General features: G+C 65.6%; 53 protein-coding genes (2 of these 53 only partly in view). 24 read left to right on the top strand and 29 right to left on the bottom strand.

What is annotated here, in order from left to right; translation table 11 throughout:
* From ACIBW7_RS01615 to ACIBW7_RS01600, 4 genes are all read left to right on the top strand, one after another.
* Positions 1-281: the 3' end of an MlaD family protein gene (locus tag ACIBW7_RS01615; protein ID WP_397044127.1), read on the top strand. Its footprint begins 832 nt before the window's first position; 281 of the gene's 1,113 nt are visible here — the last part of the coding sequence; the start codon falls outside the window, past its left edge; its stop codon occupies positions 279-281.
* Complete coding sequence (locus tag ACIBW7_RS01610) at positions 278-1,384, top strand: MCE family protein (RefSeq protein WP_397043034.1); 1,107 nt, start codon at positions 278-280, stop codon at positions 1,382-1,384. Before ACIBW7_RS01615 ends, ACIBW7_RS01610 begins: the two co-directional genes overlap by 4 nt.
* 64 nt (positions 1,385-1,448) lie before the next feature.
* On the top strand, positions 1,449-2,627 hold the full coding sequence (locus tag ACIBW7_RS01605; protein ID WP_397043032.1) for an MlaD family protein: 1,179 nt from the start codon (positions 1,449-1,451) through the stop codon (positions 2,625-2,627).
* Between the two features lie 108 nt (positions 2,628-2,735).
* On the top strand, positions 2,736-3,464 hold the full coding sequence (locus ACIBW7_RS01600; RefSeq protein ID WP_397043030.1) for a hypothetical protein: 729 nt from the start codon (positions 2,736-2,738) through the stop codon (positions 3,462-3,464).
* A gap of 102 nt (positions 3,465-3,566) precedes the next feature.
* Here ACIBW7_RS01600 and ACIBW7_RS01595 read toward each other — a convergent pair whose 3' ends face one another.
* The 9 genes from ACIBW7_RS01595 to ACIBW7_RS01555 all read right to left on the bottom strand — a co-directional run bounded on the left by ACIBW7_RS01595 (position 3,567) and on the right by ACIBW7_RS01555 (position 11,544).
* Positions 3,567-4,145: a ribonuclease H gene (locus ACIBW7_RS01595; RefSeq protein WP_397043029.1), complete on the bottom strand. Its 579-nt coding sequence runs from the start codon at positions 4,143-4,145 to the stop codon at positions 3,567-3,569.
* Positions 4,146-4,155: 10 nt separating this feature from the next.
* Positions 4,156-4,626: an SRPBCC family protein gene (locus ACIBW7_RS01590; protein ID WP_397043027.1), complete on the bottom strand. Its 471-nt coding sequence runs from the start codon at positions 4,624-4,626 to the stop codon at positions 4,156-4,158.
* Positions 4,627-4,777: 151 nt separating this feature from the next.
* Positions 4,778-5,956, bottom strand: a complete 1,179-nt coding sequence (gene lhgO, locus ACIBW7_RS01585; RefSeq protein WP_397043026.1) for an L-2-hydroxyglutarate oxidase — start codon at positions 5,954-5,956, stop codon at positions 4,778-4,780.
* A 19-nt stretch (positions 5,957-5,975) separates the two neighbouring features.
* The gene (locus ACIBW7_RS01580; RefSeq protein WP_397043024.1) at positions 5,976-6,683 is read right to left on the bottom strand and encodes a hypothetical protein; all 708 of its coding nucleotides are present in this window, start codon (positions 6,681-6,683) and stop codon (positions 5,976-5,978) included.
* A 347-nt stretch (positions 6,684-7,030) separates the two neighbouring features.
* Positions 7,031-7,816 (bottom strand): TIGR03084 family metal-binding protein, encoded by a 786-nt coding sequence (locus ACIBW7_RS01575; RefSeq protein ID WP_397043022.1) that lies wholly within the window; start codon positions 7,814-7,816, stop codon positions 7,031-7,033.
* 131 nt (positions 7,817-7,947) lie between these two features.
* Positions 7,948-9,303 carry a hypothetical protein gene (locus ACIBW7_RS01570; protein WP_397043020.1) on the bottom strand — a complete coding sequence of 452 codons (1,356 nt, stop codon included), beginning with the start codon at positions 9,301-9,303 and terminating at the stop codon, positions 7,948-7,950.
* Between the two features lie 85 nt (positions 9,304-9,388).
* On the bottom strand, positions 9,389-10,411 hold the full coding sequence (locus ACIBW7_RS01565) for a PrsW family intramembrane metalloprotease (protein ID WP_397043018.1): 1,023 nt from the start codon (positions 10,409-10,411) through the stop codon (positions 9,389-9,391).
* The gene (locus ACIBW7_RS01560; protein WP_397043017.1) at positions 10,408-10,935 is read right to left on the bottom strand and encodes a hypothetical protein; all 528 of its coding nucleotides are present in this window, start codon (positions 10,933-10,935) and stop codon (positions 10,408-10,410) included. The genes ACIBW7_RS01565 and ACIBW7_RS01560 overlap by 4 nt, the downstream gene beginning before the upstream one ends.
* A 159-nt stretch (positions 10,936-11,094) precedes the next feature.
* On the bottom strand, positions 11,095-11,544 hold the full coding sequence (locus tag ACIBW7_RS01555; RefSeq protein ID WP_397043015.1) for a MerR family transcriptional regulator: 450 nt from the start codon (positions 11,542-11,544) through the stop codon (positions 11,095-11,097).
* Positions 11,545-11,727: 183 nt separating this feature from the next.
* Here ACIBW7_RS01555 and lon point away from each other — a divergent pair, with 183 nt between their 5' ends.
* Positions 11,728-14,070, top strand: coding sequence for an endopeptidase La (lon, locus tag ACIBW7_RS01550; protein WP_397044125.1), 2,343 nt, complete (start codon positions 11,728-11,730; stop codon positions 14,068-14,070).
* A 107-nt stretch (positions 14,071-14,177) separates the two neighbouring features.
* Complete coding sequence (locus ACIBW7_RS01545; protein WP_397043013.1) at positions 14,178-15,860, top strand: FAD-dependent monooxygenase; 1,683 nt, start codon at positions 14,178-14,180, stop codon at positions 15,858-15,860.
* Positions 15,861-15,978: 118 nt separating this feature from the next.
* On the opposite strand, the gene ACIBW7_RS01540 is transcribed toward ACIBW7_RS01545, so the two are convergent.
* Both ACIBW7_RS01540 and ACIBW7_RS01535 read right to left on the bottom strand, forming a co-directional pair.
* Entirely contained in the window at positions 15,979-16,215 is a 237-nt protein-coding gene (locus ACIBW7_RS01540; RefSeq protein ID WP_397043011.1) for a hypothetical protein, read from the bottom strand.
* A complete protein-coding gene (locus ACIBW7_RS01535; RefSeq protein WP_397043009.1) occupies positions 16,191-16,577 on the bottom strand; it encodes a DUF1707 domain-containing protein in 387 nt (128 codons plus the stop codon). The genes ACIBW7_RS01540 and ACIBW7_RS01535 overlap by 25 nt, the downstream gene beginning before the upstream one ends.
* A 119-nt stretch (positions 16,578-16,696) precedes the next feature.
* Between ACIBW7_RS01535 and ACIBW7_RS01530 the strand changes: the two genes are divergently transcribed.
* The gene (locus tag ACIBW7_RS01530; protein ID WP_397043007.1) at positions 16,697-17,767 is read left to right on the top strand and encodes a DNA polymerase IV; all 1,071 of its coding nucleotides are present in this window, start codon (positions 16,697-16,699) and stop codon (positions 17,765-17,767) included.
* Between the two features lie 65 nt (positions 17,768-17,832).
* Positions 17,833-18,828, top strand: coding sequence for an oxidoreductase (locus tag ACIBW7_RS01525; RefSeq protein WP_397043006.1), 996 nt, complete (start codon positions 17,833-17,835; stop codon positions 18,826-18,828).
* Positions 18,829-18,876: 48 nt separating this feature from the next.
* Here ACIBW7_RS01525 and ACIBW7_RS01520 read toward each other — a convergent pair whose 3' ends face one another.
* Positions 18,877-20,757, bottom strand: a complete 1,881-nt coding sequence (locus ACIBW7_RS01520) for an ABC transporter ATP-binding protein (RefSeq protein ID WP_397043004.1) — start codon at positions 20,755-20,757, stop codon at positions 18,877-18,879.
* 158 nt (positions 20,758-20,915) lie between these two features.
* Between ACIBW7_RS01520 and ACIBW7_RS01515 the strand changes: the two genes are divergently transcribed.
* Together ACIBW7_RS01515 and ACIBW7_RS01510 are read left to right on the top strand one after the other, a co-directional pair.
* Positions 20,916-23,687, top strand: a complete 2,772-nt coding sequence (locus tag ACIBW7_RS01515; protein WP_397044123.1) for an FAD-binding and (Fe-S)-binding domain-containing protein — start codon at positions 20,916-20,918, stop codon at positions 23,685-23,687.
* A 325-nt stretch (positions 23,688-24,012) separates the two neighbouring features.
* Positions 24,013-24,948, top strand: coding sequence for a DNA-3-methyladenine glycosylase family protein (locus tag ACIBW7_RS01510; protein ID WP_397044121.1), 936 nt, complete (start codon positions 24,013-24,015; stop codon positions 24,946-24,948).
* Between the two features lie 152 nt (positions 24,949-25,100).
* On the opposite strand, the gene ACIBW7_RS01505 is transcribed toward ACIBW7_RS01510, so the two are convergent.
* Together ACIBW7_RS01505 and ACIBW7_RS01500 are read right to left on the bottom strand one after the other, a co-directional pair.
* Positions 25,101-25,307, bottom strand: coding sequence for a hypothetical protein (locus ACIBW7_RS01505; protein ID WP_397043002.1), 207 nt, complete (start codon positions 25,305-25,307; stop codon positions 25,101-25,103).
* The gene (locus ACIBW7_RS01500; RefSeq protein ID WP_397043000.1) at positions 25,307-25,597 is read right to left on the bottom strand and encodes a hypothetical protein; all 291 of its coding nucleotides are present in this window, start codon (positions 25,595-25,597) and stop codon (positions 25,307-25,309) included. The genes ACIBW7_RS01505 and ACIBW7_RS01500 overlap by 1 nt, the downstream gene beginning before the upstream one ends.
* Before the next feature lie 559 nt (positions 25,598-26,156).
* On the opposite strand from ACIBW7_RS01500, the gene ACIBW7_RS01495 reads away from it, so the two are divergent.
* From ACIBW7_RS01495 to ACIBW7_RS01480, 4 genes are all read left to right on the top strand, one after another.
* The gene (locus ACIBW7_RS01495) at positions 26,157-27,086 is read left to right on the top strand and encodes a helix-turn-helix domain-containing protein (RefSeq protein ID WP_397042999.1); all 930 of its coding nucleotides are present in this window, start codon (positions 26,157-26,159) and stop codon (positions 27,084-27,086) included.
* The gene (locus ACIBW7_RS01490; RefSeq protein WP_397042997.1) at positions 27,083-27,280 is read left to right on the top strand and encodes a DUF397 domain-containing protein; all 198 of its coding nucleotides are present in this window, start codon (positions 27,083-27,085) and stop codon (positions 27,278-27,280) included. The genes ACIBW7_RS01495 and ACIBW7_RS01490 overlap by 4 nt, the downstream gene beginning before the upstream one ends.
* Before the next feature lie 12 nt (positions 27,281-27,292).
* Positions 27,293-27,520, top strand: coding sequence for a DUF397 domain-containing protein (locus tag ACIBW7_RS01485; protein WP_397031014.1), 228 nt, complete (start codon positions 27,293-27,295; stop codon positions 27,518-27,520).
* 159 nt (positions 27,521-27,679) lie between these two features.
* Positions 27,680-27,877 carry a hypothetical protein gene (locus ACIBW7_RS01480; protein WP_040697654.1) on the top strand — a complete coding sequence of 66 codons (198 nt, stop codon included), beginning with the start codon at positions 27,680-27,682 and terminating at the stop codon, positions 27,875-27,877.
* 56 nt (positions 27,878-27,933) lie between these two features.
* On the opposite strand, the gene ACIBW7_RS01475 is transcribed toward ACIBW7_RS01480, so the two are convergent.
* From ACIBW7_RS01475 to ACIBW7_RS01450, 6 genes are all read right to left on the bottom strand, one after another.
* Positions 27,934-28,680: a succinate dehydrogenase/fumarate reductase iron-sulfur subunit gene (locus ACIBW7_RS01475; protein WP_397042996.1), complete on the bottom strand. Its 747-nt coding sequence runs from the start codon at positions 28,678-28,680 to the stop codon at positions 27,934-27,936.
* Positions 28,681-28,682: 2 nt separating this feature from the next.
* On the bottom strand, positions 28,683-30,623 hold the full coding sequence (locus ACIBW7_RS01470; protein WP_397042994.1) for a fumarate reductase/succinate dehydrogenase flavoprotein subunit: 1,941 nt from the start codon (positions 30,621-30,623) through the stop codon (positions 28,683-28,685).
* A gap of 30 nt (positions 30,624-30,653) precedes the next feature.
* Positions 30,654-31,484 carry a hypothetical protein gene (locus ACIBW7_RS01465; RefSeq protein ID WP_397042993.1) on the bottom strand — a complete coding sequence of 277 codons (831 nt, stop codon included), beginning with the start codon at positions 31,482-31,484 and terminating at the stop codon, positions 30,654-30,656.
* A gap of 271 nt (positions 31,485-31,755) precedes the next feature.
* The gene (locus ACIBW7_RS01460) at positions 31,756-32,043 is read right to left on the bottom strand and encodes a hypothetical protein (RefSeq protein ID WP_063042550.1); all 288 of its coding nucleotides are present in this window, start codon (positions 32,041-32,043) and stop codon (positions 31,756-31,758) included.
* A gap of 231 nt (positions 32,044-32,274) precedes the next feature.
* On the bottom strand, positions 32,275-33,282 hold the full coding sequence (locus ACIBW7_RS01455) for an alpha/beta fold hydrolase (protein WP_397042990.1): 1,008 nt from the start codon (positions 33,280-33,282) through the stop codon (positions 32,275-32,277).
* Between the two features lie 410 nt (positions 33,283-33,692).
* Entirely contained in the window at positions 33,693-35,648 is a 1,956-nt protein-coding gene (locus ACIBW7_RS01450) for an acyl-CoA dehydrogenase family protein (protein WP_397042988.1), read from the bottom strand.
* A gap of 377 nt (positions 35,649-36,025) precedes the next feature.
* Here ACIBW7_RS01450 and ACIBW7_RS01445 point away from each other — a divergent pair, with 377 nt between their 5' ends.
* The 3 genes from ACIBW7_RS01445 (at position 36,026) to ACIBW7_RS01435 (ending at position 39,046) form a co-directional block, all read left to right on the top strand.
* Positions 36,026-37,396, top strand: coding sequence for a serine/threonine-protein kinase (locus ACIBW7_RS01445; protein ID WP_397042986.1), 1,371 nt, complete (start codon positions 36,026-36,028; stop codon positions 37,394-37,396).
* Positions 37,378-38,523, top strand: a complete 1,146-nt coding sequence (locus ACIBW7_RS01440; protein WP_397042984.1) for a BTAD domain-containing putative transcriptional regulator — start codon at positions 37,378-37,380, stop codon at positions 38,521-38,523. Before ACIBW7_RS01445 ends, ACIBW7_RS01440 begins: the two co-directional genes overlap by 19 nt.
* A 106-nt stretch (positions 38,524-38,629) precedes the next feature.
* Complete coding sequence (locus ACIBW7_RS01435) at positions 38,630-39,046, top strand: peptidoglycan-binding protein (RefSeq protein ID WP_397042982.1); 417 nt, start codon at positions 38,630-38,632, stop codon at positions 39,044-39,046.
* 8 nt (positions 39,047-39,054) lie between these two features.
* On the opposite strand, the gene ACIBW7_RS01430 is transcribed toward ACIBW7_RS01435, so the two are convergent.
* Positions 39,055-40,236, bottom strand: a complete 1,182-nt coding sequence (locus ACIBW7_RS01430; RefSeq protein ID WP_397042980.1) for an AAA family ATPase — start codon at positions 40,234-40,236, stop codon at positions 39,055-39,057.
* 92 nt (positions 40,237-40,328) lie between these two features.
* Here ACIBW7_RS01430 and ACIBW7_RS01425 point away from each other — a divergent pair, with 92 nt between their 5' ends.
* From ACIBW7_RS01425 to ACIBW7_RS01415, 3 genes are all read left to right on the top strand, one after another.
* Entirely contained in the window at positions 40,329-40,595 is a 267-nt protein-coding gene (locus tag ACIBW7_RS01425; protein ID WP_397042979.1) for a hypothetical protein, read from the top strand.
* 461 nt (positions 40,596-41,056) lie between these two features.
* Entirely contained in the window at positions 41,057-41,659 is a 603-nt protein-coding gene (locus ACIBW7_RS01420; RefSeq protein ID WP_397044120.1) for a C40 family peptidase, read from the top strand.
* A gap of 2 nt (positions 41,660-41,661) precedes the next feature.
* A complete protein-coding gene (locus ACIBW7_RS01415; protein ID WP_397042977.1) occupies positions 41,662-42,069 on the top strand; it encodes an RNA-binding S4 domain-containing protein in 408 nt (135 codons plus the stop codon).
* 4 nt (positions 42,070-42,073) lie between these two features.
* Here ACIBW7_RS01415 and ACIBW7_RS01410 read toward each other — a convergent pair whose 3' ends face one another.
* Genes ACIBW7_RS01410 through ACIBW7_RS01390 form a run of 5 tightly spaced genes read right to left on the bottom strand, consistent with a single transcriptional unit; the run spans position 42,074 to position 51,393 of the window.
* A complete protein-coding gene (locus tag ACIBW7_RS01410) occupies positions 42,074-43,216 on the bottom strand; it encodes a cation:proton antiporter (protein WP_397042975.1) in 1,143 nt (380 codons plus the stop codon).
* Positions 43,213-43,605, bottom strand: coding sequence for a hypothetical protein (locus ACIBW7_RS01405; RefSeq protein ID WP_397042974.1), 393 nt, complete (start codon positions 43,603-43,605; stop codon positions 43,213-43,215). The genes ACIBW7_RS01410 and ACIBW7_RS01405 overlap by 4 nt, the downstream gene beginning before the upstream one ends.
* Before the next feature lie 56 nt (positions 43,606-43,661).
* On the bottom strand, positions 43,662-45,341 hold the full coding sequence (locus ACIBW7_RS01400; RefSeq protein WP_397042972.1) for a fatty acyl-AMP ligase: 1,680 nt from the start codon (positions 45,339-45,341) through the stop codon (positions 43,662-43,664).
* Positions 45,338-51,079 (bottom strand): SDR family NAD(P)-dependent oxidoreductase, encoded by a 5,742-nt coding sequence (locus ACIBW7_RS01395; RefSeq protein ID WP_397042970.1) that lies wholly within the window; start codon positions 51,077-51,079, stop codon positions 45,338-45,340. Before ACIBW7_RS01395 ends, ACIBW7_RS01400 begins: the two co-directional genes overlap by 4 nt.
* Positions 51,076-51,393: an acyl carrier protein gene (locus ACIBW7_RS01390; RefSeq protein WP_397042969.1), complete on the bottom strand. Its 318-nt coding sequence runs from the start codon at positions 51,391-51,393 to the stop codon at positions 51,076-51,078. The genes ACIBW7_RS01395 and ACIBW7_RS01390 overlap by 4 nt, the downstream gene beginning before the upstream one ends.
* A gap of 168 nt (positions 51,394-51,561) precedes the next feature.
* On the opposite strand from ACIBW7_RS01390, the gene ACIBW7_RS01385 reads away from it, so the two are divergent.
* The gene (locus tag ACIBW7_RS01385; RefSeq protein ID WP_397042968.1) at positions 51,562-52,521 is read left to right on the top strand and encodes an MBL fold metallo-hydrolase; all 960 of its coding nucleotides are present in this window, start codon (positions 51,562-51,564) and stop codon (positions 52,519-52,521) included.
* Positions 52,522-52,543: 22 nt separating this feature from the next.
* Here the strand turns inward: ACIBW7_RS01385 and ACIBW7_RS01380 are convergent, their stop codons facing one another.
* Both ACIBW7_RS01380 and ACIBW7_RS01375 read right to left on the bottom strand, forming a co-directional pair.
* A complete protein-coding gene (locus tag ACIBW7_RS01380; RefSeq protein ID WP_397042966.1) occupies positions 52,544-53,182 on the bottom strand; it encodes a Uma2 family endonuclease in 639 nt (212 codons plus the stop codon).
* A gap of 151 nt (positions 53,183-53,333) precedes the next feature.
* Entirely contained in the window at positions 53,334-54,308 is a 975-nt protein-coding gene (locus tag ACIBW7_RS01375) for an NAD(P)H-dependent flavin oxidoreductase (protein WP_397042964.1), read from the bottom strand.
* Positions 54,309-54,644: 336 nt separating this feature from the next.
* On the opposite strand from ACIBW7_RS01375, the gene fadD5 reads away from it, so the two are divergent.
* Together fadD5 and ACIBW7_RS01365 are read left to right on the top strand one after the other, a co-directional pair.
* Complete coding sequence (gene fadD5 / locus ACIBW7_RS01370; RefSeq protein WP_397042962.1) at positions 54,645-56,216, top strand: fatty-acid--CoA ligase FadD5; 1,572 nt, start codon at positions 54,645-54,647, stop codon at positions 56,214-56,216.
* A gap of 51 nt (positions 56,217-56,267) precedes the next feature.
* Complete coding sequence (locus ACIBW7_RS01365; protein ID WP_397042961.1) at positions 56,268-56,876, top strand: cysteine hydrolase; 609 nt, start codon at positions 56,268-56,270, stop codon at positions 56,874-56,876.
* 30 nt (positions 56,877-56,906) lie between these two features.
* Here the strand turns inward: ACIBW7_RS01365 and ACIBW7_RS01360 are convergent, their stop codons facing one another.
* On the bottom strand, positions 56,907-57,515 hold the full coding sequence (locus tag ACIBW7_RS01360) for a TetR/AcrR family transcriptional regulator (protein ID WP_397042959.1): 609 nt from the start codon (positions 57,513-57,515) through the stop codon (positions 56,907-56,909).
* A 120-nt stretch (positions 57,516-57,635) separates the two neighbouring features.
* Between ACIBW7_RS01360 and ACIBW7_RS01355 the strand changes: the two genes are divergently transcribed.
* A protein-coding gene (locus ACIBW7_RS01355; protein ID WP_397042957.1) for a methyltransferase domain-containing protein crosses the window boundary here: on the top strand, positions 57,636-57,671 show its start. Its footprint extends 672 nt past the window's final position; only the first 36 of its 708 coding nucleotides appear in the window; it begins with the start codon at positions 57,636-57,638; the stop codon falls past the right edge of the window.

The raw sequence follows: 57,671 nt of genomic DNA, 5'->3' as shown, positions 1-57,671 counted from the left end.
GTCTGACCAAGGTGACCGATCAGTTGCGCGCCAACGCCCGCGGCCTCACCGAGGTCGTCGACATCGCGCCGCTGCTCATGCAGAACCTGGACCGGTCGATGAACCGGGAGTTGGGTTATGTCCGGCTGCACGGCAACCTGCCGACCTTCCTCAACGGTGAACTGCTGAGTCTGTTCTGTGAACGGATTCAGATGCGTTCGGATGGCTGCCGCACCGGCAAGCTCGAGGATCTCGGTCCGGACCTCGGTATTACGGCGGCACTGCTGGGGATGACCAAATGAGCGACCGGTTCACGATGAAGGCCCGCCGCACGCTGATCGCGTTGGCGGCGGCATCCGGGGTGGCCATCACCTCCGGCTGTGGTTTCACGGTGGAGAAGCTGCCGTTGCCCAAACCAGGCTTGGCCGGTGAAACCTATACCGTGCACGCGAAATTCGAGAATGCGCTGAATCTGCCCGATCAGGCGAAGGTGAAGATCGGTGGCTCGGATGTCGGTGTGGTCTCCAATATCCAGACCAAGAACTTCGAGGCCATTGTCGATCTGAAGATCAGCAAGGACATCGAACTTCCGGTCGGCAGTACGGCGGAACTGCGCCAGGCCACCCCGCTCGGCGATGTGTTCATCGCGGTGTCCAAGGCCAAGGCGGATCCGGGGTCGCCGGTCCTGCACGACGGCGACACGCTGGGCTTGGACAAGACCTCGGCGGGCGCCACCGTCGAGGAGCTGTTGATATCGGTCTCCATGTTGTTCAACGGTGGTGGTGTCGCCGCACTGACCAAGCTGACCTCGGAAATGGACTCCATCGTCGGCGGTCGCGGTGATCAGATGGCCCATCTGATCACCGAAATGACCGGCGTGGTCGGCAGTTTGAACGAAAACAGCGCTCGGGTCGACAGTGTGCTCGCGCAGTTCGGTTCGCTGGCCACCACCATCGAGGGGCGGCATGCGGAATTGGGCCAGGTGGCCGATACGCTGCCGCAGATGATCGGCGCCGTCGCGGAGAACAACCGGGCGATCGGCGATCTGCTGCAGAAGATTTCGGTGACCAGCGCGGCACTCGGCGATTACTCGAACACCTCGAGCGGTCAGCTGAGCGATCTACTCGACAATGTGAAGAAGTTGATGGACGCGCTGTCGCAGACCGAGCAGAACTTCGGTCCGGCGCTGGACGCGCTGCACGATATGCGCGGTCCGATCGACGCGTCGTTCCGTGGCAACAGCCTCGCGGTCTACGCCACACTGACCAATATCCACAACTTCAGCTTGTTGTCGGATCCGGGGCAGGGCAAGTTCTTCGACGGCCGCGATCTCGCGGACTTCGCGGGCAGCCTGATCACCGTCTTGCAGGCGATTCAGGGACGACTGCAAGGGGGTCACCGATGAGCGAGCGAATCATGTGCCAGCGCGCGCAGCGCATGCCGGAACCGAGCGCCGGCGAGGTGCAGGCATGAGCTGGCTCGGCAAACTGATGCAGCGCAAGCTGCTGCTGTCCACCATCGGCCTGGTGCTGGTGTTCATTGTGGGCGCCACTTATCTGCTGGTGAGCGTCATGCGGGTGAACCCGCTGAAATCGACCTACGCCGTCACCGTGCATCTGGACCGCTCCGGTGGTCTGCAGCCCGGTAACGATGTGACGCTGCGCGGCTTCCGCGTCGGCAAGGTGACTTCGATCGAATTGGTCGACCGCGGACAGTCCATTGCCGCGAAGGCCGATATCGACTCGAAGTACAAGATTCCGGTCGACACCAAGATCTCGGTGGGTGCGCTCTCCGGCGCCGGTGAGCAATACATCGACTTCCGGCCGAATACCGAGCAGGCGCCGTTCCTGAAGGACGGTTCGGTCATCCAGTTCGATCCGGAGAAGATCAAGACCCCCACCCCGGTCTGGTCGGTGCTCGACAACTCCAGCGCACTGATCGCCCAGGTCGATCCGGATAAATTCAGTGTCATCCTGGCCAACCTGGACACCGCGCTGAGCGGTGGCCCGGATCAGTTGCGCGGCATGGTCAACGGCATCAGCCTGGCCATGGCCGGTTTGGACAATCTGCTCCCGCAGACCCAGAACCTGATCACCAACCTGCGCACCATCGCGAACACCACCTCGAACGCGCAGCCCGATCTGGGGACCCTGACCCGCAACTCGGGTCAGCTGTTCGATCAGTTCAACAATGCCAACGCCGAATTGCAGGCGATCCTGGAGAAGGCACCGGGACAGCTGACCAGTCTCGGCGCGGTACTGGACAAGACGGCCGATCCGATCACCAGTCTGGCGGCCAACTTCGCGGCGGTGACCAAGGCCGCGCAGCTGCGGATCCCGGCGCTGCAGGCGCTGTTCCCGGCGCTGAACCTCGGGTTGTCCGCCGCGGGTGTGCCCGCGCACGACAACGAGTTCTACACGGTCGTCGATGTCTGGATTCGGCCGATCTGCCAGTACAAGCACACGCCGATCCGCAATGAGGTCATCCAGGACGGCTCGCTGCCCAAGTGGAACTACTGCGAGAATCCGCCGCCCGGCCTGCAGATTCGCGGTTCGGCGAATGCCCCGCGGCCGAACGTGCCGGACAACGGCGCGCAGATGCCGCCGGGTGCGGATCAGAATGAATTGACCCCGCCGCCGCTGCGGTGACCAGCCACAGCGATACTCGCCCCCAGAGTGCGAACGGTTCGTCCGATGCGGACCGACAAGGCCATATCGGTGCGCTCGGGTGCGCCGGGAAAGTGCAGGATTGTATCGATGTCCACAGATGATGTCGGCGCCGAGAAGCAGAACTCGGATGCCGAGGAAGCCGATGCCAAGGTCGACGCGTCCGCCGAGGACAAGACGGTCGAGATCGGGAAGTCGAGCGATGCGGTAGCCGCCGCGCCGCCGGCGGCCCCGAAGCCAACCGCGGACAAGTCGGCCAAGGGTGCCGAACAACCCGTGGCCCAGGGCGGTGGCAAGGGTTCCGGCGCACTGGTACCGATCATCGGGGCGTTCGTCGCCGGTGTGCTGCTCGTCGCGGCGGTCACCGCCGTCGTGGTGTTCTACCGGCAGGCCGGAAATCGCGGCGACGAGTTGGACGCGCATGCAGACGCCACCGCGGCGGCGTGCGAATACGGCAAGCTGATCTCCACCTACGATCCGCAGACCATCGACGAGTACCTGAAGAAGGTGGATGCAGCGTCGACCGGTGACTGGAAGGATCAGTTCGCCAAGCTCGGCCAGGACCTCAAGGGTGTCGTCATCGATGCCAAGGCCACCTCGTCCACCTACGACGTGCAGTGCGGCTTCCAGTCCGGCGATACCGAGAACGCGAATGTGCTGGTGGTGATCGGTCAGACCACCACCAATGTGAATATCGCCGCCGCGAACAAGCCGCCGAGCAAGGTGGAGCTCGTGGTCGTGGCCGGTCTGAAGAAGGTCGGCGACAAGTGGCTGGTCGACAAGTTCGATCTGCCCATCCTGAAGCAGATGGGCAACTGATCGGATTATCTACTCCGAAAAGCGCCTCCGGGCGGGTGGGAATGGCACCACCCGCCCGGAGGTCTTTTCCGGCGGTCTTGCGCCCGGTCGCGCCCGGTGGACTCAGAACAAGGTCAATGCCTGAGGTGCTGGCGCGACCGGCTTCCCCGCTGACCGCGGCCGGGCGGATTTTGTGGTCTTGTCGGAGGAGTCCTCGAGCACCGGCTGCAGCTCGGGGAGTTCCGCGGTCGGGACCTCACCGGCCGCCGCGGAGGCCGCAGCCTGTCTGGCCGCCTCGCCCGCGAGGGTGTCGGCCATTTCGTTGAAGTAATTGCCGACGTGTCCACGCACCCAACGGAACCGGACCGGTCCCGGCCGGGAGGCGATGGCCCGGTCGATCTGTTTGATGAGTTCGACGTTCTTCACCGCGCCGCCGCTGGCGGTGCGCCAGCCGTTGGTCCGCCAGCCGAAGATCCACTCCGAGGCGCATTTGATCGCGTACAGCGAATCGCTCTCGATGAACAGCGGTTCCTCGCCGGGATGGGCGAGTACCGCCTCCAATAGCGCGCGCAGCTCCGCGACCTGGTTGGTTCCGGTGGCGGCTCCCCCGCTGCGTGAACCGCCCTGATGATTGACCCAAGCCCAGCCGATGGCGCCGCCGGGATTGCGGAGGCAGGATCCGTCGGTGCTCACGATGATCATAGATGGCACCCTACGCAATCCGACCGACAAGATCGGTACCGTGGAATTCCTCTATCTCCCTTCGCAACTGGGATTCGGTTCGGCGCAGTGCCGAGCGCACGGCGGAATCCACCAGGCGCAGGTACAGTCGACCGAACAGCCCACTCGGTGGAGCGTACTCCGCTTGCGAGGTCAGCACCGAGCGTCCGTAGCCGAGCGGGTCGAAGCGCAGCGTCAAAGTGCCTGACAACTGGCCGCGCAGTGTGTAGCCGATCACCACATTGCGCCGGTATTCGGTGATCTCGCATTCGATGGTCGGCCGCCATAGTCCCAGCCTGATCCGAGTCGTGAAGACCGCACCGAAACCCTGGTCGAGCTCACCTTTCGGCTCGAACGCGGCGACGGCGAACATCCAATCCGGCACGAACTGATGGTTGTCCGTATAGGTGAAAGCCACCTCGACCGGGGCTCCGACGTCGCTCGCGTACTTGATGTGGCCCATAGGGCCCCTCCCTGTTGGCTGCCGCTAAAAGTACTACAGCTCTCCTCTTTATTCGAGGGGTTGCCGGGAATTTGGTTGGCGGGCTTACCACATTGATGACCGGGCGGTCGCTTGGTTTGCTGGAACGCGCAACCCAGCTAACTCGGTGGGGTCACAGTTGGTCGACGATGTATTCGGCGATCGGCATCGCCGAGGTCGCCGCCGGTGACGGTGCGTTGAGCACGTGAATCGAGCGCGGTGTGCGTTCGATCAGGAAGTCGTGTACCAGGGTGCCGTCACGCAGTACCGCCTGCGCGCGGATGCCCGCCTCGCGCGGTCGCAGATCCGCGATCGTGAGCTCCGGGCAGTACCTTCGGCATTCGGCCAGATAGCCGCGTTTGAACAGGGAGTTGCGCAATTCGCGCAGTCCGGTGCGCATATGGGCGCGGGCCACTCGGTGGAAGCCGGGAAAACCGAGCACCGCACGGGCGTCGAGGGCGTCGAAGCTGCCCTTGCGGTAGCCCTCCCTGGCCAGGCCGAGCACCGCATTGGGGCCGACGGTCAGGGTGCCATCGATCATCGGGCTCAGATGTACCCCGAGGAAGGGCAGATTCGGATCGGGAATCGGATAGATCAGCGTGCGCACCAGTCCGGATCGGCTGGGCGGTAGCTGGTAGTACTCGCCGCGGAACGGCACGATGCGGAAATCGGTTTTCAGACCGGCGAGTGCGGCCATCCGGTCGGCTTGCAGACCCGCACAGACCACCAGGGTGCGCGCCGTCCAGGAACCCGCGGGACCCGCTGCGGTGACCGCATCGGCAGTTTCGGTGAGTGCGGTGACCTCGGCATTCAGCACGATTTCGCCGCCCGCGGCCCGGACCTCCTCGGCGAGTGCGTTGGTGACGCGGGTGAAGTCGATGATGCCGGTGGCGGGCACGAACAATGCGCCGACACCGCTCACATGCGGTTCGCGGCGAGTTAGTTCGGCAGTGTCGACGAGTTCGATATCGACCCCGTTGGCGACCGAGCGTTCGTGCAGCGCGAGCATCCGCCGGTATTCGGCGGCATCGGTGGCCACCAGCAGTTTTCCGCATACCTCGAACGGAATGCCCTGTGCCGCGGCGAATTCCTTCGTCCACGCGGCGCCCTTTCGGCACAGCCGCGCCTTCAGACTGTCCGGCGGGTAGTAGATGCCGGAATGGATGACGCCGCTGTTGTGTCCGGTCTGATGGGTCGCGAGTGCGTCGGCCTTGTCGACGAGCACCAGGCTCGCACCCGGATGACGTCGCAGAATCCGATGCGCCGTCGCGACTCCGACGATCCCGCCCCCGATGACACAGAAGTCGTACATGGGACGCAGCGTAGGCGGACTAGACCGCGATGGTGTGGTTCGCCGTCGTCGTGGTCGGATTCGGGGTCGTGTCGACCGTTCCCGACGTGGCCGAATCTTCCACGGTCGCAACATGTTCGGTGCTCGGCGCGGGATTGCGATCGAGGCGCAGGCCGTGTTCACCGAGGGTCGGATCCGAGAAGGTGAGCGTCACTTCGCCGTTGTGCGTATCGACCTCGGTGCGCAACTGGGTGACCCCGCCCGGATCCGCGTGGATACCGAGCCGGTCCCGAACCGGTTCGGTGAACAGGAAATCCGTCAGTGCCGTCAGCGCATTGGTATCCACCGTGAAGGTGACGGAATTCGCGCGCCCCGGTGCCACCTGCGCGCCGACATAGGCGGTGCCGAGGCGCAGTTTGCCGCTGATTCCGGCGGAGGCGGGCGAATCTGTATGGGCCTGAGAGATTTTCACGGTGCCATCGCTGGATTCGGCGGGGAAGCGGCCGAATAGTGCGGGCAGGTCGCGAGTTCCACCGGTCAATATGGCATCGGAGAGCACGGGTCCGTAGTCGGTGTCGACATCCGGAATCCGAACCGCGGGTGGTGCGGCCACGTCGTTGGTGGCGTGCTGGGTGTCGGCCATCTGGTGGACGATGTAGGCTCCCGCGGTAACGGTGAGACTGAGGCTGGCGGCGCCCGCGAGCACGATGGCGGTATGCCGAGCGATCTGGGCAGGCTTATGTGCCACGATGCGTTCCTTTCCGTCCGCCCCTGATCCCCTCACCACGCGGCCCGCATCGTTGAAAGCCGTACGCTTGTCCAGGTTACAGGGGTGGCGGCAGGTGGCACCGCATGGGGGAGATCAGCATCACAAAGCCGGGTGATGCCCGCATACCGAACTCGAGCCGAATGGCATCGTCAATGTTTCTACAAGCTGACAAGCGGGTAAATACTCTTAGCTGGCGAGCGTCATTCTCGACTGCCACATCGAGACACCCGGCCAACGGCGTCCGGCCGACACGAACGGCGCACCCAAGTGTGGCGCTCGCCCGCACCTAGAATTCCGGCCGGACCCGATGGTTCGGATGCGGCGGGTCAGGCGAACTGGCCCGCCGACCGCCCGTCACCCGTCGGTCCTGCGAAAGCCTGTGCGATGGTGAGCCATTCGGCGGCGTCCGCACCCATCGTTTCCAGCGCGAGATCGTCACGGTGCCGTCGCTGGGTAACCAGCAGGCAGAAGTCGAGTGCCTGACCGGTCACTTTCTGCGCGGCATCCTCGGGGCCCCAGGACCACACGCTGTCGTCCGGTGCGGTGAGTTCGACCCGGAATTCCTCGGCCGGCACAGTCTTTCCGCGCACTGTGTACGCGAAGTTCCTGGTGCGCACGCCGATATGAGCGACCGTGCGCAGCCGGGCGGTCGGTGTCCTGGTCAGCCCGAGTGCGTCGGCGATGTCCTGACCGTGTGCGAAGGTCTCCATCATGCGTGCGCTGACCATGGATGCCGGGCTCATCGGCGGTCCGAACCACGGCAGTTTGGTGCCCAACGGCAGCGCGCGCAGGGCCTCGATCAGACCGGCACGGCCGCGGCGCCATCGGTCGAGCAATTCGGCGGCGGGTGCGGTGGCCGCCTCCTCGGCCGCCTCGTCGACGAAGGTGAACGCCTTCGGGCCCGCTTCCTCGACCAGCTTCGCGAAACCGTCCGGATCGGTGGCGGCCAGCGCGGCGACCTCGTCGGTCCAGGCCAGATGGCCGATCTGATGGGCGATACTCCAGCCGGGCGCCGGTGTCGGCGCGGACCAGTCCGCCAGCGGGGCGACGATTCGTTCCAGTTCCGCGCAGTCGTCGGCGAAATCGCGCAGGAGCGCGTCTAGGTCGGCCATCAGATCCCTGTCCCGTCCAGGCGCACTGCTTCGTACACCGTCGTGGTTCAGCATCGCAGCGGACTCAAAAAAATGCAAGCATGCGTGCTTGTATTTGACGCGAGGGCGCCGGCGACCGGATTCGGGCCGGGTTACCAGCCGAAAATCGTCAGGTGGGCGGCGCCGACCACCAAACCGAGCAGCGCGCCGTGCAGATACAACAGCCAGGCATCCTGCTCGACGGAGGCGTAGAACATCTCCATGAACTCCCCCGGGGTGAGGTCCTGGAGCTTGCGTGCGGCGAACTCATCGATCTTCTCGGCCTGCTCGAGGGTGAATGCCTCGTCCTCGACCAGGCTGGGAGCCAGCCCGACCGCCGCGCCCGCGGCGCCGACCTTGAGATTGTCGAACTGGCGGCGGCCGAAGGCGACACGCACGATCGAGGTGGTCGGGCCGAGCTGGCGATGGATCTCATCGGAGACCAGCCGCTCGATCAGCTGTCTGGTCTTATCGCCGTTCGGACCGTCGAGCAGTTCCTTGGACAGGTTCGGCAGCGTCAGCACCTGGTAGGCGAGGATATGCGCGAGATCGGTCGCCGCCTGCGGCTGCCGCTTGGCCAGCAGCGCCTGCTTCCACAAGTACTTGTAGCGCGGCTGCGGATCACCCGGTTCGAAGACCATCTTGACCGCGATGACATTCACGATCACGCCGATCGCCGCCGAGGCAACCAGCACGATCACCCAACCCGGTACCCAGCCGAACACCGGAATGGTGTGGTGCACATGCATATACAGCGCGAGCAGCAGGCCGAACGGCGCACCGAGCAGCCCGATGCGCACCATGAAACGCAATTCGGGGGCGGCGATCGTGGTGGTCAGATCCTTGAGAATGTACGGGTTTTCCTGCAGATACCGGATGACGAAGGTTTTGATATCGATGAGCTGGTCGACATTGTCGCCGAGCGATTCGAAGGCCCGCCGGGTCAATCCGGGCAATTCCCGGTCCACCCGCTGATAGACGACCTGTTTCATCGCCTTCGGCACACCGCGCCACAGGTCCGGATTCTCCCGGTACATCACCTCGTCGACGAGCGGTTCGACCTGTTTGCTCGCGAGTATCGCGATGTAATCGGCAATACTCTCCAGATCCAGTTCGTGGATGAAATCGCGCGGACTGCCGATGCGCATCAGCGCCTTGTCCACGCAAATGCTCGCCATCTTCTCTGCGCGCGCCGGAATGAATCCCTGGAATCCGAGCCGGCGGCCGTCACCGGAGAATGTCGGCAGCACCTGGACCCGGCGCGGAAAATACGGATACAACACCTGGAGGCCAGGAATCCGGATTCCGCGAAAAACGACCGGCCAGAACAGCATCAGCACACCGGTCCAGTTGGTGAGCCAACCGGCGAGCGCACTGAAGATCGGAAAGGTGATCAGATCGACGGAGAACTTGGACAGGCCGGTCAGCTCTTCCCAATCGATGAACACTCCGGAGGTGAGTGTCGTCATCGTGGGATCCCCCTAAAGCCGCCCAAGTGGTGAGATATCTGGTTGCCAACATTCTCATTGGCTCCGACGGGGTGTCAATGCGGGACTAAGCCCCGAGGTTCTGCACCGCATCCAGCAGCATGCGTTGCCTGCGTTCCAGCAGACGGCGGTTGCGGCGGCCGTGCACATGCATTTCCCTACGAGCATGGCGTCGGGTGCGGCGCGTGATCAGACTGTGTAGTTCGGCCGGGGGTGCGATGGCCATGGCCTCGGGGCGGGCGATCGTCGTTGTGAACCAATGCCGTTCGCTGCGCAGCACCCAGGCGTAGACCACTGCGAATACCAGCAAATAGCAGATGGTGCGTGCGGTGGTGCCGACGATCGGCACATTCGCCGGATCCGGTGCGTCCCAACCGAAGTGCAGTGCGCAGCCGAGCAAATAGAAGGTGGCGAAGATGCGGACGCGGTGTGCCGACGACCAGTCCGATCGAGCCACGGCCGGCACGATGCCGATCCCCGCGATGGCGGTGAGCAGCCAGTGTGAGGTGATTCCGGTGATCAACCGGACGATGCCGACGAGCACCGCGTAGGACGCATCCCCCTGTGCCGACAGCAATCCCGAGTTGGCCTCGTAGGTCAGGTCTTCGATCACTTGAAAGCCCAGGCCGACGAATGCGCCGAGCAGCAGTCCGTGCATCGGCCGTTGCAGGAGCGGGCGACTCAGCCAGGCGACGGTGAATACGCCCGCACCCTTGATGCCCTCCTCGACAATCGCCGCGGAGATCGGGGCCTGCCAGTTGCGGGCGAACGGGTCACCGGCCAAATTCTGGATGACGCGCATGTTGTGGTCGTTGGCCCACATGGCGATGCCCGGTCCGGCCAGCGCACCCCACAGGAACCCCATGACCAGCGGCGTCCGAATCCGGTGGCGGGCGCGCAACCGGTCCAGATGCAGGATGACCCACCCGAAGATGACCAGCGTCGCCACCGTGAACGGCAAACCGACCAGCACATCACTCCAGGTCAGGCTGAGCACCGGGGCGATCTGCACGGCCAGTCCGAACGCACCGGCGACCAGCGTCGCGCAATATACCCAGAACAGTGCGGATTTCGGCTGCCACCACTTCACGACGTCACCTGCAGCGAATCCAGAATCGGCTGCAATTCGCTCAGCCGCGGATCGTCCCCGCCGAGTACCAGCGTGACCGCGAGATTGTCCTTACCGACAATCGCGCAGACCCCGGGCTCGGTCGGCCGACGGCAGGTGAGCCCGCCGAATCCGTTCGAGTTGTGCACCTCGCCGCCGTCGAAAACCGCGTCGAACCCCTGTACCCGCAACACCTTCAGCTGCCACTGGGCCGCATCGCGAAAATCGGTGACCCCGTCGACCACCGTCGCCACCAGTCGCGAGCCGCGCGGACTCGCCAACACTGCCGTAGCCGCATCCCCTGTCGGGCTGCGCTCCCAGCCGGAGACCCCCGAGAATTCGACCGTATCGGGCTTCTCTCCCGGCGCGGTCAACTCGACCTCGGCATCCACCGCAACCGCCGTCTCCCGCAGCGGAACAATCGCCGCGAGCACGGGCGGAATACCGATCAGTCCGCCGACAACGACGAGCACCGCCCCCGCCTGCTTCCAGTCCTGCCCGAACACCAACGTGCTCCTCTCGGATGCAGCGGTTCAGCGAATACCGGCACGGTCCGCCCAACAATAGGGCGGTCCCGCCCTTCTCAGCGCCGCAACACCTATGCCATTGCCGACGAGCTGCCCGAGGTGGACCATCTCGATCGACGGTGACCGGACTCGGACGTATCAGCCCGGGTCTGCAGTGAAATCGCGGTCGCCGATCGCGATTCGACCTCGGTAGATGTCGAGCTTGCGGTCGATGAGCGCGAGGTTCTCCTGGATCTCGGCGAGTTTGGCGACCACCTCGGCCCGGTGTGCCTCCATCAGCGCGATGCGTTCCGGTTCGTTGCCGTTTCCGGCGGCTACGAGTTCGGCGTAGCGACGGATGGTCTGGATGGGCATTCCGGTCGCGCGCAGCCTGGTGCAAACGTAGATCCAGTCCAGGTCGAGCTGGTGGTAGCGCCGCCGCCCGCTGGCGGTGCGGTCGACGGGGGTGGTGACCAGGCCGGCGCGCTCGTAGTAGCGCAGGGTGTGCACGCTGACCCCGGTGCGGCGGGCGGCCTCGCCGATACTCAGACCGTCCGGATTGTCGCAGCGAACAGGTCCGAATACCGGCCACGCATCGACTTCGAACACGCTCTGAATTCTAGGCCGCATCGAACGCTGATCGCTCTGAGCGAACGTGGGCAGCGGTGCGGAACAAACATGGAAGGCCCGGGGTTGACTGGACATCGCTCAACTTTTGGAAGGGTCGAACACGTGACTACACCACAGAACCTGCCGGTGCTGTTCCTGACCGATCCGATCGTGCTGCCGGGCATGGTCGTGCCCATCGAACTGGACGAATCGGCGCAGGCCGCCATCGACGCCGCGCGCGCCGCGAATACCGACGCGGTGCTGCTCGCACCCCGATTGACCGAGGGCTACGCCTCCTACGGCGTCGTCGCAACCATCGAACAGGTCGGCCGGATGCGCGGTGGCGCGCCCGCCGCGGTGCTGAAGGCCGAACGGCGCGCCAAGATCGGCCACGGGGTCACCGGGCCGGGTGCCGCGCTGTGGGTCGAGGCCGAACCGGTCGAGACGCCCGCCGCCGACGGTCGCACCAAAGAGCTTGCCGCCGAATACAAGAAGCTGGTCGTTTCGGTGCTGCAGCGCCGCGAGGCCTGGCAGATCATCGACGCGGTCAATCAGCTGACCGATCCGTCGGCGATCGCCGACACCGCGGGCTACGCGCCGTACCTGACCACCGACGAGAAGCGTGAGCTGCTCGAAACCCCCGATACCGCACAGCGTTTGACCAAGCTGATCGAGTGGACCAAGGCGCATATCGCCGAGGCGGAGGTCACCGAGAAGATCAGCGAAGATGTCCGCGAGGGCATGGAGAAGAGTCAGCGCGAATTCCTATTGCGCCAGCAGCTCAATGCCATTCGCAAGGAACTGGGCGAGGACGAGCCCGACGGCGCCGACGACTACCGCACCCGGGTCGAGCAGGCCGATCTGCCCGATGACGTGCGCGCCGAGGCGTTGCGCGAGGTCGGTCGACTGGAGCGGGCCAGCGATCAGAGCCCGGAATCCGGCTGGATCCGGACCTGGCTGGATACCGTCCTCGACCTGCCGTGGACCGTGAAAACCACCGACAGCACCGATGTTTCGGCCGCCCGCGCGGTGCTGGACGCCGATCATCACGGCCTCGACGAGGTCAAGGATCGCATGGTCGAGTACCTGGCCGTGCGCTCCCGCCGGGCCGCGCGCGGACTCGAGGTCGTCGGCGGACGTGGTTCCGGCGCCGTGCTCGCGCTGGTCGGCCCGCCCGGTGTCGGCAAGACCTCACTCGGTGAGTCGGTGGCACGGGCCATGGGCCGCAAGTTCGTTCGCGTCGCCCTCGGCGGTGTGCGCGACGAGGCGGAGATCCGCGGTCACCGGCGCACCTACGTCGGTGCGCTGCCGGGCCGGATCGTGCGGGCCATCAAGGAGGCGGGATCGATGAATCCCGTTGTCCTGCTGGACGAAATCGACAAGGTCGGCTCGGACTTCCGCGGCGATCCGGCCGCGGCACTGCTCGAGGTGCTGGATCCGGCGCAGAACCACACGTTCCGCGACCACTACCTGGATCTGGACCTGGACCTGTCCGACGTGCTGTTCATCGCGACCGCGAATGTCCTGGAGACCATTCCCGGTCCGCTGCTGGACCGCATGGAAATGATCACCGTCGACGGATACACCGAGGACGACAAGGTCGCCATCGCCCGCGACTTCCTGGTGCCACGGCAACTGGAACGCAATGCGCTTACCGCCGAGGAGGTTTCGATCACCGACGAGGCATTGCGCGAGGTCGCGGCCAACTACACCCGGGAAGCCGGTGTGCGGCAGATGGAGCGGTTGATCGCGAAGGCACTGCGCAAGGCCGCGACTCGGCTGTCCGAGGACAGAACTGGTTCGGCCGACAACGTGGTGTCGCTGGGTTACGACGCCGAGCTGGGATACGACGCGCTGGAGTCGCTGACGATAGACCTGGAGAACCTGAAGGACTACCTGGGTCGTCCGCGCTTCACCCCGGATTCGGTGGAACGCACCGCGGTCCCCGGTGTGGCAACGGGTTTGGCGGTCACCGGTCTCGGCGGCGATGTCCTCTACATCGAGGCCAACGGCGCCGAGGGCGAGCGCGCGCTCACCCTGACCGGTCAGCTGGGTGATGTCATGAAGGAGTCGGCGCAGATCGCCCTCACCTACGTGCGCTCGCACCTGGCGGAGATCGGCCTCGAACCGTCCGTGCTGGATCGCAATATTCACATCCACTTCCCGGCGGGTGCGGTGCCGAAGGACGGGCCGTCGGCGGGTGTCACCATGGTCACGGCCCTGGTGTCGCTGGCGCTCGGGCGGCAGGTGCGCGCGGATGTCGGCATGACCGGTGAGGTCACGCTGAACGGCCGGGTGCTGCCGATCGGCGGGGTCAAGCAGAAGCTGATGGCTGCGCAGCGCGCGGGTCTGAAGACGGTGTTCATTCCGGCTCGCAACGAGCCGGACCTGGACGACGTGCCCGCCGAGGTGCTGGCCGCCCTGGATGTGCGCCCGGTCGCCGATGTGGCCGACATCCTGGCCTACGCCATCGAACCGGTCGCCGAACCGGCCCTGGACGCCCCCGCCTTCGCGGCGAGCGCCTGATATTCGCCTCGAACGGGCCGTACCCGCGGGTACGGCCCGTTTCGTATGCATGGTCGCCGTGACCGCGACGCAAGGGCGGTGCAAGCCCGCGCGCACACGATCGGTGCATGACTCCTACCCAGCGGATTCCCGTTCTCGTTGTCGGCGGCGGCCTGGTCGGACTATCGGCCGCGCTGTTCCTCGAATATCACGATGTCCCTTATGTTCTCGTCGAAAAGCGGACCACGGCATCGGCGTTGCCGAAGGCTCGCGGCCTGCACACCAGGACCTCCGAGCTGTTCCGTCAGGTCGGTGTCGAGGAGCCGGTCAAGCGGGCCGCCGTGACCGCATTGCGGGCGGGCAGCTTCGGCGGCGCGAGCAGGGGCACCAGCCTGATCACGGCTGAGCCGCTCGACCTTAGTCACTTGCGGGCGGCAATGGCGGCGGCCGATCCCAGCCCATCGCAGTTCTGCTTCCTGCCCCAGGTGCTGCTGGAGCCGGTGCTCGCGAAGCAGGCACGCGAGCGCGGTGGTGATCTCCGATTCGGGGTCGAGCTCATCGACTTCGAAACCGATGACGCGGGTGTCACCGCAACCCTGCGTGACGAGTCGGGCCGCAGCTCGGTTATCCGGGCCGACTACCTCATCGCGGCCGACGGTGCGGCCAGTCCGGTCCGTCGGGCATTGGGTATCGCCGGCTGGGAGCTGCCGCCGACCCGGCACTACATCAATGCCTTTGTGCGGACGGATCTTACGGGTGTCCTGGGCGGTCGCACCTTCAGCCAGTGCGAGATAAGCAACGACACCATGCGCGGACTCGTCTTGTCCAAGAACAACACCGACGAATGGTCCTTCCAGCTCGAATACGATCCGACCCGTGAGACGGCCGCGGACTATCCGGACGAGCGCTGCATCGAGCTGATCCGCGGCGCGATCGGCGTGCCCGATATCGAGATCGAGGTGCTGGCGCGAAGTGCTTGGGACACCGGCAGTTTCGTGGCCGACGAATATCGGCGCGGCCGGGTCTTCCTCGCCGGTGACGCCGCCCACCGGCACGCGCCGTGGGGTGGTTTCGGCGGCAATACCGGTGTCGCCGACGCACATAATCTCGTTTGGAAACTGGCCGCGGTGCTGTCGGGTACCGGCGGCCCCGCACTGCTCGATTCCTATCAGGCCGAACGGTGGTCGCGTGCGATCATCGCCGCTGAACAGGCCAATCTGGGAGACGACTTCGAAACCCGCTACGGCATCGAAACCCCTGACAACGCAGAGATTTTGGCGCGTCGGTTGGATTTCGGTGCGGTCATGTCGCGCTTCCGGTACGCGTCGAGTGCGGTATCGCGCAAACCCGCGGATTGCATCGAATGGGTCGAGCCGCATGTCGATCGGCTGACCGGACAGGTCGGAACGCGACTGCCGCATCTGTGGCTCGATGCCGAGCACACCACCTCGACCTTGGATCTCTGTGGACCCGGTTACGCGATTCTGATCGCCGGAAACTCGGCTGCCTGGCGCGATGCTGCGGCCGATGCGCAGCGCGCGACCGGTGTCGAGATCGCGGTGCACGGCTTGGGCGCCGAATGGGGTGCCCGCACCGATCTGCCGGAGGGCGGTGCGCTGCTGGTGCGCCCGGACGGACATGTGGCCGCGCGCTCCGATGAGGGCCTGTATCCCCGGTCGCTCGCCACGACATTGCGGTCGCTCATGGGCTGGTCAGCGGATGCTCAGCTGCCGAGTGCACGCTCGACCGAGCGCGCATTGCCCTGGGCAACCGCACGCAGCACCGGTTCGGTGTCCGGGCGCTCGGCATAGATTTCGGATGGACGACGGCTTGGCGGCGCGTCGACCCGGTGACGGTGGTCTCGGCGCGTAGCCGGGTACCGGCGACAGGCCACTGGTAGGTGATGGTGAAGCCGTTGCTCAGCAGCGGTCAGACGGTCGGCCGAGGCCGGCGCAGCAGCCAGGCAAGGAACGATCGCCGTGGCGGGCGCGGATACTTCGCCACCACGGCCCCGGAGCCGATCTCCCCGTCGACTCGGAGCAGCGGCGATCCGGGCAGACTGGTCTCGGTCACTTTGTTCTTGACGGTGCCGCTGCTGGCCTGCACCCGATCGAGGTCGACCCGCCAGCCGCGCGGCACGATCAACTGGACTGTGCCGGAACCCACGGCGACATGGACCACGACCTCGCGGTGTGGGCAAAGTGCCTGCGTGAAGTCGATTTTGATGCCGCCGGAGCTGCATTCGGCCGTGATCTCGGCCGGGACGATCCACGCGCCGGCTTCACCCGCGCCCCACTGCCGGTGCGCAGTTCGATGGGTTCGCGCGCGGCGGCGATCACTGGCAGATCGGCGGTGATGGCGACGAGTTCCTGCGCCGTCTGCGCCGAATAAACCGCGACCAGCCGTTTATCCAGCTCGAGCAGATCGAGTTGCCCCTCGTCGACAGCGAGCTGCAGCTGCTTGGCCGCGACCTCGCGATCGATATCGCCGACCCGAACCGCGGGCAGATTCTCCGGTGCGTCGGTCATGCGGCATCTCCCCTGGCTTGTCCTGACCGAGATCGTACGGACGGCTCGTTTCCGAGTCGACCGCGGACGTTCGTGGCCAATTTCCGCTGCTTGTCATGGTCATGCGGTAAGACCTATATATGCCCAGGTGGCTGCTGCACGTCGATCTCGACCAGTTCCAGGCGGCGGTGGAATTCCGCCGCCATCCGGAGCTGCGCGGCCTGCCGGTCATCGTCGGCGGCAATGGCGATCCCGACGAACCACGCAAGGTGGTGACCTGCGCGTCGTATCCGGCCAGAGCATTCGGGGTGCGCGCGGGGATGGCATTGCGCTCGGCCAAGCGCAAATGTCCCGACGGAATCTTCCTGCCATTGGATATGGCCACCTATGAGGAGGCTTCCGACGAAGTGATGGCGCTGCTGCGGACCTTTCCCGGCAGCGTCGAGGTATGGGGCTGGGACGAGGCCTTCCTCGCCGCCGATACCGACGATCCGGAGCAGCTCGCACGCGAAATCCGCAGCGCCATCGCACAATTGGAACTGACCTGTGCCATCGGCATCGGCGACAACAAGCTCACGGCCAAGCTGGCGACCGGCTTCGCCAAATCCGCGGGCAAGTCCTCGGCCGCGCCCGCAGATACCGTTGGCGCGGCGGCGGGGATCTTCCGGCTCACCGCCGCGAGCTGGGTCGAGGTGATGGCGCATCGTCCGACTAATGCGCTGTGGGGCATCGGAAATCGGATCGCCGCGCGGATGGCCGAACTCGGCATCGAAACCGTCGCCGATCTGATGGCCGCCGATCGCCAGCGCCTCGCCGCCGAATTCGGCCCGAATACCGGCCCGTATCTCTGGGTGCTCGGCCACGGCAAGGGCGATACCGATGTCACCACCGAACCACGAATTCCGGTGGGCCGCAGTAAATCCGAGACCTTTCCACACGATCTGACCGATCCCGAGGAGATCCGCGCACAGGTGGCGCGACTGGCTACCGAGGTCGGCGAGGAGATGGCGGCCGCGGGCCGCACCCCGTTGCGCGTCTCGGTGACCGTTCGCAGCAATACCTTCTACACCCGTAGCAAACAGGAGAAACTCCCCGAGCCGACCACCGATATCGCGGCCATCGTGGAAACCGCCCTCCGCATCATCGATCGGTTCGAATTGGATCGGCCGGTCAGGCTGCTCGGCGTCCGCCTCGAACTCGTCCCGCAATAGCCGGCGCCAATAGCCGGCGCCGAAGATCCACCCCGGCACCGGCCGACGCTCGTATGCTCGTCGGCATGGAGTTCTGGGCGATGGTGGCACAAGAATCGGACAGCGGGATCGTGCTCACGCGGCAGCAGGTCAACGAGGACTTCCTCGGGCCGGGTGAGGTCACGATCAAGGTGCACTACTCGAGCGCGAACTACAAGGACGGGCTGGCGATCACCGCGGGCGGTGGCGTGGTCCGGAATTATCCGATTATCCCCGGCATCGATATCACCGGTGAGGTCGTCACCTCCGAGGTCGACGATTTCGCGCCCGGTGATCAGGTGGTGGCGCACGGCTATGACATCGGCGTTTCGCATCACGGCGGGTTCGCCGAATACGCCAGGGTGCCCGCCGACTGGGTGGTCGGGCTCGACGGCCTCAGCACCCGTGATGCGGCCGCGCTCGGCACCGCCGGTTTCACCGCCGCACTCAGTGTGCAGGGTCTGCTCGATCACGAACTCACCCCGGAGAGCGGCGCGGTGCTGGTCACCGGAGCGACGGGCGGTGTCGGCAGCGTCGCCATCGATATCCTGTCGGGCCTCGGTTTCGAGGTGATCGCCTCCACCGGAAAGACCGATGCGGGTGATCGGCTGGCCGAACTCGGCGCGAACGAGGTGATCGGTCGATTGCCGGAGGATCCGGATGCGAAACTGCGTCCACTGTCCAAGGCCACCTGGGCCGGCGCGGTGGACAGCGTCGGCGGCAAATCCCTCGCCTATATTCTCAGCGCGATCGGCTACGGCGGTGCGGTCGCGGTCAGCGGCCTCACCGGCGGCCCGGATCTGCCGACCACCGTCCTGCCCTTCATCCTGCGCGGCGTATCGCTGCTCGGCATCGACTCCGCGTACGTCCCGATCGACAAGCGCCGCGCGCTGTGGGCACGACTCGCCAATGAGCTGCGGCCCCAACATCTTTCGACCATCGAGAACTTCGCTCCGATCACCGAGGCCGAGCAGGTCCTGCATGCCATTCAGCACGGCAGCCACTCCGGCCGCACCGTATTCGGCGTCGCCGGGGAATTCTGACGGTACCCGCCGAAGCCCGGAACGAGCCGGGCTTCGGCGGGTAATGGCTCAGGCCGCGACCTCGACCGGCTCGTCCGCGAACTGCGTGCGGTACAGCTCCGCGTAGCGTCCGTCGGCGGCGAGCAGTTGGGTGTGCGTGCCGCGCTCCACGATGCGTCCGTCCTCGAGCACCAGGATCTGGTCGGCGGCCCGAATTGTGGAGAGGCGATGTGCGATGACCAGTGCGGTTCGACCGTCCAGCGCTTCGGAAAGCGCCTCTTGGACAGCGGCCTCCGAGGTCGAGTCCAGTGAGGCGGTCGCCTCGTCGAGGATCACCACGCGTGGCTGCTTGAGCAGCAGCCGGGCAATGGTCAGTCGCTGGCGTTCACCGCCGGAGAGGCGGTAGCCGCGTTCGCCGACGACGGTGTCCAGCCCGTCCTGCAGTGACGTCACCAGCTCACGCAACCGGGCCCGCTGCAACGCATCCCACAGTTCGGCCTCGGTGGCCTCGGGTCGGGCCAGCAGCAGATTGGCGCGGATGGTGTCGTGGAACAGGTGGCCGTCCTGGGTTACCAGTCCGACGGTGTCCCGGATCGAGGTCGTGGTCAGCTCGCGCACATCGGTACCGTTGAGCCGCACCGCACCGCCGTCCACGTCATAGAGCCGGGAAACAAGTTGGGCCACAGTGGATTTCCCGGCACCGGAGGAACCGACCAGCGCGACGAGCTGACCGGGCTCGGCCCGCAGCGAAACATTGTGCAGCACCTCCACCCCGCCGCGGGTATCCAGCGTCGCGACATCCTCGAGCGAGGCGAGCGACACTTTGTCGGCCGACGGGTAGCCGAAGGTGACATCGTCCAGTTCCACCGCGACCGGACCCGCCGGCACCGCGACGGCATCCGGTGCGTCCTCGATCAGCGGTTTCAGATCCAGCACCTCGAAGACCCGCTCGAAGCTCACCAGCGCGGACATGATCTCCATCCGCGCGCTGGCCAGCGCGGTGAGCGGTGTGTAGAGGCGGGTCAGCAACAGCGAAAGCGACACCACCGCACCGGCATCCAACTGACCGCGCAGCGCATACCACCCGCCGAGTCCGTAGACCAGGGCCAGTGCCAGCGCCGAAACCAGGGTCAGCGAGGTGACGAACACCGTCTGCAGCATCGCCGTGCGCACCCCGATATCGCGCACCCGACGTGCGCGGAGTGCGAATTCGTCCGACTCCTGCTGCGGCCGTCCGAACAGCTTCACCAGCGTCGCGCCGGGTGCGGAGAACCGTTCGGTCATCTGGGTGCTCATCGCCGCATTGAGGCCCGCGGCTTCCCGCTGCAATCCGGCCAGCCGATTGCCCATCCGTCGCGCCGGAACGACGAACACCGGCAGCAGCACCAGCGCGAGCAGCGTGATCTGCCAGGAGATGCGGACCATGACGGCGAGGGTGAGCGCGAGGGTGACCAGATTCGTGACGACACCGGAGAGCGTGTCGCTGAACGCGCGCTGCGCGCCGATCACATCGTTGTTCAATCGGCTGACGAGCGCGCCGGTGCGGGTCCGGGTGAAGAACGCGACCGGCATCTTCTGCACATGATCGAACACGGCTGTGCGCAGATCCAGGATCAGCCCCTCACCGATCCGCGAGGACAGCCAGCGAATGATCACCCCGAGCGCGGCATCGACCACCGCGAGCCCGCCGATCAGGACGGCGAGGGCAACCACGACGCGCGGCGCCGAGCCACCGACGATGTCGTTGACCACCCGCCCGGCAAGCACCGGCGTTGCCACCGCGAGCAGTGCGGACACCACGCTGAACAGCAAGAACGCACCGATCCGGCGGCGGTGTGGCCGCGCGAACCGCAGAATGCGCTGCGCGGTCGCGAGCCGGAACGGCCGCTGCTCCTGCGGCGCGTTCGCCCGCCGATACATCTGGCTCCAGGCCACCGATTCGATACTCACCGTGCTGCTCCCTCTCGCTCCCCGCCCATCGAACACCTGGCCACCGACACTAAGACCTCAACAAAGGTTGAGCGCAAGCCCATTCCGTATCGATTCCGCGCACAGCGAACAGAGTGCTGATCTTGCGTCCGGCGGGTGCATAGGCTGGCAGGGTGGGTATGCAGCGGCTGGCGGCGGCGTTGGGGCGCGGGATTGCGGGCGAGGTCGATGCGTCCGCGCGTAGGCGTGCGGAGTACTCCTCCGATGCGTCGAACTATCGGGTGCTCCCGGCCGCGGTCGTCTTTCCGCGCGGGGCCGAGGATGTGGCGCGCACGCTCGAATTCGCCCGGGGTAATGGGCTGTCGGTAACCGCGCGGGGTGCGGGGACGTCGGTGGCCGGCAATGCCATCGGGCCCGGGATAGTGGTGGACTTCAGCCGATATATGAATTGCATCGGTGAGCTGGACCCGGACCGGCGCATCGCACGCGTCCAGCCCGGCGTTGTCCTCGCCGAATTACAGCGCGAGGCCGCGGTTCACGGGCTGCGGTTCGGGCCCGATCCGTCGACGCAGAATCGGTGCACGCTGGGCGGGATGATCGGCAACAATGCGTGCGGACCGCATGCGGTGGCGTGGGGGCGCACCTCGGATAATGTGCGTGAGCTGCGCATTCTCGATGGGACGGGAGCCGAGCGGGCGCTCGCGGCCGACCCGTCCGTCATTGCGGGCCTGACCGAATTCACCCGCGCCGGTCTCGCGGTGATCCGCACCGAACTCGGCCGATTCGATAGGCAGGCATCGGGCTACGGTCTGGAACATCTACTGCCGGAACGTGGTTCGGCGGTCGCGAAGTCGTTCGTAGGGACCGAGGGGACCTGCGGGTTGCTGCTCGATGCCACGGTTGATCTGGTGCCGCTACCGCGGGCCACCGTGCTCACGGTGCTCGGCTATCCCGATATCGCCACGGCCGCAGACGATGTCGCGGCGGTCATGGCCTGCGACCCGATTGCGGTAGAGGGTATCGATGCGCGACTGGTCGATATCGTGCGCGTGCACCGCGGAGCCACCAGCGGTGTGCCGGAACTGCCGCGCGGTAGCGGCTGGCTGTTCGTCGAGTCCGCCGGTGATACCCCCGCCGAGGCGTATGCCACAGCGGAGCAGCTCTGCCGGACCGTCGGCGCGCTGGACTCCAGGATTGTCACCGATCCCGGTGCCGCCGCGGCACTTTGGCGCATTCGAGCCGAAGGCGCGGGCCTGGCCGGTCGCACTCCGGCGGGTCATCCGGCCTGGCCGGGTTGGGAGGATGCGGCCGTCCCACCGGAGCACCTCGGTGCGTATCTGCGCGATTTCGCCATGCTGACAAAGGACCACGGCGTGGACGGACTGCTCTACGGTCACGTCGGCGACGGCTGCATTCACGTCCGCCTCGATCTGCCGATTCTCGATGCGCCGCAACGCTTTCGGAGTTTCATACAGGATGCGACCGAGCTGGTGGTCCGCTACGGTGGCTCGCTGTCCGGCGAGCACGGCGATGGCCGGGCCCGCTCGGAATTGCTCTCGATGATGTACTCCCAGGACGCCCTCGACGCATTCGCCGGGTACAAGGCGCTTTTCGATCCAGATGATGTGCTGAACCCGGGTGTCCTGGTTGCGCCGCGCCCCATCGATGCCGACCTACGGCTGGTCGGAGTGCGGCCGATCGGAGCGGGTGGTTTCGCGTTTCCGCACGACGACGGCGATATCACCACCGCCGTCCATCGCTGCGTCGGTATCGGCAAATGCCGCGCCGACACCCGCGCGACCGGTGGCTTCATGTGCCCGTCGTATCTGGCCACCGCCGACGAGAAGGACAGCACCCGCGGCCGAGCGCGTGTGCTGCAGGAGGTGGTGCGCGGTGCACTCCCCTGGTCGTCCGAGGCGGTCGCCGAATCGCTCGATCTGTGCCTGTCCTGCAAGGCATGTCGCTCCGACTGCCCGGCCGGGGTCGATATGGCTACCTACAAATCCGAGGCACTCTACCGTCGCTACCGGCACCGCCTGCGTCCCATCGATCATTACGCTCTGGGTTGGCTGCCGCGCTGGCTCGGTGTCGCGGGTCGCATGCCGCGAGCGGCGAATGCGCTGGCCGAAATCGGGTGGTTGCGTCGAATCACCTTGCGTGCGGGCGGAATTGATCCGCGACGTGCGGTACCGCGACTCGCCGACCGCAGTTTCCGCAGGAGCTGGCACGACCGCGGGCATTCGGACGGGACACCCGAAGTGCTCCTGTGGATCGATACTTTCACCGACGCCTTCGACCCCGAAATAGCCCAGGCCGCAGTGCAACTGGTGGAATCTCTCGGCTACCGAGTCCGCATACCGCGGCGGCGCGTGTGCTGCGGCCTCACCTGGATCAGCACCGGCCAACTCGACGGCGCTCGGGCCCGGCTGCGCGCGACACTGACCGAACTGGATGAGCATGTGCGTGGCGGCGGCATCGTCGTCGGCCTCGAGCCGTCCTGTACGGCGGTCCTGCGCTCGGACCTGCCGGAACTGCTACCGGACGACCCGCGCGCCGCCGCGACCGCCGCTGCCGTGCACACACTCGCCGAATTCCTTGCCGAACAGCCGAACTGGCGGCCGCCAGCACGACCGGGACAGTCTGCGGTCGTCCAACCGCATTGCCATCATCATGCCGTAATCGGCTTCGACGAAGATCGCCGACTATTAGCCAGCATGCAGATAAATGTGACAGAGGTCACCGGCTGCTGCGGCCTGGCCGGAAACTTCGGAATGCAATCCGACCATTACGACATTTCGGTCGCGGTCGCCGAGAATGGCTTGCTTCCGGCGCTACGGAATGCCGACGACGATTCGATCTTGATAGCCGACGGCTTCTCGTGTCGAACTCAGGCTATGCAGCTGAGCGGCCGTCGAGGCCTACACCTCGCGCAATTCCTGCTCGGCGAATGAGTCTCAGCTGCCGAACGGCAGCGTGCCGGACGGAATCTGGTAGCCCGAGCTGCCCGCGGAAACCGCACCCCAGGCATTGAGCAACCAGTTGAGCGCGTTGGTGATCATTTCGTACCTCCGTTATGGCGACTGCCAGCTGTTTGCCGAACGCATCAATATCGCCACACCAATTCTTCGCGTTACAAAATAACGGGGATCAGCGATTATGCCGAATCCGTATGGCAAATCGCACATTCGGACCGAAAAAATTGTGAGCCGGGCAACATTCGAGGCCCGCGCGCCCGCCGCCCACCTACCGGGGCACAATGGGGCGGTGCGCAATCAGATGGCCGAGCCGGACCTGAACCGGACCGGCCTGACCAGGACGATCACGGCCGAGCGGCCGATCGATCTCGCGCCTACCCTCGCGCCACTGTCTCGCGGCAGCGGCGACCCGTGCCACCAGGTCACCCATGACGGCGCGCACTGGCACGCCTCCCGAATGCCGACCGGCCCGGTCACCTACCGTCTGATCCAAGCCGATCGCCACACCGCCGACGCCCGCGCCTGGGGTCCGGGCGCGGCCGAATTCCTCGACGGACTCGACCACATGCTGTGCCTGGACGAGGATGTTTCCGACTTCGCCCCCGAACATCCGAAGATCGTCGACGCGCACCGCCGCTTTCCCGGACTGCGCATGCTGCGCACCGGTCTGGTCTTCGAGGCATTGGTCCCCGCCGTGCTGGAACAGAAGGTGCACACCGTCTCCGCCCGCGCGTCCTGGCGAAAGCTGGTGCGACAGTTCGGCTCTCCCGCACCCGGTCCAGCACCCGCCGGACTGCTGCTGCCACCCGACGCCGATACTTGGCGCAAGATCCCGTCCTGGACCTGGCACCGCGCCAATGTCGGGCCGCAGCGCGCGCAGACGATCGTGCGCGCGGCCCGGGTGGCGGGCGCGCTGGAGCGGGCGTCGGGCGAAAGTCCGGTCGAAGCCGCCCGCCGCCTGCGCACGGTCCCCGGTATAGGGGTGTGGACCGCCGCCGAGATCGGGCAGCGCGCCTTCGGTGACGCGGATGCCCTCTCGGTCGGCGACTACCACCTGGCGGCCATCGTCGGCTGGACGCTGCTCGGTGAACCCATCGACGACGACGCGATGGTCGAATATCTGGAACCGCTACGGCCACATCGCTATCGGGCCGTCCGCCTGCTGGAGATCAGCGGTTACGCGCACAAGCCGAAGTTCGGCCCGCGCACCCCGCTCACCGATCACACCTGGCACTGAGCGGATCCGCCGGACAACTCGCTTCGGCAGACCGTATTTCGTCTGCGCGACAGCGTGACGTCGATGTGCCAGGGACTCGGCGGTCACCCAGCGCAGCACCCGAATGCAGTCGGCAAGCACCTCCGGGACGCCCGGTGACTCGGCAGCGGGCCTCATAACGGCAGGGCGCGCTCGTCCAGCACACATTTGCCCGCATCGACCAGCGTGGTCCGCGCCGCACGGCGGACCCGGCACCGGTCGACGGTGCAGTCGATATGCAACTGCATTGCGGCGTGGGCTTGTTCGATTGTCAGCACACCAGGGTCGTTTCCGCAGGCCAATAGCGACGCGACGGGCATGTGCAGGTTGGTGAGTTGCATCAGGCAACCTCCGCCCGGCGACGCACCGAGCGGACATGTCGGGTGTACCGGGAGATCGGTCCCTGGTCCCACGGGGCCTGTCGAACCGCCATACCCAGCGCCTCGAGTACAGTCAGGCCGACCTCGTCCGCGAGATCGCCGACCGCGGCGAACAGCGATGGCACCACCTCAGCAACTTTCAGCGCGGCAACCGCCTGGTCGCAGGTCAGCGTGCGTCCGGGCAAATAAGAAACCACCCAGTTCTCCTGCCCGACACTGCGGGCACGATGCGGGGTCAAATCGCTGGTCATCAAGGACGACGCTATGACACTTACAGCCATGACTCCTCGTTCCTATGTGCGATTCCTGCGACGCTCGCGACGCGCCCGCAGGCGGTAGCTAGCGTGACCACGGAGGGCGCCGCGAGCGTCGCCATCGAATCCTGCGACGCTCGCGACGCGCCCGCAGGCGGTAGCTAGCGTGACCACGGAGGGCGCCGCGAGCGTCGCCATCGAATACTGTGCGCGCCCGGAGGTTTCACAGGAGGAGGGAAAGGCGCCTGTTCCGCTCCGGGCACACTCCCAGCACACCATCGCGGCAGGTCACGAACAGCGTCCTTCGTGGATATCCAAAGTTTTGAGGCGAATTCCCAGCACAAAACCCAGCAGGGAAGGGAGGATTCTCCATAGTGGACGAAAGAGCCCTCTGCCCAAGCGAAGTGCCGGGGAACCGAGCTTGTGGGGTCGCCCCGGAGCAACCGTTGGGTTTGCATCCGAGCCCGTGACGTGCGCGACGGGCCCGGAAGCGGAACCCTACGCGCCCACGTAGGGACCCGAGAACGTCGCAATTGAATACAGAACGGAGCGTGCTGTGTCAGCGAATTCGGCAAGAGCGTCGGAAACCCCGGACCGGCTATTCCCTGAGAACGCCGCCTCCACTCTACCCAGACGCCAGCTCGGCAGGTATCTCCGGGACTGGCGCACCCAGTCGGGTCTCACCATCGCGGAGGCATCCAGGCTGATGGAGTGGGGTGCAAGCACGTTGCAGCGCTTGGAAAAAGGCCACGCCGACCGCATCCGAACGATCGACATCCAAGAACTGTGTCGTATTTACGGCATACCGGACGAATTGTCCGATGGTCTGAAGGGCCTGGCCCAGCAAGCCGCTGTCAAGAGCTGGTGGCATGCCTACGGCGATCTCATCCCCGAAAACTTCGACGTCTATGTCGGTTTGGAGGCATCGGCTCAAAAGCTCACTTCCTACCAATCCGAAATCGTACTCGGCCTACTTCAGATTGCCGATTACGCCAGGGCTCTCAATCGCCTTGGCTATCCGGATGATTCGGACGCGGAGATCGAGCGCCGGGTCCAATTGCGTATGCAGCGACAGGCTTTGATCACCCGCAAGGTCGCACCGGCGACGGTGAACGTGATCCTGCACGAGTCGGTTTTGCGTCGGGTGGTCGGTGGCGCCAAAGTGATGGCGGCGCAGCTACGTCATCTTGCCGATATCAGCACCCAACCCAATATCTCCTTGCGTATTCTGCCGTTCGCGGCCGGCATTCCGCTCGGAGTGTCCACCGGACCGTTCACAATTCTCGAATTCGGGATCGACAGCAAAGGCCAGCCGGTCGAGCCGCCGGTGGTGTACGCAGAGGGCTTCACGGGGGATCTCTACCTCGAAAGACATGCTGATGTACGGCGGTACGATCGTGCGCACGAGTGCCTCCAGCGCTGCGCGCTGGATATTCAACCCAGTAGACATCTGCTCCGGCAGATAGCGAAGGAGTATGTGGCATGAGTATGGATTTGGTTGGCGCGCAATGGTTCAAGAGCACGCGCAGCGGTGCGGGCAAGGACTGCGTCGAGGTCGCCTTTCTCGCGGGCGGCCGGATCGGCGTACGCGACAGCAAAAATCCCGGTGGACCTGCCCTCGTCTTCGGTACGGGCGCATGGCACGCTTTCACCGCAGGTGTTGCGGGCGGCGAGTTCTGAGGAGTTGCGGGCGTGAGCATCAATGAGGGCGCGAAAGTAGATTTGACCGGTGCGGTCTGGCGTAAAGCCGGCGAGGGCGCGGGTAAGGACAGCGTCGAGGTGGCGCTATTGGATGCCGGGCATGTCGCGCTGCGCGACGGTAAGGACCCGGACGGGCCGGTCCTGGTCTTCACCCCCGGTGAGTGGGCCGCCTTCACAGCGGGTGTGCACGATGGTGAGTTCGACCGGCCCAAGTCCTAGGGCGAGTGACCCGGCGGGTGTCGTGCCCGCCGGGTTCGGTCACGTGACCGCAGACTGAGTCCCTCCATTGATCAGATCTGCTCGGGAAGATCACGAAATAGCGCAGATTCGACAACGAAACCGCGTTTGCCGAGGGGCATTACGGGTAGCCCACATCTTGTGGACCGTGGGCTCAAGAGTTCCCATCCTCGGTACAAGAAACTGCGGCCGGGCGATTGGGTGGAATGGCTGATCGTGGCACTGCTTTTCGCGGTGTCCGCGGTCGGCGTGTTCGTCCTGACCGGCTCGTTCCTCTCGGCACTTTTCGTCGGGGTGCTCGTGTGGGTCGTCGCCGTCGGGGTAGTCGCGTTGTTATAAGGGTGCGCCGACCGGCCGGGCATTCCTACCCCGGCCGGTCGTCCAGTATCGGTTGATCAGCGCCGGAAGAGCTTGTTGCCCAACCAGACCAGCGGATCGTATTTCTTGTCCGCCACCCGCTCCTTCATCGGAATCAGGGCATTATCGGTGATCTTGATGTGTTCCGGGCAGACCTCGGTGCAGCATTTGGTGATATTGCAGAGCCCGAGCCCCTGCTCTTCCTGAGCCAGATCGCGACGGTCGGCCACATCGAGCGGATGCATCTCCAATTCGGCGATCCGCATCAGGAAGCGCGGACCGGCGAACGACTCCTTGTTCTCCTCGTGGTCGCGGACCACGTGACAGGTGTTCTGGCACAGGAAACATTCGATGCACTTGCGGAACTCCTGGGAGCGCTCCACATCGACCTGCTGCATCCGGTAGTCACCCGGCTTCAGATCATCCGGCGGTGTGAAAGACGGTATCTCCCTTGCCTTCTGGTAGTTGAACGACACATCGGTCACCAGATCCCGGATCACCGGGAAGGTGCGCATCGGTGTGACCGTGATCAGCTCGTCCGGCTGGAAGGTCGACATCCGGGTCATGCACAGCAGCCGCGGCCGACCGTTCACCTCGGCCGAACACGAACCACATTTGCCCGCTTTGCAATTCCACCGCACCGCGAGATCCGGCGCCTGGGTGGCCTGCAGCCGGTGGATGATGTCGAGCACCACCTCGCCCTCGTTCACCTGGACGGTGTAGTCCTGCAGTTCCCCGCCGTCGATATCACCGCGCCACACGCGGAATTTGGCGTCGTAACCCATTCTTACGCCTCGCCTTCCGTGGCCGAAACCGAACCTGCCGGATGGGAGGCGAGATCGGCTGAGTTGTAATACTTTTCGAGCTCACCCAGATCGAAGAGCGCGAGCAGATCGTCTCGCATCGGGATCTGGTCCTCCGGGGTGACCCGCACGCCGGGCACCGGTCCGTCCGCATCGGCGGAATCGATTGCGCACACCAGCAGCTTGTTGCGCCAATCCGGATCCATGGCAGGGAAGTCGTCGCGGGTGTGTCCGCCGCGACTCTCGGTGCGCAATAGGGCCGCTTGCGCGACACATTCGCTGATCAGCAACATATTGCGCAGGTCGAGGGCGAGATGCCAGCCCGGGTTGAACTGCCGGTGCCCCTCCACGGTCACACTGTCGAAGCGGGTCCGCAGTTCGGCGAGGCGCTCGATGGCCTCCTGCAACTCGTGTTCCTTGCGGATGATGCCGACCAGATCGTTCATGGCCTGCTGCAGATCGGTGTGCAGGGTGTAGGGGTTCTCCCCGGTCCCTTCGGCGGGCGGATCGAACGGCGCCACAGCGGCTTTCGCGGCCGCGTCGATATCCGCATCGGCCACCGCGGGGCGCTCCGGCAGTTGTTCGACGTAGGTCGCTGCGCCGAGTCCGGCCCGCCGACCGAATACCAGCAGATCGGACAGCGAATTGCCGCCGAGCCGGTTCGAGCCGTGCATACCGCCGGAACACTCACCCGCGGCGAACAATCCGGGCACGGTCGCCGCGCCGGTATCCGGATCGACCTCGATTCCACCCATCACGTAGTGGCACGTCGGGCCGACCTCCATCGGCTCCTTCGTAATGTCCACGTCCGCGAGCTCTTTGAACTGATGGTGCATCGAGGGCAGCCGCCGCCGGATCTCCTCGGCGGGCAGTCGCGAGGCGATATCCAGATACACACCACCGTGTTCGGTGCCGCGTCCCGCCTTCACCTCCGAGTTGATGGCGCGGGCCACTTCGTCGCGCGGCAGCAGATCCGGTGTGCGGCGGGCGGAGTCGTTATCGCGCAACCACTGATCGGCCTCTTCCTCGGTTTCGGCGTACTGCCCCTTGAAGACCGGCGGAATGTACTCGAACATGAACCGCTTGCCTTCGGTGTTCTTGAGCACCCCACCGTCACCGCGCACACCCTCGGTGACCAGAATGCCCTTCACACTGGGTGGCCAGACCATGCCGGTCGGATGGAACTGCAGGAATTCCATATTGATCAGCGTCGCGCCGGCCCGCAGGGCCAGCGCGTGGCCGTCACCGGTGTACTCCCACGAGTTCGAGGTGACCTTGTAGGACTTGCCGATGCCGCCGGTCGCGACCACCACGGCGGGCGCCTCGAACAGCACGAACCGGCCGGACTCGCGCCAGTATCCGAATGCACCGGCGATACGGTCGCCGTCCTTGAGCAATTCGGTGATGGTGCATTCGGCGAAAACTTTGATGCGCGACTCGTAGTCGCCGGTCTCCGCGAAATCCTCCTGTTGCAGCGAAACGATCTTCTGCTGCATGGTCCGGATGATCTCGAGTCCGGTGCGGTCGCCGACGTGCGCCAGGCGCGGGTAGGTGTGGCCACCGAAGTTGCGCTGGCTGATCCGGCCGTCGGCGGTCCGATCGAACAGTGCCCCATAGGATTCCAGTTCCCACACCCGGTCGGGCGCCTCCTGGGCGTGCAGTTCGGCCATGCGCCAGTTGTTGAGGAACTTGCCTCCCCGCATGGTGTCCTTGAAATGGACTTGCCAGTTGTCCTTTTCATTGGCATTACCCATCGAGGCGGCGCATCCGCCCTCGGCCATCACGGTGTGCGCCTTGCCGAACAACGACTTGCACACCACCGCGACGGAGAGACCGTGTTCGCGTGCTTCGATCACCGCGCGCAGTCCGGCGCCCCCGGCACCGATGACGACGACGTCGTACTTGTGCCGTTCCACTTCTGGCATGGCCGCGAAACTCCTGGTTTGTGAGGGCGGTTAGTTGATGAACCGCAGATCCGAAATCGTGTCGCTGGCAACCAACATCACGTAGAAGTCGGTCAGCGCGAGCGTGCCGAGGGTGGTCCAGGCCAGCGCCATGTGCCGGGTATTGAGCTTGGAGACCTGGGTCCAGAACCAGTACCGCACCGGGTGGGCGGAGAAGTGCTTGAGCTTGCCGCCCATGATGTGCCGGCAGGAATGGCACGACAGCGTGTAGGCCCACAGCAGCACCACATTGCCGACCAGGACGATATTGCCGAGACCGAAGCCGAAACCGCCGGTCTTGCCGTGGAACGCGGTGATCGCGTCATAGGTGTTGATCAGCGAAACCAGCACGGCCACATAGAAGAAGTAGCGGTGCGCGTTCTGGATGATCAGCGGCAGTTTGGTCTCGCCGGTGTACTTGGCGTGCGGTTCGGCGACCGCGCACGCGGGCGGAGAGAACCACACCGCGCGGTAGTAGGCCTTGCGGTAGTAGTAGCAGGTGAGCCGGAACCCGAGCAGGAACGGCAGCACCAGGAAACCCAGCGGCAGGATGGCCGGGATGTGGCCGAACCATGCGCCGAAATGGCTGGAGCCCTCGACGCAGTCGCTGCTCACGCACGGTGAGTAGAACGGGGTCAGGTAGTGGTACTCCGGAACCCAATATGCCGTTCGCACATACGATCTGATCGTCGCATAGATGACGAAAGCGGCTAGTCCGACGGCGGTTGCCAGCGGTGGGACCCACCATCGGTCGGTGCGCAGTGTGCGCGCGGAGATGGCGGCCCTGGTCTTGCTGAAGACGCCGGTGCCCGTTTCCGGGGCGGCGGTCGGTGCGGCACTCACAGGTGGATGCCTCGCTGATCTGCTGTGCGGATGGTCCCCGTGACCTCCGCAATCGAATGTGATGCTGAGCACCATACGACACCCCCGCTATGGCTCGAGCGGGGTCCCGGCAAAGCCGACCCGCCTAGGGGGCCGTGATTTCTGCCACATTCGATCCAGGTTTGGTCGCCACACAGGGTGGTGAACCCGTTACACCGCGCAGATCAGAGCGGTATTGCGAGCAGATGCGGTCGCGGGCCCGCTCGGCGTCGAGCCGGGTCCGCGAACCGGATTACTTTGTGCGCGGGCGGGAATGGAAGCCGAGGCCCTCGTCCTGTGCGCCCATCCACGCGGCTTCGTCGGATTTGCTGTCCGGTACGTAGATGGTCTCTTGCGGACGGCGCGTGATCTCCTGCGGTGGCGACTGCTCGAGTTCGTCGGCATCGATGACGAGCCGCTCGAGGTCGTTTTCCAGTCGTCGCACCGAATTGGCGTCGCCGTAGTGGGAGCGCAGTGCGCCGATGGATTGCCGGAGCTGGCCGACCGCGTAGCGCAGTTCCGCTATGTCGCTGCGTGTCATCGATACCTCCTGTGTTCCTTGGCGGACAGACGAACTCGATGGGTAGCGATGGGTTCCATGGTCTGCCTGGAACGCGCTCTACCGAGTCGTGTGACTCACCACACAACGTGATCTTTAACACAGTACGTGAGGAATCCGATTTTGGCTCGTCGTGCCCACAATTCCGGTGGTTCGCCCGAATATCGCCGAGGGTTGGCTACCGGCCTGTTGTGGGTTCCGACGAACGGTTCGTCAGCTGGCGGTGGCGTACTCGGGGCCGTGCCCGTGCATGGCGGTGACGGCCCGGTCGACCAGCGCGACGATGGACAACGCCACCTCCTCGGCCCGCTCGAGATGCACGCTGTGCCCCGCGCCCTCGAGCCGGACCAACTCCGAGCCCGCCAGTTGCGAGGCGAGTACCACCGAATGTGCGAAGGGCACAACGATGTCGGCCGAACCGGCCAGCACCAGCGCCGGAATGCCGCCGAGGTGGTGCAGCGATGCGGTCTCGTCGAAGGTCATCAGCGAGGTCAGGAAGCTCGACATGGTGAGCAGCGGGGTGTCGTTCATCATCGCGGCGGCCACCGCGACCATGCGCGGATTCGTCCGCTTGGTGCCCATATTCGCCTCGCGGGCGATCGGCTCGAAGATCCGGCGGGAAAGACGCTTCGAGGCCTGCATGAATCGGGGCGCTCGCAGCACCGCGAGCTGCAACGAGTTCACCGCGCGCCGATTCAGGAAACGGCCGATCCCGACCTCGGTGATGCCATTGGCCGCACCTGCGATGAGGCCGACGCCGACCACCCGGGTGCCGATGGTCGCCGGGAACAGCCGGGCGTAGGCGAGGGTGACCATCGCACCCATCGAATGTCCGATGAGGATGATCGGGCCGGTCGGCACAACCGACCGCAGCACGGCGTCGAGGTCGTGGCCGAGTTGATCGATGGTGTAGGTGGAGGGATGGGCAACGCCGGATTCGCCGTGTCCGCGGTGGTCGTAGAAAACCATCCGTATGTCCGAGCTGCTGTACTTACCCGCCCCGCCGGCTTCCCCGGCCGCCATCCCCAATTGCCGCAACAGTTGATCGCGCAGGAATGACCAGGACTCGGCCCGCAGGCAGTGACCGTGCGCGAAGACGACGGTCAGTTGAGCATCGTCGGCGCCGAAGGTACGGACCGCGATCGGGGTGCCGTCGTCGGCCGATACCGTGATCCGGTGGCCGTCGTAGTCGGCGGCTCGGCGGGCAGTCGTCGTGGACATGACGATTCTCCTGTGTCTGGTAGGACACCCGGTTCGGAGCGTTCTTGCCCGGTTGTCGGGCGGAATTCCCGCCCCGTTAGCGCGCCATACCGTCCGTTATGTACGCGTTGTCCAACTGACGCCGCTGATCGACCTGGCCCGGGCCCGCTAGCCCGTGGATCGGTAAATCTATGAATGGATAGGTCAAGCGCTAGATTCCGGTAGACGCCCATGATCGACCCGTGGCATTGCCGTCTATCGGGTAATCGATCGGATCTCCTAGAGTCCGCTATAAATTGTTATGGGACCGTAACCATACGTCGAGTATCGGAAATATGTCTATATCTAGAAATTTTCCGAGATATGTGAATAATCATCACGCAACGAGCCGCCACCCACACATGGGTGACGGCTCGTCGCGGCCCCCGCGCCTAGGTGCCCACGTGGCTACGGGTCGATGGGAGGAACGGCCGCAGCAGGTTGGTCTCGGTCGACGGACCCGTCTGCCATTCGGCGATCCACGGTCCGGTGCCCTCGCTCGGATCGAAGACGCCATCCTCGAGCCACTCGTAGCGGCCGTCGAGGACGTGGCGGGTCAGGGTGCGATCGTCGTCATCAGTGTTGTCCCACAGCGCGTCGAACAACTTCTTCACCCGGATCCGCGACTGCCTGCTGAAGGTATCGGCCAATTCTTCGGCGGCCTCGGCCTCCGGTGCGCCCGCGGTCCGCAGTGCCTGCGCGCGCACGCAGGCGGCCGAGATCGCGAACAACTCCGCGCCGATATCGACGATGCGACCGAGGAAGTTCTGCCGGTATTCCAGTCCGGCCTGCCAGCGCGCCATCGCGTACATCAGCGATCTGGCCTGCTTGCGGGCGTTGCGCTCGACGAAGCGCAAATGCCGTGCCAGCGGCCCGAATTCGGCATAGGTCGCGGGCACGGTGCCCGCGCCGACGGCCAGCTGCGGGAACCACTTGGCATAGAAACCACCCGCGCCGACCGCGGCCTTGGCCTTGTCCTTGAACTCCGCATTCCGATCGACCAGCGCACCAGCCGCGGCCATATGGGCATCGGCCATCTCCCTGGCGATCAGCAGTCGCATGATTTCGCTGGACCCCTCGAAAATGCGGTTGATCCGCAGATCGCGGACCAGCTGTTCGGCCCCGACCGCGCGCTCACCGCGGGACCGCAGCGACGCCGCCGTCTCGTAGCCCCGACCGCCGCGGATCTGCACGAGTTCGTCGGCGATCTGGCAGCTCATTTCGCTGGCCCAGAGCTTGGCAAGGGCCGCCTCGATCCGGATATCGTTGCGGGCTTCGTCGCACATGGTGGCCGAAAGGTCGAGCGCGGCCTCGAGTGCGTAAGTGGTGGCCGCGATGAAGGAAATCTTCTCCCCGACCGCCGCGTGCTCGCCGACCGGCCGACCCCACTGCACCCGCTGCGTGCACCACTGCCTTGCGATCTTCAGCGACCACTTCGAGGCGGCCGTACACAGCGCAGGAATGGCGAGGCGGCCCGCATTCAGCGTGGTCAGCGCGATTTTCAGGCCGTCGCCCTCGCGACCGACGAGATTGCGCTTGGGTACCCGGACGTTGTGCAGCCGCGTGACACCGTTCTCGATGCCGCGCAGGCCCATGAACGAATTGCGCCGCTCCACCGTGATGCCGGGCGAATCGGCCTCCACGATGAAGGCCGAGATGCCACCGCGGTGGCCCTCGCTCTTGGGAATCCGGGCCATGACCACCAGCAGTTCGGCGACCACGCCGTTGGTGGTCCACAGCTTCACGCCGTTGATCTCATAGGCCTCGCCGTCCGCGGTCGGGGTCGCGGTGCTGGCCATGCGGGCCGGATCGGAGCCGACATCGGGTTCGGTGAGCAGGAACGCGCTGATCGCGCCCGCCGCGCAGCGGGGCAGGAATTCGGCCTTCTGCTCCGGGGTGCCCGCCAGCTTCAGCGGTTCGGGCACGCCGATCGACTGGTGTGCCGAAAGCAGGACCCCGAGGCTCGGGTGCGCGGACCCGACCAGCATCAGGGCCCTGTTGTAACCGACCTGGGATAGGCCCTGGCCGCCGTACTCCTCCGGGATCTTCAGGCCGAAGCAGCCGAGTTCGGCCAGACCCTTGACGTACTCGTCCGGAATCTTGGATTCCGCCTCGATGACGCTGCCGTCGAGCGATTCGCAGAACGGCCGCAGCCGGGCCAGATAGGCGTCGGTGCGCGCGGCGTCCTCGTCGCTGGGCTGGGGATAGGGGTGGATCAGATCGAGCCGGAATCGTCCCAGAAACATCTCCTTGGCGAACGATGGTTTGGCCCAACTGGTTTCGCGGGATTCCTCGACCAGTGCGCGGGCCTGTTCTTCGGTGGCGTCGACTTTTGCGGTAGTCGCCATGATGTCCTCCTCGGACGTGATCAGGATCACATAAGAGTGTAGGAGGGTTTGTTACCAGCCGGTAGATGTCGAGGTAGAGCGTTATCTATCAATCTCTAATGATCTTGATAGACGGGCAAGTGGGGTCGTAGCGATTGCTTGCAGATCGCTCGAAACGGTCAGCAGCGATTGCTTGCAGATCGCTCGAAACGGTCAGCAGCGATTGCTTGCAGGTCGCGTGTAAGGGTCAGCAGCGATTGCCTGTAGATCGCGCGAAAGGATCAGCCGACCCTTGCCGTGCGCCGGGGTGCCGGAGTTCTTGACAACCGAGCCTCGGATGTGGGGTAGTGGGCCGAACGCGCCAGACGACATGGTCCGTATTCCCTTGGAGGGGAGGGGTGTTGTTACGGCCCGGGCAGGTGTTCGCGGGGTATTCGATCGTGCGGCCACTCGGTTCCGGCGGGATGGGCGCGGTCTATCTCGCCGAGGATCCGGTATTGCCGCGGCAGGTGGCGCTGAAGGTGCTGGCCGAGCAACTCGGCGCCAACCATCGTTATCGCGGCATATTCCGGCGTGAGGCCGATCTGGTGTGCCGCCTGGACCATCCGAATGTCGTCTCGGTCTACAACCGGGGCGAGGAGGGCGAAGCGCTGTGGATGGCGATGCAGTACGTCGACGGCACCGATGCGGGCGAACTCATGCACAAAGAACCCGGTGGATTGGCGCCCAACCGGGCGGCGCGCATCGTGTGCGAGGCCGCGAAGGGGCTGCATCACGCGCATGAGCAGAATCTGCTGCACCGCGATGTCAAACCGTCGAACATCCTGGTCGCCGACGGTGCCGACGGTGAACGCGTGCTGGTCGCCGATTTCGGGCTGGCCCGCACCGTCGAGGATGCCGCGACGGTAACCGAAACGGGTTGGCGCGCTTGCACTCCCGCCTTTGCTGCGCCCGAGGTGCTACGCGGTCTCGCGGTCGATCGTCGCGCGGATGTCTATTCTCTCGGCGCCACCCTGTCGGCGCTGTTGACCGGCGCGAATCCGAATGGGGCTGCGCCGTCGCCGGCCGGCACGCGAACGGTGCGGGATACGCTCGCGCCGACTCGAGTGCGTCCGGATGTGCCGCCGGCGCTGGAAGAGGTCATCGCGCGGGCGATGGCGGCACAGCCGGAGCAGCGATATCAGACCTGTGTGGAGTTCGCGCGGGCCGTCGAGCTGGCTGTCAGCGATACCGAGCGCTGGCCGTACCGATGGGGGTTGTCCGGCCTGGTGCGTCGTCCGCGTGGCCGCATCGCCGCGCTCGGGGGGATCGCTGTCGTTGTTGTGGCAGCAGTGATGACCGCCGTCTGGCCGACTCCGCATCGATCCGATGGCGCGACCCCCATGACGGTCCCGCGGACGAGCGCTGCGAAGACGGGCCTGCTGCGGTGCTATTGGCGGGTGCGGGTACCGATCGGCACCGACTTCTATCTCGAATTGCCCAGCGGGGCAGCCGATCACGACGATTCGCGCTGCGCGCTCGATGACGGCGATCGAGGCGATTCGGTCATGGCCTTGCGGCAGGCGCTGACCATCTGCCACGGCATCGAACTGGATGCGACGACGGTGTACGACACTCCGATGAAGCGTGCCATTCGGCATCTGCAGGTCGACCACGGCGCCGCGGTCGATGGCATCTACGGACCGGAGACGCGGGCGAAAGCCATCCAGTGGCCGGTATTTCGGGTCGCCGACGGTGCCTTCGACGGCCGATGCGTACCGGCGCCATGACACTCGGTGCCGAGACGCCGCTCGATGTACGCATCCTCGGTCCGGTCCGGTGGTACGTCTCGGGTCGTCCGCTCGTCGTCGGCGGACCGCTGACCAGGGCGATGCTCGCGGTTCTGGTAGTCAACCGGCGCAATGCCATCTCGCCGACGCGGTTGGCGAACACCATCTGGGATGGTGATCCGCCGCCCAGTTTTCGCGCGAACCTGCACAATCGCATCGCCGAACTGCGGGCCACGCTGCAAGCCGCCGACGTGGCCGCGACCGCGATATTGCGCACCGACAGTTCCGGCAACTACTGCCTCGACATTCGCGACGAGCAATGCGATCTCGGCCGTTTCGAACAGGCCAGGACCGAGGCGATGGCCTCCTTCGGCAGCGGTGATCACGAACATGCCGCCGAGCACTTCCTGCGGGCACTCGGGGAATGGAGCGGAGCGGCGCTGGACGGGCTGCCGATGTCCACCTTCGTCGAGGCGTTCTGCGCACATATGGACGAGGAGCGACAGCGCACGCTGGAGGCGCGGCTGGATCTGGAGATCGCCGCGGGCCGTGCCGCCGAGGTCATCGGGGAGCTGCGCGCGCTGACCGCACGTCATCCGCTGCGCGAAACCCTATGGGCCCAACTGATCACGGCGCTGTACGAATCGGGGCGCAACGGTGATGCGCTCGAAGCATGTCGGGCCGTGCGCCGAATACTGCGGGACCAGGGTATCGATCCGAGTGACCGGTCGACCGGGCTCGAACAGCGGATCCTGCGCCATGAACCGAGGCCGAACCGAGGCCGAATTCGCTTGCGCCTCAATGTGGATACCGATGGATCGACGCTGCTGGAGACGCTCGGCCACGTGCTGTTGTACGTCGATGACGGCAGACGCTTCGAGGTGACCGGGGCGGGTATGACGATCGGTCGCAGTGCGGACAACGACATCCGGCTCGAGGATCCGAAGACCAGTCGGCATCACGCGAGCGTTGTGTTGGACGGTGATGCGGTCCGGATCGAGGATTGTGCGTCGGCCAATGGCGTGTACGTCAATGACCAGCGCATTCGAGGTCGGGCCGCGCTGGTGCACGGGGACCGCATCCGGATCGGGTCGGTGACACTCGAGGTGCGGCGGCCACTGGCCTGAGCTGCGGGCGTGAGTACTTCGTTGGTCTGTCATTGGTCGCGGTTCCTAACTTGGCGCTACCAGCTTCGCCAGCAGGGGTGAAGCTTCGCGCACCACGAGGAACATCATGTACGCAGCACAGCTTTCCGGCGCTCATCGGATTCGCCGAGCGATTGCCGCGGCGGCCATCGGGGTCGCCGCAGTCGCCGGAACCGCCGCCATCGCGGCGCCCGCACATGCCGAGGTCCAGTACCCGGCGTCGATCGATCAGTGTCTGGCGGCCAAGCCGACCCTGCAGGAGGGGGTGCGCAACCAGGGGCCGTGTGTCGCGGCGGTCCAGGCCTTCCTGACCTTCGGCTATGGCAACGGCCAGGTCGATGTCGACGGAAAGTTCGGGCCGAAGACCAAGGCTGCGGTGCGGAACTTCCAACGCGCCGTTGGTATTTACGACGACGGCGTGGTCGGCCCGGCCACTTGGCGGTCGCTGCAGAATGCGTGCACGTCGCAGGGGAATTGCGACTACCGCTATCCCTTGCCGTTCTGAGCCTTCGACTACACGCTGCGCAGATAGCGACCGAAGTGCGGCACCGTGAACCCGATGGTGCCGCGCTCGGCCGAATAGATCAGTCCCTTCTTGATCAAACCGTCGCGGGCCGGTGACAGCGAGGCGGGTTTGCGGCCGAGCTCATTGGCCACCGCCGCGGTCGGCACCGGACCGTCGTCGCCCGCCAAATCGGCCATGGCGCGCATATATTCGCGTTCGGCGGGGGTGGCTCGCTCGTACCGGGAGCCGAAGAATCCGACGGCCAGTTCCTCTTCGGCGCTCGGTGCCGCCACCTCGACATCCTCGGCGGTGATCGGGCTCTCCGGCGCCTGATCCCAGGCGGCCTTGCCGTAGGCCTGCACGAAATACGGATAGCCATCCGCCCTCTGGTACAGGGCATCCAGCGCTTCCTCGGTGAACTTCACCTCTTCGCGCTCGGCCGGTGCGATGAGGGCTTGATCCGCCGATTCGCGGTCCAGCCGGTCGATGCGGTGGTAGCTGAACAGTCGCTCGGAGTAGCTCTTCGAGGCGGACAGTACCGCCGGTAGGTGCGGCAGCCCGGCGCCGACCACGATCAAAGGTGCGGTGTCCTGGCTCAATTCGTGACAGGCGCCGCAGATCGCGGAGATATCGGCGGGTCCGAGATCCTGCATTTCGTCGATGAAGACGGCGATGCCGACGTTGATATCGCTGGCCAGTGCGGCCGCCTCCTTGAGCAGCTCGATCAGATCGATCTCGATATCGCCGGAGTCGGCGCGACCGGTGACCGCGGGCACGTCGATCCCGGGCTGCCAGCGTTCCCGCATCCCCTTATCAGCGGTGGAGCGCAGCGCGAAAGCCTTGAGTATGCCCAAGAAGTCGTCTACGCGCTCCTGGTTGCGGTGTGCCATGGCGATCGCACGGACGGCCATATGCAGTGCGGACGACAGCGGGCGGCGCAGTTCCTGATCCGGGCGGGCCTCGATTTTGCCTGTGCCCCAACCGCGCGAGCCCGCAGCGGAGCGAAGTTGGTTGAGCAGCACGGTCTTTCCGACCCCACGCAATCCGGTGAGCATCACACTGCGTTCCGGCCGACCACGCGCGATCCGCTCCAGCACAATGTCGAAGGCCTTGAGTTGCCTATCGCGCCCGGCCAATTCGGGTGGGCGCTGTCCGGCTCCGGGAGCATACGGATTCCGCACGGGGTCCATGCCCAGACACCGTAGCGCGTTTCGTCGGTCAAATCTGGCGATATATAAGGCGTGTCCTAGATATTGCTAGCAAACTATCGCATGCTGAGGGCATGCCCACGGAACCACTCCCCACCCTTGCCGATTTGGTCGAGTCCTGGAAAGTTCCCGCCGAAGCCCCTGTGGCCGGCCAGATCCGGTCCAACATTCTGGAGGCGATCGAAGGCGGCCTCGACGATCCGCAACTCGTCGCGGATATCGCGGTGGGGCCGCTGGTGGTGGCGCTCGGTCGGCTGGAGGTCGGCTTGGCCGATGCGCGGCGGCGGATCGATGAGCTGGAGCGGGCGCTTGGTCAGCGGAGTGCGGGATCCGACGGGTAGCAGTCGGTGGATCGCGAATCCGGTGGGCGCGGCGTCACTTCCGATCGGGACTTCGGTTCGATAACGCGCAGTGCGCCGCCGATACCGTGTCGTGACCATCTGGGCGTGTCGCAATTGCGCCGCTCGTCCTGGGATTATTCGATCATCCGCGAAGAGGCTGGTCTGTGCGCTGGACAACATCGCGTCCTGGCCGTAATCTCTTCGTGACCCAGTGGAGTCTGTCGGTTCGGAAGAGAAGCGGCGCCACTGAGTTACCGCCAAAACGGCTGTCGGGGCCACCAATTCCGGCTGCCGTACCGGGACCCAGAGATTCAACTGGGAGTTGGGGCCGTTCTGCCGGTCCGAACCGACAGCTGACCCGGTCGGCGGGAGAGCAGAAAGATCGGAGACTCGGCTCGGTGGGTAAACACAGCTTGCAGCGGGAATCGCGGCTACCGAATTCCGTCAAGGGTGCGCTCGTCATGGGCGCGGTCGCCGCATCTACTGGTGCGATGCCCGCGATCCCCGCGATGGCAGCCACCATCAACATCCCGGGGATCGGCGATTTCGACGTTCCGGTTCCGCAGGAATTCGACCAGCAGGCCCAGGATCTGGGTAAGCAGCTCACCGAGGCACTCGCCTCGATGCCCGCCGCGCCCGCCCCGGAGGCCGTTGCCCCGCAGGCCGCGCCGTCGCTCCCCGGCTTGTTCGCCCCGGCCATGCCGCAGATGTTCCACAACACCGCCAGTGACGTCGCGCTGGACGCCGCCAAGTCCAAGGTCGGCGCGCAGTACTCCTGGGGTGCCTCCGGACCGTTCAGCTTCGACTGCTCGGGTCTGGTCCAATGGGCCTACAAGCAGGCCGGAATCGAACTGCCGCGTACCAGCTTCGAGCAGTCGCACGTCGGCGCTCCGGTCGCCTTCGAGGATCTGCAGCCCGGCGATATCGTGGTGACCAACGGTGGCGGCCACGTCGGCCTGTACGCCGGCGACGGCAAGCTGCTCAATGCGGTCCAGTCCGGTCAGCCGGTGTCCTACACCCCCCTGCGCCCCGACATGGTTGTGACGGCACGCCGTATGGTCTAAGGGTGGCACCCGCCCAACCGACTACCAAGAACACCGCCCCGACCCAGGCCCGCGTGGACTCCTGGACGTGGGCGGTGCGTCTTTTCAAGACCAGGTCCGCGGCTGCGGAAGCCTGCCGCGGCGGCCACGTCCGGGTGAATGGTGTTGCGGCCAAACCGGCCCAACCGGTTCGCCCCGGTGACGAGGTCCGCGTCCGAGCCGGTGGCATCGAACGCATTGTCATCGTGGAGCGCGTCATCACCAAGCGCGTCGGTCCGCCGATCGCCGCACAGTGCTTGATCGACCGCAGCCCTCCACCGCCGCCACGGGAGATTCTCGTGGCCGTGCCGCGCCGCGACCGCGGCTCCGGTCGGCCCACCAAGCGGGAACGTCGCGAGACGGATCGTCTGCTCGGCCGCACTGATAACTGAGGCGCTAATGCACGCCGGATTTTGCGGTGCGGGTAGCGATTCGGCCGGCCGCTAGGGCGGCGGCGGCGATGGTGCACAGGGCGCCGAGCATCATCGCGGATGCTTCGCCGGGCACCAGGGCGTGTAGTTGCGAGCCGACGGTGACGGCGGCGACCGGGACGCCGACCTGGGCCGCCGCGAGGGTGCCGAAGGCGATCGGCTGTCCCGCGACACGGGTGCTCAGGTGCACCAGCACCGCGCCGATGCCGAGTGCGAGACCGAGCCCGATGAGCCGCGGGTGGTCGCCGAATTCGCGCAGGTTGAGTCGCGCGCCCAGCCAGACGAAGAACAGCGGGCCGAGGAAGCCGTCATTGATGGCGAAGAGTTGCCGGGCCACGCGCCGCGGCTCCCCGATTCCGGCGACCGCGAGTCCGGCGGCGAATCCGGCGAGCATGATCGACACCCGGGTCTGGGTCGCCAACGCGCACAGGGCGAACAGCACCGCGAGGCTGACCCGCAGTTCCAGGGCGAATGCGCGCTTCTCGGACAGTCGATGCACTCGCCGCCGCCGACCCGACAGCTCCAGCTTGCGCAGCACCAGGAACAGCACGGTGGCGGCCGCCGCCACCGCGACGGCGCCGAGTGCCGCGCGGCCCGCATTCGCCGGATCGATCACCAGCGGCAGCGCCACCACGCAGGCGGTATCGGCGATCGCGACCTGGGCGGTGAGGGCAAGTACCGGCTTTCCCCGCAGACCGACCGAGTCGATGATCGGCAGCACCAGCGCCGCCGATGAGGACGCCATCAGCACCGCATAGACCGCACCGTGTCCGGTTCCGAACCAGCGGGCCAGCCCGAATCCGGCTGCGACGGCGAGCAATCCGACCAGGGCGGCTCGGACCGCGCCTTTGTCGAGTGCGGAGCGAACCGCCGGATCACGCACCGGGACATGGGTGCCCGCGACGAACATGACGACCGCGAAACCCATATCGGCGAGAAAGGCGAAGATCGGGTCGGCGGGGTGCAGGATGCCGAATCCGGTGGTGCCGAAGACAATGCCGGCGAGCAGTTCACCCAGGATCACCGGGATGTGCCAGTTCTGCCGCAGTGCGAGCAGCGGTCCGCACAGTCCGAGCGCGATGACCAGGGCGAGGGTTGCGAAGGTCATTGCGGCATGGCGGCTATCTTCGCCGGGATGGCGATATTCTCGTCGGCCCAGTGGACGGCGCACACGCGGTGGTAGCCATCGGCGATCACCATGGGCACGCCGGTGCGGAAGTCGCCGCGCACCAGCAGGATCGGCGATAGCGACTTACGATCATTGATCTTGATGAGATCGCGGCGGACATACGGATTCTCGGCCGACACCAGTTCGAGTCCGGCCGCCCGCAGGATGTCCTTGGCCTTCTTGTGCACGACCGGTGCGGCGCGCAGTTCCGCGATCACGGCGTCGACCACGTCCGGTTCGGCGAGCAGCTCCAGATAGTCCGCTGCTGCCGGGTAGTCGTGTTCTTCCGGCTGGTCTTTCCACGTTACGGGGATGCTTGCGGTCGCCATCGGCCCATCATCGCGCCCGATGTGGGCGAGCTGGGGGAGGTCGGCGGGTGTTTCCGCTATGGCTGGGTCAAGTGGCCTGCGCGGTAGAGCGCTCGGCATTCGCCGCGGCGCAATTTGCCGCTGGAGGTCTTCGGAATCCGGCCCGGTTCGACCAGGACGACGGCCCCCGGTGTCACCTCGTGGGCGGCCGCGATGGCATTGCGGATGCGGCGGGCCAGTTCCGCCGATCCGGTGGCTGCCGAGTCCGCGAGTTCGGCGACGACCACCAGATCCTCGCGGTGGCCGTCATCGTGGCCGAATGCGGCTATGTGGCCGATGCGCAGCTCGGGCGCGCAGTCCGAAACAGTGGATTCGATATCGGCCGGATAGTGGTTGCGGCCGTCGATGATGATGAGGTCCTCGAGCCTGCCCGCGATATAGAGCTGGCCCTCGTGCCGGAAGCCGAGATCGCCCGTGCGCAGCCAGGATTCGTCACTTCCGGACAGGGTGGCCCGGAACGTCGCCGCGGTGGCGATCGGATTGTTGTAGTAACCGGCGCAGACATTGGGGCCGCAGACCCAGATCTCGCCGACGGTGCCCGCCGCGACCTCGGTGTGCTCGTTGGGCTCCACCACCGCGACTCGCTGGCCTGCGGGTACGCCACAGCCCACGAGTGGAACGCCTTCTTGTGCGGTCTGTGCGCGGCCCTGCGCCAAGGCCGTTCGGTCGAATCGATGTGTGACGGGTTCGGTCGACTGATCGCATACGGTGACCGAGAGTGTGGCCTCGGCCAGACCGAAGCCCGGTGTGTGGGCGCGGTGCCGGAATCCGTAGGGGGCAAAGGTTTCGGTGAAGGCGGTCAGTGCCTCGGCGCGAATCGGTTCGGCTCCGTTGAGGAGTGCATCGAGGTGGGATAGGTCCAGGCCCGGGCGTTCGTCGGCGGTGGTTGCCGAGACCGCGAGTGTCAGGCCGAAATTGGGGCAGCCAGTGGTGCCGGCACGGTAGTCGCTGAGGGCACGCAGCCAGCGGATGGGGCGTTTCACGAATTCGGCCGGCGCCATGGTCACGCCGTGCACGCCGGAGTAGAGCGGTAGTGAAAGGGCCAGGATCAGGCCCATATCGTGGAAGAACGGGAGCCAGGAGACAATGGGTTCGGTGCGCACCGCGGGCACTGCTGTCCACAATTGATCCAGTGCCGCAGCGAGATTCGCATGGGTTACTTCGACGCCTGCCGGGGTCTTGGTCGATCCGGACGTGTACTGGAGATAGGCCGTCTCTGTTCGATCGATAATCGGGTCGGCCGCTGGTGTGGTTTCCGGTGCGAGTATCAGTACTCGGCCCAGGGCCGGACCGAAGATCTCGCTGGTAGTGGTGTCGGTCGCCGAGATCAGGCTCGATGCGGGTCGAGCATCGGCGAGTACACCGTCGAGTCGGGACCGGTTTCTATCGCCCGTCGGTGGAAATAATGGCACCGCAATGCGATTGCTGTAGAGGCAGGCGAGAAAGGCTATGACGTAGTCGATTCCGTGGGCGCACAGGATCGCCACTCGATCGCCGGGATCGGTTGTTGCCCTCAGTCTTTGCGCCTGAACGCCCGCCGCGAGGTGAAGTTGTTCGTAGGTCAGTGTGACGGGAGTGCAATCCTGTCCGCGATAACGCAGTTCGGTATACGCACTGTCGTTGGGCTTGGTTCGTGCCCACTCGGCGACCCGGGCGGCAAGTGCATTGGCCGGGTGTGTCGCATTCGGAGAAGTCACAGCACCCCATCGGATTTCGCGGCGGCGACTCGGTCGGCCAGGGCTGCGCCGAGTGCGGTGATGGTGGGGTGTCGGAACAGTTCGGCGGTCGAGATGCGAATATTGAGGCGCGTTTCGAGGTGTCGGCGCATTTCTATGCCGAGCAGGGAACTCAGGCCCAATTCGTTGAAATCGGCTTCCGGATCGACATGGTCGGAGGTCAGGTCGAGGGTGGCGGCGAGCGCGGTGCGGATAGTCGTGGTGAGTGGTTCGGTCGGATGCGGCGGTATCGGGTTCGGCGGCGCGGGGACTGCTGTCGGCTGGTCGGTGAGCAGATTTCGCAGGCGGGTGGCGACCGGGTCGGCATCGGCGGTCGGCGTGTAGTCGAGGGCGAGCAGGTAGGGCTCGTTGTAATACATGGTCTGGGCGAGTAATTCGGTGCCACGTGGGATATCGAATGCGGAGATTCCGGCGCTTCGCAGATGTGCCGCACCACCCGCGCCTTCGGCGAGGCCCGAATCCCATATGCCCCAGCCGATGCTCAATATGCGCCGACCCGGGTGTTTGTGAGCGAGTGCGTCCATCGCGGCATTCGCGCTGGCGTAAGCGGCCTGCCCGAGTGCGCCGAGTGCACCGGTGGCCGAGGAGAACAGCAGCACGAAGTCGGTTGGATCGGTGGCGGTCAGCTCGATGAGGTTGTTCGCGGCGATGGGTTTCGGTGCGAACATGCGGGAGAGTTGGCGGGCGGTTATGGCTTCGAAGGCGGCGTCTTCGAGTGCGCCCGCGGCATGGACGATGCCGCGGATGGTGGAACCGCATTCGCGAACATCGTCGAGCGCGTTGGCGAGATCGCTGCGGTCGGCGGCGTCGCAGCGCACCACGACTATCCGGTCCTCGAGTCCGTCCAGGAGTGCGGGCACCGGTCTGGGTGTGCGGGTGAGCACCACGACATCGTGGGCACCGGCATCGAGCAACCAGCGCACCGCGACCGAACCGAGCGCACCCAATCCGCCGGTGACCACGTAGGTGCCGTTGGGGTCGATCGACGTTGGGGCGGTCGATCGGGGACGGGCGGGGATGAAACGGCGTGCCGTGATGGCGTCGGCGCAGATGCGGAGCTCATCGGGGAGTGCGTGGGTGGTGGCGATGAGTTCTCGCAGTCGCGACACTGCCGACGGTGATGTATCGGTCCATACGAGCCGCACTTGGCGGCCCGATTCGAGCTGCATCGATCGCACCAAACCGGCTACCGCCATCGTCATGATCGTTTTGTCCGGCGAGCTGTACTGTCGGTTTCTGGCGGTCGGTTGGCGGTCGGTCGCGCTGGGTTCTGGGAGGACGATCGTCAAAGATGCCGTGGTGTCCTCGGATTGGACGCGTTGGAGCAGATCCAGCATGCGTCCGGTTGTGGCGGTGGCATTGATCGCGGACTCGGTGTCGTGGCCGGTGTGAGTCGCGCCGGATTCGGTGGGCCAGACCACGACGACGGCCGTGTTCCCGGTACCGGTGCGCCCGGCGAGTACGGCCGAGACGATCGGACCGGCGGCATCCGGTTCGCGGGCGACGCGTTCGGTGGGCAGGATGCGGTCGAGTTCTCCGGCGAGCCGGATGGCGAGCTGGGATTCGCCGATAACCAAGGCGCGTTGCGGATTCGTGGTTCTGTCGCGCTGGCCGTTGCTGTCGGCGTGGCGAAGGTACGGGATCCACGTTTCATGGCGGAAAGGGCCGGCCTGCGTTGTGGATTCGACCGTCGCGAAACGTATGCGGACACCCGACAGCGCGAGCACCGGGACGCCGTGCTGATCGGTGCCGATGATGTCGCCGGTCAGTCCGGTCGTCGATCGATCACGCACGAGCGCATGGGCTTCCAACAGCACCAGGTCCGGTTCGGCGGACAGCCAGGCGGATTCGATGCCGATCGGCAGCGGAATGGCATCGGCGGGCAGGTGGTCCCAGTTCGCGGCGGCGAGCAGATGCAGGCAGCTGTCGAGGGTCGCCGAGCGCTGCAGCGGGGCGGACTCGAACGACCCCACCGCACAATCGGGCCCGGCCTCGATATCGCGCAGCGCGCGGAAGCCGGGACCGTAGTCGAGTTGCCGCGCACGCAACGAGTCGTAGAAAACACCTGGCGTGAGCACTCGCATCCGCCGACGCGCGGCCCGATTTGCATCGACCACCCGCATCCATGCGACGATATCCCCGGGTGTGGGGTCACCGGCCAACCGTGCCGAAGCCAGCGTCCCGGCGCCTGTGACCTCCGCCTGCAACCTTCCAGCACCACCGGCTCGACAAGTGACAGCGGACAGCACGGCAAGCCCGGTCCGCTCATGCACCACGAAATCACTGATCGCCCGCCCGGCCCCAGCCAGGCCGATGAGCCTGAGCAGCCAGAAGACCGCGGGGACAGTCGGGACACCCTGCACCACGTGATCGTGGAGATCGTCTGCGGGGAATTCGGATTCAGCGATGAAGACGCCGGATGTGTTCGAATCGACGGCATCTCGGCTGCGATTGATGCTGAAACCGCTCGTTGTGTTCGTGGCGTCGATGTCTCGGCCGCGAGCGGTGCCGAAAAGGGCGGTTGTGTTCGAGTCGAGAGCGTCTTGGCCGCCATCAGTGTCGTGCCCGATGGTCGTGTTCGCGTCCTGGGCATTTCGGCCGCGCGGAGCCTCGAGTTGGGTGGTTGTGTTCGGATCGTGCGTGTCTCGACCGCGCCGGACGATATCAACTCCGATGTCTGCGCCGATGTCGGAGACCGAGGAGCCGTTGACAGTGTGGCCGTTGACAGCGGGAGCGGTGGCACCGCGATAGGCGGCACCTGGTTCAGTCGCAGCGACGTGGGTGGTGCTGGGTTCGATTGCGGCGTCGCGGATGGTGCTGGATTCGGTTGTGGCGTCGCGGGGCGTGCTGGGCTCGGTGGCAGCGACGTACGAGGTGCGGGGCTTGGTGCCGGCGACGTCGGCGGTATCGGGCTTGGTGGAGTGGGTGGGGCCGGGGTCGAGGGTGGTGATCAGGGGGAACCGGCGGTGGGACCATCGGCGCGGGGGCGGGGGTGCGGTGCAGGGGCCGTTTGCGGCCCAATTCAACGGGCGGCCTTCGAGGTAGAGCTTGGCGAGGCAGGTGAGGAAGGTTCCGGCCTCGTTGCCGCGGGTGGTCGCGGTGTGGGTGGCGTCGGCGAATTCGGGGAACTCACGGATCGCGGGTGTCAGGACCGGATGGGGTGCGATTTCGAGCACCGTCGTGAATCCGTCGTCGGCGGCTTGCTGGAGCGCGGCGGCCAGTTCGACGGTTCTCGAGGCATTTTCGGCCCAGTAGCCGGCATCCATCACGGCCGTGGTGATCGTTTCGCGTCGACGCGCCGTGGAGTACACCGGGACACGCGGCACCTGCGCGGTGAGTCCGCCGAGCGTGTCGACGAATTCGGGGAGGAGCGCGCCTACCTGGGGACTGTGTGCGGCGAAGTCGACGGCGATCCGTTGCGCGAATATCTGCCTGCGTTTGGCTCGGCGGACGAGCGCATCGATATAACGCGGCGCACCGGAGATCACCACCGAACGCGGTCCATTGACCGCGGCGATCGCTACCGTCGCGTGCAGTGGCTCGACCAGTCGCGCTGCCTCATCCGCTGTCGCTTCCAGCACTGCCATCGCACCGTGCCCGTCGAGACGTGCCAGAATCCGGCTGCGCTGCACCACGACTCGGGCCGCATCCGAAAGCGATAACGCACCGCTGACCGCGGCCCCGGCCACCTCGCCGAGGCTGTGCCCCACCACAGCATCCGGTTCGATCCCCCACGAGGCGAGCAGTTCGGCGAGCGCCACCTGGAATGCGAAGATCGCCGGTTGCACGAGTTCGGTCGCACTGCTTCCGTTGCTCGCCGCACCGCTGAGCGTGAACCCGTTGCGCGGCGTCCATACTCGCCCGCCATCCGCCGCCGCAATTGCATCCGCGGCAGCGGTCACCGCCTGCGCGAATACCGGATAACGAGCCGCCAGACCCCGCCCCATCTTGGAATACTGCCCACCCTGCCCAGAAAACAGGAACAGCACGCCACCCCGCCGCCGCACCGAACCAGCGCCGATCACCCCACCCCCGGACTCCCCACCCGCCAACGCCCGCAACTGGTCCACCGCATCGTTCAGATCCCGCGCAACCACTGCGGCCCGGGCATTCTCAGGTATCAACCGCGCCGCAGCAGCCGCGAATTGCCGGAGAATTTCGCGATCGCCACTCCCCGCGCCCGAGTAGCTCGTCACAATCGCGTCGGTCGCCGCGCCCATGCCCTCGCGCGAACCGCCACTAGCGCCCTCGCGCGAACTACCGCTGACGCGCTCGTGTGAATCGCCGCTTGCGCCGTCGCCGAAACCGCCTTGCGTGGCCTCGCTCGCGCCGGCACCCTCGAGCAGCTCGGCCCACCGCAGCGCGTGCGACCGCAGCTCCGCAATGTCGCGACCGGTGACCGGAAGCAATACGGGCGGTTCATAACTCCGGTGGCCCGCTGCCTCGAGACCGCGTAGCACCACGTGCGCGTTCGTCCCGCCGAATCCGAATGAGCTGACTCCGGCACGTCGCGCACACACCGGTGTGTCGGTCCAGTCGACAGGCTCGGTCGGTACCCGCAGTCCGTGTTCGGTGAGCTTCAGCAGCGGGTTCTCGGTGTGGAAATTGATAGTCGGCGGGATTACACCGTGTCGAATGGACAGCGCCGCCTTGACCATTCCGGTGATTCCGGCGGCCGCCTCCAGATGTCCGATATTGGATTTGAGGGAGCCGATCCAGGTCGGTTCGGCGTCGCTGCCGACGACCGCGGCGAGCGCACCCACCTCCACCGCATCACCCAATGGCGTTCCGGTGCCGTGGCATTCGACGTAACCGACATCATGTGGATCGAGTCCGGCCCGTGCCCAGGCAGTACGAACAACCTCCTGCTGGGCCCGGCCGTTCGGCGCGTACAGCCCGTTGGACCGCCCGTCCGAACCGACTGCCGTGCCGAGGATTTCCGCATACACCCGATGCCCGTCGCGCAGCGCATCGGCGGTGCGCCGCAGCACCACGACCGTGCATCCGTCGCCGCGGGCATATCCGTCGGCCGCGGCATCGAATGGTTTGCATCGCCCGTCGGGCGCGAGAAACCCGCCTTCGGCCAGGTACTCCGAGGTATGCGGCAGCAGCGTGAGATTCACCCCGCCGACGATCGCGAACGGCACCGCCTCATCGGCCAGCAGACGCACCGCGAGATCCACCGCGGCCAGCGAGGACGAACAGGCGCTGTCCACCACCAGACTCGGTCCGTGCAGGTCGAGGACATAGGACAGCCGGTTGGCGATGATGCTGAGCGCCGATCCGGTGACCGCGTACGGCGCATCGTGCCCGTCGCGGCCGAGCACCGCGATGCCGTGATCGTAGGCGCACGCACCGAATACCACCGCCGCCCCGGAACCCCTGGTGCGATAGCCGATTCCGGCATCGTCGAGCGCTTCGATCGCGACCTCGAGTGCCAGCCGCTGCTGCGGATCCATCAGCGCGGCTTCGCGACCGGAGATCGCGAACCAGTCGTTGTCGAACGCGTCGACATCAGTGAGATATCCGGCGTGGCGCGTGCCAGGTCGACCGGGCGGAGGCGCACCGGTGGCATCCCGGCCATCGCACAGCATCCGCCAGAACTCGGATACATTCGGCGCGCCGGGCACCCGGCAGCCGATGCCCACGATCGATACCGGCGGATTCGGCCGGACGGAGGCGGTATCGGCGGTGCTCATCGCATCGCGAGATACTCGACAAGCTGCTCGATGTCCGGATGGTCGTAGAGGGTGGTGAGCGAAACCTCGACTCCCATGGCATCTTCCAGATGCGCCGTCAGCCGCGCCAGTTGCAGCGAGCTGAGGCCGAGATCGCTGAACGGCGCATTGGTCGAGACCTTTGCGGCATCGACATTCAGCAGGTCGGCGATGGCGACGGTGGCAGCGCTCAGTAGCGCGGCACGTCGCGAACCGGTTCTATTCGAAATACCGTCGGCGACTGTTCGCAGGTCGCTCGAGACAACACCCTGCCCGTCCGGAAGATCAGGCCCCATCCGTCCTCCTCCCGTCGCCGGAGGGCTGGTGCCCCCACGCCGGTACCCCCTGCGATTATGCCGTAGATATCGGCGCGATCAAGGTGTCCCTCAGGCGGGTGGATTGTCCGGAATTGTCCTGCATACCCGGCTCTTTCGCCGTTTACCGTGATCGCCTACGGTGGCACCGTGCCCGAATCCGGAACCGAGCGGACGCCCACTCTGTCGACCGTGCTGCGTTGCTGCACCGCATTGGCGGCCACGCCTGGTCGATTGCTGCGCCCGCGTCGCCCCGATACCGCGTTGCTGGCCGGTCTGGAGCCGGTCCCGCTGCCGCGGACCGAGGTGACCGTCGGGCTCACCGTCCTGATGCAGGCCCGCATGGCCGCGCCAGCCGCGATCGTCGCGGAGGGCGTGCGCAGCCTGCGCGAACTGCCGATGACCATGTCGGCCTATCTGATCGAACATCCCAAGGCGCGATTCCTGGTCGATCCGGCCCTGTGCGCGGGTGTGCACGATCGCGTGCTGCCCGAGCTGCCGTTCCCGATTCCACTGCTGGTCGCGCCCGATAAGCCGGTGCTCGGGCTCTCCGACGCGCTGGCCGCCCGCGATATCGCCGTCGACGCGATCGATTTCGTCCTGCCGACCCACCTGCACTGGGATCACATCTCCGGCCTGCTGGAACTGCCCGATTCCGCGACCATCCGACTACCCGCCGTCGAACGCGCCTGGGCCCTCGACGGCCCGCATGCGCCGGTCGGCGTTGCCCGAGGCCCACTGCGCGGGCGCACCTTCGACACCTTCGAACTCGACGGCCCGCCGGTGCTCACATTCCCGCGCAGCCTGGACCTGTTCGGTGACGGTTCGGTGCTGCTCGTCGACCTCGCCGGACATACACCGGGCAGCATCGGCGTACTGCTCGCGGTCGACGACGGCACCCGGGTATTGCTCGCGGGCGACGCGGTGTGGAACAAACTCCAGGTCGAGCTGATCCGCGAGAAAGCACCCATGCCCGGCCAACTCTTCGATGCCGACCGCGATGCCACCTTCGCCACCATCCACCGCCTACACGCCCTACCCGACGGCATCGAAATCGTCGCCGCCCACGACTACGCGGCGGTCGAGGCGCTCGCAGCACGGAAGCGGTAACCGGCCTGGTCGGGTCGGGAATTCAGTCGATGCCCTCGTCGAGCTGCTGCCAACTGGCGTGCACCTCGAACGGCACCAGCGAATCGATCGCACTGGCACAACGATCCGATCGGGTGTGATGCCCCGCCGAGACGTACTCCCCGGCAGAGTTGAGCGTCAGCATTTCGATCGAAACCGCGGGACCGTCCTCATTCGCCATCCGGACGATCCAGTAATGCTGGATACCGAACCGGGCATACTCGGCACGTTTATCGACCAGGTCGGCGGTGATCGTGGTCGGTGAGACAACCTCGACCACGAGCACCGTGTCCGCGGCTGTCGGCTTCATCCGCCACTTCGGCCGAGGCTCATCGATGCAGCGGTAGACGATGACGTCCGGTCGCTTGTAGTGAAAGGGGACTTCCGAGACCAACATGTCCACATCCCGGTTGACCCGCAAGCAGGGCTCGGCCGAACCGCGTTTGGCATGGCCGTCGAGCAGTGCACGCTCGATATTTCGGGCTATCGCATTGTGATTCGGCGGGGCGGATTCGCAGTGGATGATCATTCCGTCTCTGATCTCGACATTGCGCGCCATGTCCTCGGGCATGGACAGGTAACCGTCGATATCCACCGGCAGGATGTAGGTCTTCGGCAGAGACCAGTCGAACGCTTCCGACACGGATGACCGTCCTTTGGTTGGTAGTCGAGGTCATCGTAGGTCAGCGTCTCGCTCGACCTCGGTCGCGGTCACCCGTCGATGGACTGCGCTGGGTCTGGCTCGACTATCGGACGAGCCCTGGGCGGCCCGGCCCAGAGCTCGCAACGAACAGCTAGGCGACCACCTTCTCCGCGAGCCGCGCGGTGATGAGTTCCTCCGCTTCGGCGACCATCCGGCCGATCAGTTCGGCGCAGGACGGGATGTCGTGGATGAGGCCCTGGGCCAGGCCTGCCGACCAGATGCCCGCGTCGAGATCGCCCTCGTCGAAGACGCGTCGTCCGCGCGCACCCGCGACCAGATCGCGGACATCGTCGAAAGTGCCACCGGCCTTTTCGATTTCGACGACCTTGCGGCTGATCTCGTTATCCGCGACGCGCGCGGTGTTGCGCATGGTCCGGAAGATCAGCTGGGTATCGAGTTCGGAGTTGGCGACGATCTGTTCCTTGACCTTCTGGTCGATCGCCGACTCCTGCGTGCACAGGAAGCGGGTGCCCATGTTCACACCATCGGCACCGAGTGCCAGCGCGGCCACCAGACCGCGGGCATCGGCGATGCCGCCCGAAGCGACCATCGGAATGTCGAGCACCCGTGCGGCGGCCGGGATCAGGATCAGGCCGGGAATATCGTCCTCACCGGGATGTCCCGCGCATTCGAAACCATCGATGCTGACGCCGTCGACGCCGATACGCTGCGCCTTCAAGGCATGCCGCACGCTGGTGCACTTGTGCAGCACCTTGATACCGGCCTCCCGGTAGTACGGCAGGAAGGGTTCCGGATTGCTGCCCGCGGTCTCGACGATCTTGACGCCGCTGTCGATGATCGCCTGCACGTATTCGGCGTACGGCGGTGGATTGATCGACGGCAGGATCGTGACGTTCACGCCGAACGGCTTATCGGTCAACTCCCTGGTCCGCGCGATCTCTCTGCGCAGGTCGTCGGGGGTGGGCTGGGTCAGCGCGGTGATGAAACCGAGCCCGCCCGCGTTGGCGACGGCCGCGACGAGGCCGGCGCGGCCGACATGCATCATGCCGCCCTGCACGATCGGGTGCTCGACGCCGAATGTCTCGGTGAACCTGGTACGCAGCATTGCGCTTCTCCTATGCGTTGCGGGGCGTGCCAGTGGCGCCCTTATGCAGTGATGGTGACACGGGAATCGTCTGCTGATCAACTCGTAAGTGAGCCGGGATTCGCATCGCATCGGCCTCTGTATGCGCGCGAAGTCGCGAGGCAACTATCGAGATAGCCAATAAATATGCAGCTAGAGTCAATCTTTAGTCCGCAGTCTTCATGTCGAGATGATTAACAGCGATTCCCATCGCGGTCGCTTGCCGCCGGATTAAGTTAGTTGTTATTCTGCTCTCAGTTCAGCCCGTCGACGCCGTCGGATACACCGGCGCACGGTTGGCGGTTCGAGAGGAGTGGCATGACCACCGGTGCACAGGCGCTCGACGAGCCGATCAGGTCGCGGCGCAACCACTGGAACAACCAGATCGCATCGCATGCGCAGATGCGCCCGGACGCGGTCGCCGTGCGGTTCCGTGGTGTGGACACCACCTGGCGGCAGTTGCACGAGCGTTCGCTGAAGTTCGCCGACGCGCTCGCCCGCCGCGGCATCGGCTTCGGTGACCGGGTGCTTATCCTCGCGCTGAACTATCCCGAATACCTCGAGGCCGTCTTCGGCATCAACGCACTCGGCGCCATCGCGGTCCCGGTGAACTTCCGGCTCACCCCGCCCGAGGTCGCGTATATCGTCAGCGACTCCGGCGCCAAGGCGATCGTCACCGATGCCATGTTGCAGCCGTTGGCCACCGCCGTACAGGGCCAGGCGCCCGAGTTGGCGACCTGCGTCGTGATCGGCGGCCAGACCACCGAATCGGTACTCGGCTATGACGATGTGCTGGCCGAGGGCGGCGAACCGCATACGCCGCTGGACATTCCCGAGGACACCCCCTCGCTGATCATGTACACCTCGGGCACCACCGGCAGCCCGAAGGGCGCGGTGCTTTCCCACGCGAATATGAATGCCCAAGCGGTGACCAGTATTCGGGCCACGGATATCGGTCCCGATTCGGTCGGCTTCTGCACCTCACCGCTGTTCCATATCGCCGGACTCGGCAGTCTCGCACCGTATTTCATGCTCGGCGGCAAGATCGTGCTGCATCCGCTCGGTGCCTTCGATCCCACCGAATTCCTCGATGCCGTCGAGCGCGAGCAGGCCACCACCGCCTTCTGCGTGCCCGCGCAGTGGCAGCTGATCTGCGAGGAGCCGACGGTCAAGCAGCGCAAGCTCGCGCTGAAGGTGCTCAGCTGGGGTGCGGCCCCGGCTTCCGATACCGTGCTGCGGGCCATGGCCGACTGCTTCCCGGACGCGGTCAATGTCGCGGTCTTCGGCCAGACCGAGATGTCCCCCATAACCTGTGTGCTCGAGGGTAAGGACGCGATCCGCAAGCTCGGTTCCGTCGGCAAGCCCATCCCGACCATCCAGGCCCGCGTCGTAGACGATGAGATGAACGATGTCGCGCCCGGTGAGATCGGCGAAATCGTCTATCGCGGACCGAATCTCATGCAGGGCTACTGGAACAAGCCGGAGGCGACCGCCGACGCCTTCGCCGGTGGCTGGTTCCACTCCGGTGACCTGGTCCGCGCGGACGAGGAGGGCTTCCTCTGGGTGGTCGACCGCAAGAAGGACATGATCATCTCCGGCGGCGAGAACATCTACTGCGCCGAGGTGGAGAATGTGCTCTTCGCACATCCGAAGATCCGCGAGGCCGCGGTGGTCGGGCGGGCGCACGAGAAGTGGGGCGAGGTGCCGGTTGCCGTTGTCGCCCTTGCCGATCCGGATGCCGAGCTCACCCTCGACGAGCTGGCGCCGTTCCTCAACGAGAACCTGGCGCGCTACAAGCACCCCAAGGATCTGGTGATCGTGGCCGAGCTGCCACGCAATGCCAGCGGCAAGGTCGTGAAAGTGCAATTGCGCAAGGACTATTCGTCCTGAGCTTTCGCCGAATCGAAGACATCGGCGGCGCCGATGCGTCACGATCACCGCATGGCGATCCCACGCATCCGCGCCGCCGTACTAGCGGTGCACTGGCAGGTGAATGTCATTCGGCCCGAGGGGTTCTTCGGGCCGATGCTGGCCGGTCCGGTCGCGGCGAGCGGGGTGGTGCCGCGGGCCGTGCGCTTCCACGACGCGGTGGCACGGACCGGATTACCGGTTGTCTTCGTGCGGTTCGTTATTCCGGTCGGTGAGGGCGGGTTGGTCCGCAATACCGGATTCATGCGCTCGGTGGCCGCGGCGCAGACCGAATTCCGGCCCGAAGCCTCCGGTTCCCGGTTGATTCCCGAGATGGTCGAACAGCCGACTGTGGTGTTCGACAATCAGAAGCTCTCCGCGCTAGCGGGTGGTGCCTTGTCCGAATGGTTCGACGAACAGGGCGTCGATACCTTGTTCATCACCGGTGTCGCGACCAATCTGGCGGTCGAGCAAACCGCCAGGAACGGAACGGATCTCGGCTTCGCCGTGCATCCGGTGGCGGACTGCGTCACCGCGGCCGACCCGCAAGCCCACACTGCCTCGCTGGCGAATCTCGAACTGACCACGGCAGGCTGCCGCACCGCCGAGCAGGCGCTGGAGCTGATCGGCGCATCGGTGTGAAGGTTGTGCCCGCAGGCCGACCTGCGTGGATCAACGGCCTGCGCGGCTGACCCGTTCGGTGTGCGACACCCGGTTCGTCAGGCCGGGCCCGACCAGAACTTCGAGCCGACGGTAGGTTTCGGCTGCGGGCAGCGGCGGCTCCGCATCCGCGATCGAGCCGAGCAGGCCGACGACGCCCCAGGACAGAAACGTCATCGTCACCGCGAATTCTTCGTCGTCCATATCCAGGCGACCCGAAAGTTGTTCGGTGAGAATCTCTTCCACCATGCGCCGGGTCGAGCGCAACAGCACTCCGGTCGCCCTGCGACCCAGCAGCGCCCGGTAGACCTCCGGATTCGCCGATGCCAGCCGGAACAGCGTGTACAGCGGTGCGAGTGGTTCCGAATGTTCCGGTGCGTCAGGATCATTCGCGGCCGATTCGACATCGGCGACCGCTGCGCGCAGGTACTCCGTACTGCTGACCAGTAGCAGATCGTCTTTGTCTCGGAAGTGCGCGTAGAAGGTGGAGCGTCCGACATCGGCGCGATTCAGAATGTCCTGCAACGTGATCCGGTCATAGCCACATTCGATCATCAGCTCGATCAATGCACGGTGCAGCAGGCTCTTGGTGCGCCGCACCCGGCGATCGGTGCTGGTCATCGGCATCCTCCGAACGCGAATACCGCGTTTCCGTACAGATAGTGCGAATCCGTTCGCAATGGCACGATATCCGCACTTTTGCTTCTGGTCTATCCGGTCATCTGGTCCGATTATGAACTCATGACCGGAAACACACAACAGTCCACTAACGCACAT

Source organism: Nocardia sp. NPDC049526, assembly GCF_044465765.1.
GTDB lineage: Bacteria > Actinomycetota > Actinomycetes > Mycobacteriales > Mycobacteriaceae > Nocardia.
This window is presented reverse-complemented; position numbering and strand designations above follow the sequence as displayed.

Coding starts and splice junctions, on each gene's coding strand:
- ACIBW7_RS01525 (WP_397043006.1), top strand. CDS start 17,833: ATGGAGTTCTGGGCGATGGTGGCACAAGAATCGGACAGCGGGATCGTG.
- lon (WP_397044125.1), top strand. CDS start 11,728: ATGGTCGTGCCCATCGAACTGGACGAATCGGCGCAGGCCGCCATCGAC.
- ACIBW7_RS01430 (WP_397042980.1), bottom strand. CDS start 40,236: ATGGACCCCGTGCGGAATCCGTATGCTCCCGGAGCCGGACAGCGCCCA.
- ACIBW7_RS01440 (WP_397042984.1), top strand. CDS start 37,378: ATGCGTACCGGCGCCATGACACTCGGTGCCGAGACGCCGCTCGATGTA.
- ACIBW7_RS01515 (WP_397044123.1), top strand. CDS start 20,916: ATGCAGCGGCTGGCGGCGGCGTTGGGGCGCGGGATTGCGGGCGAGGTC.
- ACIBW7_RS01505 (WP_397043002.1), bottom strand. CDS start 25,307: ATGCAACTCACCAACCTGCACATGCCCGTCGCGTCGCTATTGGCCTGC.
- ACIBW7_RS01600 (WP_397043030.1), top strand. CDS start 2,736: ATGTCCACAGATGATGTCGGCGCCGAGAAGCAGAACTCGGATGCCGAG.
- ACIBW7_RS01450 (WP_397042988.1), bottom strand. CDS start 35,648: ATGGCGACTACCGCAAAAGTCGACGCCACCGAAGAACAGGCCCGCGCA.
- ACIBW7_RS01360 (WP_397042959.1), bottom strand. CDS start 57,515: ATGACCAGCACCGATCGCCGGGTGCGGCGCACCAAGAGCCTGCTGCAC.
- ACIBW7_RS01535 (WP_397043009.1), bottom strand. CDS start 16,577: ATGACCGACGCACCGGAGAATCTGCCCGCGGTTCGGGTCGGCGATATC.
- ACIBW7_RS01590 (WP_397043027.1), bottom strand. CDS start 4,626: ATGGGCCACATCAAGTACGCGAGCGACGTCGGAGCCCCGGTCGAGGTG.
- ACIBW7_RS01405 (WP_397042974.1), bottom strand. CDS start 43,605: ATGGCGACCGCAAGCATCCCCGTAACGTGGAAAGACCAGCCGGAAGAA.
- ACIBW7_RS01425 (WP_397042979.1), top strand. CDS start 40,329: ATGCCCACGGAACCACTCCCCACCCTTGCCGATTTGGTCGAGTCCTGG.
- ACIBW7_RS01460 (WP_063042550.1), bottom strand. CDS start 32,043: ATGACACGCAGCGACATAGCGGAACTGCGCTACGCGGTCGGCCAGCTC.
- ACIBW7_RS01375 (WP_397042964.1), bottom strand. CDS start 54,308: ATGCTGCGTACCAGGTTCACCGAGACATTCGGCGTCGAGCACCCGATC.
- ACIBW7_RS01455 (WP_397042990.1), bottom strand. CDS start 33,282: ATGTCCACGACGACTGCCCGCCGAGCCGCCGACTACGACGGCCACCGG.
- ACIBW7_RS01570 (WP_397043020.1), bottom strand. CDS start 9,303: ATGACGACACTCACCTCCGGAGTGTTCATCGATTGGGAAGAGCTGACC.
- ACIBW7_RS01435 (WP_397042982.1), top strand. CDS start 38,630: ATGTACGCAGCACAGCTTTCCGGCGCTCATCGGATTCGCCGAGCGATT.
- ACIBW7_RS01395 (WP_397042970.1), bottom strand. CDS start 51,079: ATGAGCACCGCCGATACCGCCTCCGTCCGGCCGAATCCGCCGGTATCG.
- ACIBW7_RS01390 (WP_397042969.1), bottom strand. CDS start 51,393: ATGGGGCCTGATCTTCCGGACGGGCAGGGTGTTGTCTCGAGCGACCTG.
- ACIBW7_RS01530 (WP_397043007.1), top strand. CDS start 16,697: ATGCCCAGGTGGCTGCTGCACGTCGATCTCGACCAGTTCCAGGCGGCG.
- ACIBW7_RS01420 (WP_397044120.1), top strand. CDS start 41,057: ATGGGCGCGGTCGCCGCATCTACTGGTGCGATGCCCGCGATCCCCGCG.
- ACIBW7_RS01575 (WP_397043022.1), bottom strand. CDS start 7,816: ATGGCCGACCTAGACGCGCTCCTGCGCGATTTCGCCGACGACTGCGCG.
- ACIBW7_RS01475 (WP_397042996.1), bottom strand. CDS start 28,680: ATGGGTTACGACGCCAAATTCCGCGTGTGGCGCGGTGATATCGACGGC.
- ACIBW7_RS01510 (WP_397044121.1), top strand. CDS start 24,013: ATGGCCGAGCCGGACCTGAACCGGACCGGCCTGACCAGGACGATCACG.
- ACIBW7_RS01410 (WP_397042975.1), bottom strand. CDS start 43,216: ATGACCTTCGCAACCCTCGCCCTGGTCATCGCGCTCGGACTGTGCGGA.
- lhgO (WP_397043026.1), bottom strand. CDS start 5,956: ATGTACGACTTCTGTGTCATCGGGGGCGGGATCGTCGGAGTCGCGACG.
- ACIBW7_RS01500 (WP_397043000.1), bottom strand. CDS start 25,597: ATGACCAGCGATTTGACCCCGCATCGTGCCCGCAGTGTCGGGCAGGAG.
- ACIBW7_RS01545 (WP_397043013.1), top strand. CDS start 14,178: ATGACTCCTACCCAGCGGATTCCCGTTCTCGTTGTCGGCGGCGGCCTG.
- ACIBW7_RS01610 (WP_397043034.1), top strand. CDS start 278: ATGAGCGACCGGTTCACGATGAAGGCCCGCCGCACGCTGATCGCGTTG.
- ACIBW7_RS01490 (WP_397042997.1), top strand. CDS start 27,083: ATGAGTATGGATTTGGTTGGCGCGCAATGGTTCAAGAGCACGCGCAGC.
- ACIBW7_RS01470 (WP_397042994.1), bottom strand. CDS start 30,623: ATGCCAGAAGTGGAACGGCACAAGTACGACGTCGTCGTCATCGGTGCC.
- ACIBW7_RS01605 (WP_397043032.1), top strand. CDS start 1,449: ATGAGCTGGCTCGGCAAACTGATGCAGCGCAAGCTGCTGCTGTCCACC.
- fadD5 (WP_397042962.1), top strand. CDS start 54,645: ATGACCACCGGTGCACAGGCGCTCGACGAGCCGATCAGGTCGCGGCGC.
- ACIBW7_RS01365 (WP_397042961.1), top strand. CDS start 56,268: ATGGCGATCCCACGCATCCGCGCCGCCGTACTAGCGGTGCACTGGCAG.
- ACIBW7_RS01595 (WP_397043029.1), bottom strand. CDS start 4,145: ATGATCATCGTGAGCACCGACGGATCCTGCCTCCGCAATCCCGGCGGC.